Origin of the sequence: Variovorax sp. Varisp85, assembly GCF_047304045.1 — a bacterium.
Taxonomy (GTDB): domain Bacteria; phylum Pseudomonadota; class Gammaproteobacteria; order Burkholderiales; family Burkholderiaceae_C; genus Variovorax.
Window position 1 is genome coordinate 54,400 of record NZ_JBGLYN010000006.1, and the last position, 55,626, is coordinate 110,025.

At 68.0% G+C, this 55,626-nt stretch carries 53 protein-coding genes (2 of these 53 cut by a window edge); 24 read left to right on the forward strand and 29 right to left on the reverse strand.

The features are described from left to right. Together ACCC97_RS04290 and ACCC97_RS04295 are read right to left on the reverse strand one after the other, a co-directional pair. Nucleotides 1–177 carry the 5' end (the start) of a hypothetical protein gene (locus tag ACCC97_RS04290; protein WP_007829690.1) on the reverse strand. It extends 504 nt beyond the left edge of the window, so the window shows 177 of its 681 coding nt (coding positions 1–177); it begins with the start codon at nucleotides 175–177; its stop codon lies beyond the left edge, outside the window. Then, the gene (locus ACCC97_RS04295; RefSeq protein WP_413331682.1) at nucleotides 174–1,016 is read right to left on the reverse strand and encodes a hypothetical protein; all 843 of its coding nucleotides are present in this window, start codon (nucleotides 1,014–1,016) and stop codon (nucleotides 174–176) included. The genes ACCC97_RS04290 and ACCC97_RS04295 overlap by 4 nt, the downstream gene beginning before the upstream one ends. A gap of 185 nt (nucleotides 1,017–1,201) precedes the next feature. Between ACCC97_RS04295 and ACCC97_RS04300 the strand changes: the two genes are divergently transcribed. Both ACCC97_RS04300 and ACCC97_RS04305 read left to right on the forward strand, forming a co-directional pair. Then, nucleotides 1,202–2,149 (forward strand): ATP-binding cassette domain-containing protein, encoded by a 948-nt coding sequence (locus ACCC97_RS04300; protein ID WP_007829692.1) that lies wholly within the window; start codon nucleotides 1,202–1,204, stop codon nucleotides 2,147–2,149. 118 nt (nucleotides 2,150–2,267) lie between these two features. Further along, nucleotides 2,268–3,095 carry an ABC transporter permease gene (locus ACCC97_RS04305; RefSeq protein WP_056597824.1) on the forward strand — a complete coding sequence of 276 codons (828 nt, stop codon included), beginning with the start codon at nucleotides 2,268–2,270 and terminating at the stop codon, nucleotides 3,093–3,095. A gap of 33 nt (nucleotides 3,096–3,128) precedes the next feature. On the opposite strand, the gene ACCC97_RS04310 is transcribed toward ACCC97_RS04305, so the two are convergent. After that, complete coding sequence (locus ACCC97_RS04310; RefSeq protein ID WP_042674346.1) at nucleotides 3,129–4,736, reverse strand: glycosyltransferase family 39 protein; 1,608 nt, start codon at nucleotides 4,734–4,736, stop codon at nucleotides 3,129–3,131. 124 nt (nucleotides 4,737–4,860) lie between these two features. Between ACCC97_RS04310 and ACCC97_RS04315 the strand changes: the two genes are divergently transcribed. From ACCC97_RS04315 to ACCC97_RS04330, 4 genes are all read left to right on the forward strand, one after another. Beyond that, complete coding sequence (locus ACCC97_RS04315; protein ID WP_007838332.1) at nucleotides 4,861–5,316, forward strand: MarR family winged helix-turn-helix transcriptional regulator; 456 nt, start codon at nucleotides 4,861–4,863, stop codon at nucleotides 5,314–5,316. 92 nt (nucleotides 5,317–5,408) lie between these two features. Continuing rightward, complete coding sequence (locus ACCC97_RS04320) at nucleotides 5,409–5,834, forward strand: organic hydroperoxide resistance protein (RefSeq protein ID WP_007838334.1); 426 nt, start codon at nucleotides 5,409–5,411, stop codon at nucleotides 5,832–5,834. Between the two features lie 160 nt (nucleotides 5,835–5,994). After that, nucleotides 5,995–7,110, forward strand: coding sequence for a DUF2855 family protein (locus ACCC97_RS04325; RefSeq protein WP_413331683.1), 1,116 nt, complete (start codon nucleotides 5,995–5,997; stop codon nucleotides 7,108–7,110). A gap of 34 nt (nucleotides 7,111–7,144) precedes the next feature. Beyond that, nucleotides 7,145–8,179, forward strand: a complete 1,035-nt coding sequence (locus ACCC97_RS04330) for a serine/threonine protein kinase (protein WP_413331685.1) — start codon at nucleotides 7,145–7,147, stop codon at nucleotides 8,177–8,179. On the opposite strand, the gene ACCC97_RS04335 is transcribed toward ACCC97_RS04330, so the two are convergent. Beyond that, nucleotides 8,176–9,156 carry a LysR family transcriptional regulator gene (locus ACCC97_RS04335; protein ID WP_007838337.1) on the reverse strand — a complete coding sequence of 327 codons (981 nt, stop codon included), beginning with the start codon at nucleotides 9,154–9,156 and terminating at the stop codon, nucleotides 8,176–8,178. The two genes, ACCC97_RS04330 and ACCC97_RS04335, sit on opposite strands and share 4 nt — an antisense overlap. Before the next feature lie 92 nt (nucleotides 9,157–9,248). Here ACCC97_RS04335 and ACCC97_RS04340 point away from each other — a divergent pair, with 92 nt between their 5' ends. From ACCC97_RS04340 to ACCC97_RS04350, 3 genes are all read left to right on the forward strand, one after another. Continuing rightward, nucleotides 9,249–10,943 (forward strand): acyl-CoA dehydrogenase family protein, encoded by a 1,695-nt coding sequence (locus tag ACCC97_RS04340; RefSeq protein WP_413331686.1) that lies wholly within the window; start codon nucleotides 9,249–9,251, stop codon nucleotides 10,941–10,943. Nucleotides 10,944–10,979: 36 nt separating this feature from the next. Next, entirely contained in the window at nucleotides 10,980–11,957 is a 978-nt protein-coding gene (locus tag ACCC97_RS04345; protein ID WP_413315233.1) for a Bug family tripartite tricarboxylate transporter substrate binding protein, read from the forward strand. 300 nt (nucleotides 11,958–12,257) lie between these two features. Beyond that, a complete protein-coding gene (locus ACCC97_RS04350; protein WP_413331687.1) occupies nucleotides 12,258–13,397 on the forward strand; it encodes a CaiB/BaiF CoA transferase family protein in 1,140 nt (379 codons plus the stop codon). Here ACCC97_RS04350 and ACCC97_RS04355 read toward each other — a convergent pair. Beyond that, on the reverse strand, nucleotides 13,383–14,723 hold the full coding sequence (locus ACCC97_RS04355) for a UDP-glucose dehydrogenase family protein (protein WP_413331688.1): 1,341 nt from the start codon (nucleotides 14,721–14,723) through the stop codon (nucleotides 13,383–13,385). The two genes, ACCC97_RS04350 and ACCC97_RS04355, sit on opposite strands and share 15 nt — an antisense overlap. Nucleotides 14,724–14,820: 97 nt before the next feature. On the opposite strand from ACCC97_RS04355, the gene ACCC97_RS04360 reads away from it, so the two are divergent. The 4 genes from ACCC97_RS04360 to ACCC97_RS04375 are packed head-to-tail and all read left to right on the forward strand — an operon-like array spanning nucleotide 14,821 to nucleotide 18,782. Further along, nucleotides 14,821–15,846 (forward strand): glycosyltransferase, encoded by a 1,026-nt coding sequence (locus tag ACCC97_RS04360; RefSeq protein WP_413331690.1) that lies wholly within the window; start codon nucleotides 14,821–14,823, stop codon nucleotides 15,844–15,846. 34 nt (nucleotides 15,847–15,880) lie between these two features. Then, nucleotides 15,881–16,900, forward strand: coding sequence for a hypothetical protein (locus ACCC97_RS04365; RefSeq protein ID WP_413331691.1), 1,020 nt, complete (start codon nucleotides 15,881–15,883; stop codon nucleotides 16,898–16,900). Next, nucleotides 16,890–17,657 carry a hypothetical protein gene (locus tag ACCC97_RS04370; protein WP_007838046.1) on the forward strand — a complete coding sequence of 256 codons (768 nt, stop codon included), beginning with the start codon at nucleotides 16,890–16,892 and terminating at the stop codon, nucleotides 17,655–17,657. The genes ACCC97_RS04365 and ACCC97_RS04370 overlap by 11 nt, the downstream gene beginning before the upstream one ends. A 3-nt stretch (nucleotides 17,658–17,660) precedes the next feature. Beyond that, entirely contained in the window at nucleotides 17,661–18,782 is a 1,122-nt protein-coding gene (locus ACCC97_RS04375; protein ID WP_413331692.1) for a hypothetical protein, read from the forward strand. On the opposite strand, the gene ACCC97_RS04380 is transcribed toward ACCC97_RS04375, so the two are convergent. From ACCC97_RS04380 to ACCC97_RS04405, 6 genes are all read right to left on the reverse strand, one after another. After that, nucleotides 18,772–20,430, reverse strand: a complete 1,659-nt coding sequence (locus ACCC97_RS04380) for a hypothetical protein (protein ID WP_413331693.1) — start codon at nucleotides 20,428–20,430, stop codon at nucleotides 18,772–18,774. The genes ACCC97_RS04375 and ACCC97_RS04380 overlap by 11 nt on opposite strands. A 150-nt stretch (nucleotides 20,431–20,580) precedes the next feature. Then, nucleotides 20,581–21,564 (reverse strand): Bug family tripartite tricarboxylate transporter substrate binding protein, encoded by a 984-nt coding sequence (locus ACCC97_RS04385; protein ID WP_413331696.1) that lies wholly within the window; start codon nucleotides 21,562–21,564, stop codon nucleotides 20,581–20,583. Between the two features lie 77 nt (nucleotides 21,565–21,641). After that, on the reverse strand, nucleotides 21,642–22,208 hold the full coding sequence (locus ACCC97_RS04390; protein ID WP_413331697.1) for a hypothetical protein: 567 nt from the start codon (nucleotides 22,206–22,208) through the stop codon (nucleotides 21,642–21,644). Beyond that, nucleotides 22,205–24,241 (reverse strand): molecular chaperone HtpG, encoded by a 2,037-nt coding sequence (htpG, locus tag ACCC97_RS04395; protein ID WP_413315242.1) that lies wholly within the window; start codon nucleotides 24,239–24,241, stop codon nucleotides 22,205–22,207. The genes ACCC97_RS04390 and htpG overlap by 4 nt, the downstream gene beginning before the upstream one ends. Before the next feature lie 117 nt (nucleotides 24,242–24,358). Next, the gene (locus ACCC97_RS04400; RefSeq protein WP_413331699.1) at nucleotides 24,359–25,393 is read right to left on the reverse strand and encodes an ABC transporter substrate-binding protein; all 1,035 of its coding nucleotides are present in this window, start codon (nucleotides 25,391–25,393) and stop codon (nucleotides 24,359–24,361) included. Nucleotides 25,394–25,445: 52 nt separating this feature from the next. Next, nucleotides 25,446–26,360, reverse strand: coding sequence for a LysR family transcriptional regulator (locus ACCC97_RS04405; RefSeq protein ID WP_007838060.1), 915 nt, complete (start codon nucleotides 26,358–26,360; stop codon nucleotides 25,446–25,448). A 99-nt stretch (nucleotides 26,361–26,459) separates the two neighbouring features. On the opposite strand from ACCC97_RS04405, the gene ACCC97_RS04410 reads away from it, so the two are divergent. Continuing rightward, the gene (locus tag ACCC97_RS04410; protein ID WP_007838062.1) at nucleotides 26,460–27,473 is read left to right on the forward strand and encodes a zinc-dependent alcohol dehydrogenase family protein; all 1,014 of its coding nucleotides are present in this window, start codon (nucleotides 26,460–26,462) and stop codon (nucleotides 27,471–27,473) included. A gap of 184 nt (nucleotides 27,474–27,657) precedes the next feature. Then, complete coding sequence (aqpZ, locus tag ACCC97_RS04415; protein WP_042674266.1) at nucleotides 27,658–28,365, forward strand: aquaporin Z; 708 nt, start codon at nucleotides 27,658–27,660, stop codon at nucleotides 28,363–28,365. Nucleotides 28,366–28,397: 32 nt separating this feature from the next. On the opposite strand, the gene ACCC97_RS04420 is transcribed toward aqpZ, so the two are convergent. The 5 genes from ACCC97_RS04420 to ACCC97_RS04440 form a co-directional block, all read right to left on the reverse strand. Then, nucleotides 28,398–28,736 carry a hypothetical protein gene (locus ACCC97_RS04420; protein WP_007838066.1) on the reverse strand — a complete coding sequence of 113 codons (339 nt, stop codon included), beginning with the start codon at nucleotides 28,734–28,736 and terminating at the stop codon, nucleotides 28,398–28,400. 142 nt (nucleotides 28,737–28,878) lie between these two features. Then, entirely contained in the window at nucleotides 28,879–30,258 is a 1,380-nt protein-coding gene (locus ACCC97_RS04425; RefSeq protein WP_007838069.1) for a sensor histidine kinase, read from the reverse strand. Nucleotides 30,259–30,286: 28 nt separating this feature from the next. After that, on the reverse strand, nucleotides 30,287–30,943 hold the full coding sequence (locus ACCC97_RS04430) for a response regulator transcription factor (protein ID WP_007838070.1): 657 nt from the start codon (nucleotides 30,941–30,943) through the stop codon (nucleotides 30,287–30,289). 85 nt (nucleotides 30,944–31,028) lie between these two features. Then, nucleotides 31,029–32,156 (reverse strand): winged helix DNA-binding domain-containing protein, encoded by a 1,128-nt coding sequence (locus ACCC97_RS04435; protein ID WP_042674269.1) that lies wholly within the window; start codon nucleotides 32,154–32,156, stop codon nucleotides 31,029–31,031. Then, nucleotides 32,123–32,956 carry a pseudouridine synthase gene (locus ACCC97_RS04440; RefSeq protein WP_007838072.1) on the reverse strand — a complete coding sequence of 278 codons (834 nt, stop codon included), beginning with the start codon at nucleotides 32,954–32,956 and terminating at the stop codon, nucleotides 32,123–32,125. The genes ACCC97_RS04435 and ACCC97_RS04440 overlap by 34 nt, the downstream gene beginning before the upstream one ends. Nucleotides 32,957–33,039: 83 nt before the next feature. Between ACCC97_RS04440 and ACCC97_RS04445 the strand changes: the two genes are divergently transcribed. The 6 genes from ACCC97_RS04445 (at nucleotide 33,040) to ACCC97_RS04470 (ending at nucleotide 39,155) form a co-directional block, all read left to right on the forward strand. Continuing rightward, nucleotides 33,040–34,110 carry a bifunctional nicotinamide-nucleotide adenylyltransferase/Nudix hydroxylase gene (locus ACCC97_RS04445; protein ID WP_413331700.1) on the forward strand — a complete coding sequence of 357 codons (1,071 nt, stop codon included), beginning with the start codon at nucleotides 33,040–33,042 and terminating at the stop codon, nucleotides 34,108–34,110. A gap of 67 nt (nucleotides 34,111–34,177) precedes the next feature. Continuing rightward, nucleotides 34,178–35,623 (forward strand): nicotinate phosphoribosyltransferase, encoded by a 1,446-nt coding sequence (locus tag ACCC97_RS04450; protein ID WP_413315248.1) that lies wholly within the window; start codon nucleotides 34,178–34,180, stop codon nucleotides 35,621–35,623. A 90-nt stretch (nucleotides 35,624–35,713) separates the two neighbouring features. Next, nucleotides 35,714–36,868, forward strand: a complete 1,155-nt coding sequence (locus ACCC97_RS04455) for an MGDG synthase family glycosyltransferase (protein WP_413331701.1) — start codon at nucleotides 35,714–35,716, stop codon at nucleotides 36,866–36,868. Further along, on the forward strand, nucleotides 36,865–37,368 hold the full coding sequence (locus ACCC97_RS04460) for a hypothetical protein (RefSeq protein WP_413315249.1): 504 nt from the start codon (nucleotides 36,865–36,867) through the stop codon (nucleotides 37,366–37,368). Before ACCC97_RS04455 ends, ACCC97_RS04460 begins: the two co-directional genes overlap by 4 nt. Then, on the forward strand, nucleotides 37,365–37,937 hold the full coding sequence (locus ACCC97_RS04465) for a dual specificity protein phosphatase family protein (protein ID WP_007838084.1): 573 nt from the start codon (nucleotides 37,365–37,367) through the stop codon (nucleotides 37,935–37,937). The genes ACCC97_RS04460 and ACCC97_RS04465 overlap by 4 nt, the downstream gene beginning before the upstream one ends. Nucleotides 37,938–38,024: 87 nt before the next feature. Next, nucleotides 38,025–39,155, forward strand: coding sequence for a zinc-binding dehydrogenase (locus tag ACCC97_RS04470; protein WP_007838086.1), 1,131 nt, complete (start codon nucleotides 38,025–38,027; stop codon nucleotides 39,153–39,155). Nucleotides 39,156–39,186: 31 nt separating this feature from the next. Here ACCC97_RS04470 and kdpE read toward each other — a convergent pair whose 3' ends face one another. From kdpE to ACCC97_RS04515, 9 genes are read right to left on the reverse strand one after another with little or no spacing between them, the layout of a single operon-like run. After that, nucleotides 39,187–39,885, reverse strand: a complete 699-nt coding sequence (kdpE, locus tag ACCC97_RS04475; protein WP_007838088.1) for a two-component system response regulator KdpE — start codon at nucleotides 39,883–39,885, stop codon at nucleotides 39,187–39,189. Between the two features lie 4 nt (nucleotides 39,886–39,889). Next, a complete protein-coding gene (locus ACCC97_RS04480; protein ID WP_413331702.1) occupies nucleotides 39,890–42,646 on the reverse strand; it encodes a DUF4118 domain-containing protein in 2,757 nt (918 codons plus the stop codon). Nucleotides 42,647–42,658: 12 nt separating this feature from the next. After that, entirely contained in the window at nucleotides 42,659–42,790 is a 132-nt protein-coding gene (locus ACCC97_RS04485; protein WP_007838092.1) for a hypothetical protein, read from the reverse strand. Then, complete coding sequence (locus ACCC97_RS04490) at nucleotides 42,780–43,157, reverse strand: hypothetical protein (protein WP_007838094.1); 378 nt, start codon at nucleotides 43,155–43,157, stop codon at nucleotides 42,780–42,782. The genes ACCC97_RS04485 and ACCC97_RS04490 overlap by 11 nt, the downstream gene beginning before the upstream one ends. A 16-nt stretch (nucleotides 43,158–43,173) precedes the next feature. Further along, nucleotides 43,174–43,812, reverse strand: a complete 639-nt coding sequence (kdpC, locus tag ACCC97_RS04495; RefSeq protein ID WP_413331703.1) for a potassium-transporting ATPase subunit KdpC — start codon at nucleotides 43,810–43,812, stop codon at nucleotides 43,174–43,176. 13 nt (nucleotides 43,813–43,825) lie between these two features. Next, nucleotides 43,826–45,925: a potassium-transporting ATPase subunit KdpB gene (gene kdpB / locus ACCC97_RS04500; protein ID WP_413331704.1), complete on the reverse strand. Its 2,100-nt coding sequence runs from the start codon at nucleotides 45,923–45,925 to the stop codon at nucleotides 43,826–43,828. Between the two features lie 10 nt (nucleotides 45,926–45,935). After that, complete coding sequence (gene kdpA, locus ACCC97_RS04505; protein ID WP_413331706.1) at nucleotides 45,936–47,735, reverse strand: potassium-transporting ATPase subunit KdpA; 1,800 nt, start codon at nucleotides 47,733–47,735, stop codon at nucleotides 45,936–45,938. Nucleotide 47,736: 1 nt separating this feature from the next. After that, nucleotides 47,737–47,835: a K(+)-transporting ATPase subunit F gene (gene kdpF / locus ACCC97_RS04510; RefSeq protein WP_019657711.1), complete on the reverse strand. Its 99-nt coding sequence runs from the start codon at nucleotides 47,833–47,835 to the stop codon at nucleotides 47,737–47,739. Beyond that, nucleotides 47,832–47,966, reverse strand: coding sequence for a hypothetical protein (locus tag ACCC97_RS04515; RefSeq protein WP_007838099.1), 135 nt, complete (start codon nucleotides 47,964–47,966; stop codon nucleotides 47,832–47,834). Before ACCC97_RS04515 ends, kdpF begins: the two co-directional genes overlap by 4 nt. A gap of 242 nt (nucleotides 47,967–48,208) precedes the next feature. Between ACCC97_RS04515 and ACCC97_RS04520 the strand changes: the two genes are divergently transcribed. Both ACCC97_RS04520 and ACCC97_RS04525 read left to right on the forward strand, forming a co-directional pair. Beyond that, nucleotides 48,209–48,874 (forward strand): helix-turn-helix transcriptional regulator, encoded by a 666-nt coding sequence (locus tag ACCC97_RS04520; RefSeq protein ID WP_007838100.1) that lies wholly within the window; start codon nucleotides 48,209–48,211, stop codon nucleotides 48,872–48,874. Between the two features lie 31 nt (nucleotides 48,875–48,905). After that, complete coding sequence (locus tag ACCC97_RS04525; protein ID WP_413315262.1) at nucleotides 48,906–49,487, forward strand: superoxide dismutase; 582 nt, start codon at nucleotides 48,906–48,908, stop codon at nucleotides 49,485–49,487. A 24-nt stretch (nucleotides 49,488–49,511) separates the two neighbouring features. On the opposite strand, the gene ACCC97_RS04530 is transcribed toward ACCC97_RS04525, so the two are convergent. The 4 genes from ACCC97_RS04530 to ACCC97_RS04545 form a co-directional block, all read right to left on the reverse strand. After that, entirely contained in the window at nucleotides 49,512–49,889 is a 378-nt protein-coding gene (locus ACCC97_RS04530; RefSeq protein WP_007838749.1) for a VOC family protein, read from the reverse strand. A 146-nt stretch (nucleotides 49,890–50,035) separates the two neighbouring features. Continuing rightward, on the reverse strand, nucleotides 50,036–50,581 hold the full coding sequence (locus ACCC97_RS04535) for a hypothetical protein (protein WP_413331707.1): 546 nt from the start codon (nucleotides 50,579–50,581) through the stop codon (nucleotides 50,036–50,038). A gap of 12 nt (nucleotides 50,582–50,593) precedes the next feature. Next, nucleotides 50,594–52,453 (reverse strand): LysM peptidoglycan-binding domain-containing protein, encoded by a 1,860-nt coding sequence (locus ACCC97_RS04540; RefSeq protein ID WP_413331708.1) that lies wholly within the window; start codon nucleotides 52,451–52,453, stop codon nucleotides 50,594–50,596. 15 nt (nucleotides 52,454–52,468) lie between these two features. Next, a complete protein-coding gene (locus ACCC97_RS04545) occupies nucleotides 52,469–55,231 on the reverse strand; it encodes a type VI secretion system Vgr family protein (RefSeq protein WP_413331709.1) in 2,763 nt (920 codons plus the stop codon). Nucleotides 55,232–55,554: 323 nt separating this feature from the next. On the opposite strand from ACCC97_RS04545, the gene ACCC97_RS04550 reads away from it, so the two are divergent. Beyond that, nucleotides 55,555–55,626, forward strand: partial view of a Bug family tripartite tricarboxylate transporter substrate binding protein gene (locus ACCC97_RS04550; protein ID WP_413331710.1) — the beginning only. It continues 906 nt past the right edge of the window; only the first 72 of its 978 coding nucleotides appear in the window; its start codon is at nucleotides 55,555–55,557; the stop codon falls past the right edge of the window.

Sequence of the window (55,626 nt, forward strand, 5' to 3'; positions counted from 1 at the left end):
GTCGCGCGCGAGCCGCAGCGGTGCGGCCGGTACGCCGTTGGGCCGCTCGGCCGGTTCGGGCGCCGGCTCGAAGACCATGGAGAGCGGCTCGCTCTCGGTGAGAGCGTGCGAGAGGGTGGGCAGGGCGCAGAGCGCGGCGAATGCAGCAGCGGCGAGTTGTTCTTGGCACAGCCTCATGGCGCGGCGCTCCTGACCGAATACATGGCGCCGTCCTGGTCGCGGAACAGCACGCGGCCCGGCTGCTCGTCGAAGCCCTGGCCGGCCAGCGTCACCCACGAGCCGTTGACGTTGAAGCGCGCGGTCTTCACGCCGCCGGAGCGGGCGCCGGCAATGTCCAGCGCCACCGCATGCAGGGTCTGCGCCATCGACTCGCGCATCACGCCGCGCAGCACCTGCCCGTCGTTCGCCGTCAGCCGCCGCAGCACGGCGGCGCGCGCCGTGCCGCCGATGAGTGTCTGGAAGATGGCGGCGGCGCGGTAGCTCGGCTCGCTGCGGCCGTCCTGCCACAGCAGGGCCGAGGTTCGCGTGGTGAAGGCGCCCAGGCCGGGCTCCAGCGCGTACTGCAGCAGCAGCACCATGTAGGCGGGACCTGCCTTCGTGGCGGCGATGCGGGCCTCATGCTCGACCTTCGCCGGCATGGCCGCGAGCACCTGCGACGAGCGGATCTTCAGCGGGAACGAACTCGGCTCGGCCAGCAGCGTGCCGAGGGCCTTGCCCGCCTCCACGCGGTAGTCGTAGTCGAGCAGCGGTCCGACGATGGCCTGCACCTCGGCGCTCATGTCCTTCTGGCGCGATTGCTGCACCGACGAATCGATCAGCGCGCCGATCAGCCCGCCGCCCGTGGCCGCGCTCACGCCGGGGGGCTGCGCGGAGAACATGAAGCTCTCCTGCGCAACGACGACGCGCACGTCGACTTCCTGAACCTTGTCGCGGTCCGCAACCGCCAGCGGCCGATGAAAAGGTGCGCAGGCGCCGAACAGCATCAGCACCGGCAGCGCCAGCCAGAAACGCAGCATCTTTGGGCCTCCCACCGCACAAACGCCATTCTTGGCGTCGATTGTGCCGCCGCCGGCGTACGGTTCGACCCGGGTTATCGAGGGTCCGCCGGACGCGTCCGCCATGTAGTGGCCCCGAACACGCGCGGTTGTCCATCGATTGAAGCGATGGGGCGCCCGCGGCACGGCTGCGTCAGAATGGCCGCGTGCCACCCACACAATCCTCCATTCAGTCTCCGCTCTTCCATGCCAGCCATCTGCACAAGCGCTACGGTGGCACCACCGTCGTCGACGACCTCTCGTTCGAGATCGCGCCCGGCGAGTGCCTGGGCGTGATCGGCCCGAACGGCGCGGGCAAGACCACCACCATCCGCATGTGCCTGGGCCTCACCGCGCCGGACGGCGGCGACATCTCCGCGCTGGGGCTGCAGATGCCGCGCGACGCGCTGGCCATCAAGGCGCAGCTCGGCGTGGTGACGCAGTTCGACACGCTCGACCCGGATTTCAGCTGCGCCGAGAACCTCGTGGTGTACGGCCGCTATTTCGGCTTCGGCAAGGCGCAGGTGCGCGCACGCGTGCCGCAGCTGCTGGAGTTCGCGGCGCTGTCGCACAAGGCCGATGCGAAGCCGGGCGAACTGTCGGGCGGCATGCGGCGGCGGCTGTCGCTGGCGCGCGCGCTGGTCAACGATCCCAGGCTGCTGCTGCTCGACGAGCCGACCACCGGGCTCGATCCGCAGGCGCGGCACCTCATGTGGGAGCGGCTGCAGGTCTTGCTGCAGCAGGGCAAGTCGATCTTGCTGACCACGCATTTCATGGACGAGGCCGAGCGTTTGTGCTCGCGCCTGCTGGTGCTCGACCACGGCCGCAAGATCGCCGAAGGCCGACCGCGCGACCTGATCGCCGAGCACCTGGAACCCGACGTGGTCGAGGTGTACGGCAACGGCGCGCTGTCGCTGGCCGACTCACCCGAACTGAAGGCGATGGCAGCACGCGTGGAGGTCAGCGGGGAGACCGTTTTCTTCTACACGCAGGACGCGCGGCGGCTGCTCGATGCGCTGACGCGACACAGCGGCCTGCGCACTTTTCATCGGCCCGCGAACCTGGAGGACCTGTTCCTCAAGCTCACCGGCAGGCAGATCCGGGAGGACGGCTAAGAATGCGGCACACCCCCAGGCTTGCCCACTTCGTGTGGCCTCCTACCCCCTCGCCGGGGGCAATACCAGCGGCCCGGCAAAGCCGGTTCCGCGGTATTCCTGAAATGGAGAGGAAATCATGAACAACATTGCGACCGCTGCGTCGCCGCCTGCGCCTTCCGTGTGGCGCGCGCCCGAACTCTCGCTGCGCTGGTGGCCCGTGTTCCTGCGCAACCTGCTGGTGTGGCGCAAGCTCGCCATTCCGAGCCTGATCGGCAACATCGCCGAGCCGCTGATCTGGCTCGTGGCCTTCGGCTACGGCATGGGCGCGCTGGTGGGGCAGGTGTCGGTCGACGGCGTGAAGGTGCCGTACATCCTGTTCCTGGCGAGCGGCTCGATCTGCATGAGCGCGATGAACGCGGCGAGCTTCGAGGCCCTGTACTCGGCGTTCTCGCGCATGCATGTGCAGAAGACCTGGGACGGCATCATGAACGCGCCGGTCGGTCTCGACGACATCGTGCTGGCCGAGATGCTGTGGGCCGCGTTCAAGTCGATCTTCACGGTCACGGCGATCCTGTTCGTGATGCTCGGGCTGGGCATCAGCCACAGCCCGAAACTCGTCGTCGCGTGGATGGTGCTGGTCGGCGCCGGCATCACCTTCTCGTCGATCGCGCTGATCTTCAATGCGCTGGCGAAGGGCTACGACTTCTTCACGTACTACTTCACGCTGTTCATGACGCCGATGATGTTCCTGAGCGGCGTGTTCTTTCCGCTGGAGCAATTGCCCTCGGCGGTGAGGGCCGTGGCGGCGTGGCTGCCGCTGACCAACGCGGTGGCGCTGGTGCGGCCCCTCTTCATGGACCAGTGGCCGACCGGCTGGTGGGTGCACGCGGCGGTGCTGGCCGTCTATGCGGTCGTCGCCTTCTGGATCGCGCTGGCGTTGACGCGCAAGCGGTTCAGGGGCTGACGGGCCCCGGCGGCGTCGGCGTCGGCGTCGGCGTCATTGACGCGCGTGCGCCCCGCAGTTCTTCGCCCCATGCTCGCCGTGCGGCAGCACGATGCCCCAGCGCACGCGCAGGCTGTTGCGCTCGTCGGTGCCGGCCCAGGGAATGTCCAGCGTGCCGCGGCAATCAGCCTGCGCGAGCCGGGGTTCGAGCAAGGCGCCCTCGGAGCGGAACTCCTGCGTGTCGAGGATCAGCACCATGCCGCCTTCACGCTCCAGCGCGCCGGGGGCCAGCCAGGGGGAGTTGCGCTCGTCGCCGTCGATCAGCAGCTGCATCGACGGGTCCATCTTCAGCGCCACCGCGCCCGCGAACCAGGTGTCGCCGACGAGCAGCCTGAACGGCCGGTCGCCGGCGCGGTCGTGCCAGATGGCGCGCAAGGCATCGGCGACTGCCCCGGCCGGCAGGTTGGCGCGCGTGATGTAGCCGAGCCGCCTGCTCAGCACGCCGTCGACCCACCCCTGGCCGAGCGCGCCGGCCACATGCAGCACCACCACGGTGGCCACGACGCCGCGCCACCGGCGGCGGCTCCAGCGCTCCGCCTCGAGGCCGGGCAGCACGGCCACCGCCCACAGCGCCGCCGGCAGGAAGAAGGTGGTGAGCCAGGACGCAGCCAGCGGGATCTTCAGCAGGATGGCCGCGGGAAACACCAGGCACGCGGGCCCGAGCGTGGCCCAGGCCAGGAAGCGCCGGTCGAACGCACTCAGTCCCGGCGTGGCGGCCGAGGACAGCGGCGGCGGCGCCACGGAGGCGCGTGTGAACCAGGCCCAGCCGGCCAGCAGCAGCATCGGCGACAGCCGGGCCACCTGCACCACGAACACGTGCACCAGATGGCGCAGGCCGTACCCGTGCCCACCCGCCGGTTGGACGGAATGGCGCGCGTAGGCGATCGTCCGCGCGGAGTGCTCCAGCACCCACCACAGGTGCGGCGCCATCAGCAGCAACGCCACGCCGCCCGCCAGCAGCAGCCCGCGCCGCACCTGCGCGTCGCGCCACTGGCCCTGCCTCACGATGAAGGCCGCGCCGACCGCGAACTGCACCACCGCGCTGTACTTGGTGAGCATCGACAGCGCCGCAAAGACACCGAGCCAGGCCCAGTCCCGCAGCCTCGACGACGACGGCGCATGCAGCACGCGCCACAGCATCCACCAGTAGCCGGCCAGCGGCAGCAGCTGCACGGTGTTGTGGTTGTAGACGACCGCGCGCTGCACGTGGTAGGTCACCAGCGAGCCGAGCAGAACGGCCAGAGCCGCGCGGGCCGGATGGACCAGCGCGGTCGACCAGCGCCAGACGAGGTAGAGCGCGCCCACCCCGCAGCCGACGCCGGCGGCATAGGTCAGCCAGGGCTGGCGTCCGCCCAAGTGGATCAGCACGCCCATCAGCCAGCTCGGCAGCGGCGGATGCTTGTAGTAGCTCCATTCGAAGCTGCCGCCCCAGAACAGCTCCTCGACGTTGTCCCAGGGCGGGGTCGGGTAGAACCCGGCGATCGAGAGGGTCCACAGCAGCAGCATTGCACCCAGGGCCCACAGGATGTCGCGATGCGCGGCGGGAGACGGAACAGCGCGGGCCGGAATGGTTCCTGCCGAAGGAATCGGAGAGGGGCGCATACGGAATCGGGCGGGGTGCTGGGCGGAACGGAAAGCGGGAGCGAAACCAAAGCCTTAAGTGTGGCACGCTGTTTACCTTGTCTTTACATTGCACACAATTCAATTGCTCGCTACAATTCGACCCATGCGCTCCACCCCAGCCCCCGCCGACGAAATGCTCAAGCTGGACAACCAGCTGTGTTTCGCCGTGTATTCCGCTTCGCTGGCCATGACGCGGCTCTACAAGCCGGTGCTGGCAAAGCTGCAGCTCACCTACCCCCAGTACCTCGTGATGCTCGCCCTGTGGGAGCAGGACGGCCCCACGGTCTCCGCGCTCGGGGATCGCCTGTCTCTGGACTCCGGCACGCTCACGCCGCTGCTCAAGCGCCTCGAGGCCAACGGCTATGTGGCCCGCGTGCGCGACGTGGCCGACGAGCGCCGCGTGCACATCACGCTGACATCCGCCGGCCGCAAGCTCAAGGGCCGCGCGGCCGGCGTGCCCGAGTGCCTGATGGCGGCGGCCCAGTGCTCGGTGCCCGAGCTGATTTCGCTCACCCAGCAGATCCAGGCCCTGCGCGACCGCATCAGGAAAGCGGCCTGACGCAGCGCAACTTTTTCTCCCGCTTCGATCGCCCCCTCGGGAAAGAACGAAGCTTTTCACCACCCTCCTCCATCATCACCAAAGGAATCACCATGACCACCAAGCTCGACAAAGTGCTCTACACCGCAGAAGCCCACACGGTCGGCGGCCGTGACGGCGCAGGCAAGTCCAGCGACGGCGCCATCGACGTCAAGCTGAGCTCGCCCGGTTCCGGCAAGCCCGGCACCAACCCCGAGCAGCTGTTCGCGGTCGGCTACGCCGCCTGCTTCATCGGCGCGATGAAGGCCGTGGGCCCGAAGATCGGCGTGAAGGTGCCCGAGGACGTCGCCATCGACTCCAGCGTTTCGCTCGGCCCGACCAACGGCGGCGCCGCCTACGGCATCGCCGTGAAGCTGGCGATCACGCTGCCCGGCCTGGACACCGACGCCAAGCAGAAGCTGGTCGACGCCGCTCACCAGGTGTGCCCGTATTCGAACGCAACGCGCGGCAACATCGACGTCGAATTGACGATCGCCTGACCGCTTGTTGCACACGCGAAGAAGCGACCTGGCCACAAGCCGGGTCGCTTTTTTTATGCCCGCCGATGTCTCACGGGTGACGCGCAAACGCGCCGCGCGGTGGCGCCTTTCATCGAGGCTGGCTAACGTAGCCGCATACCAACCGCCCGGAGCCTCGCTCATGAGCACCACCAGCCTTCTCATCCGCAAAGACCAGCTCGCCACCACGCGCCTGCACACCGCCAGCGACGAGCCGCTCACCGACGGCCAGGTGCGCGTGCGCATCGACAGCTTTGCGCTCACTTCCAACAACATCACCTACGCCGCCTTCGGCGAGGCGATGAGCTACTGGCAGTTCTTTCCGTCCGAGGAAGAAGGCTGGGGCAGCATTCCGGTGTGGGGCTTTGCGAGCGTGGTGCAGTCGCTGCACCCCGGCGTGGCGGTGGGCGAGCGGCTCTACGGCTACTGGCCGATGGCCTCGAGCGCGGTGCTGAGCCCCGACCGGCTGTCGGTCGCGCGCTTCACCGACGCCGCCGCGCACCGCGCCGAGCTGCCCGCGGTCTACAACCAGTACTTCCGCTGCAACGCCGACCCGCTCTACACCACCGAGACCGAAGACCTGCAGGCGCTGCTGCGCCCGCTGTTCATCACCTCGTGGCTCATCTACGACTTCATGGCCGACAACGACTTCTTCGGCGCGAGCACCATGCTGCTGTCGAGCGCATCGAGCAAGACGGCCTACGGCACGGCCTTTCAGCTGCACCAGCGCAAGGGCATCGAGGTGATCGGCCTGACCTCGCCAGCCAACGTCGCTTTCTGCGAAAGCCTGGGCTGCTACCACCGCGTGGTGACCTACGACGCGCTCGACGGCATCGCGGCGGACACGCCTTGCGTGTACGTCGACTTCGCCGGCAACGGCGGGCTGCGCAACGCCATCCACGAGCGCTTCACGAATCTGAAGTACAGCTGTTCGATCGGCGGCACGCACGTGGAGCAACTCGCCTCCAAGGGCGCGGGCAAGGCCCTGTCGGGCCCGCGCGCCACACTGTTCTTCGCACCGGCGCAGATCAAGAAGCGCACCGCCGAATGGGGCACGGACGAATTCGGCCGGCGCATGGTGGCGGCCTGGCGCAACTTCCTCGCCACGGTGACCGACGTCAACAACCCCTGGCTGCACGCCGAGCACCACCATGGCGGCGAAGCCGTGCAGGCCGCCTACGCGCAGGTGCTGGCCGGCAAGGGCGACCCGCGCACCGGGCATATCCTTTCGCTTTACAAGCAACCGGGCGGGCTGTAACGCCCCCCGGGGCCCGTGTGGCGACAATCGCTGCATGACCCCTTCTCCCGCAGCGCCCGCCAACACCCATCCCTACGAGAGCCTCACGCCCGACGTGGTGCTCGACGCGCTCGCGACCCTCGGCCTGCACGGCGACGGCCGGCTCACCGGCCTGAACTCCTATGAGAACCGGGTCTACCAGGTCTACCTGGAGGATCGCTCGGCGGTGGTGGTCAAGTTCTACCGCCCCGGCCGCTGGAGCGAGGCCGAGATCCTCGAGGAGCACGGCTTCTCGCTCGAACTGGCCGCGGCGGAAGTGCCCGCGGTGGCGCCGCTGGCATTCGACGGCCGCACCCTGCACAACCACGCCGGCTTCGGGTTCAGCGTGAGCCCCTACCGCGGCGGCCGCGCGCCCGAGCTCGACGACTTCGAAGTACTCGAATGGGTGGGCCGCTTCCTCGCGCGCATCCACACCGTGGGCAGCGCCAAGTCTTTCGAGGCCCGCCCCGCGCTGGACCTGCAAACCTTCGGCCTCGATTCGCGCGACTGGCTGCTCGAGAACGACAAAATCCCGCTCGACGTGCAGCGCGACTGGGAAACGGCCTGCAACGCGGCGCTGGACATGGTCCGCGCAACCGCTCTCGCACTGCAGCCGCCGGCCTCCGATTTCAAGCCCCGCAAGCTGCGCCTGCACGGCGACGTGCACCCCGGCAACATCCTGTGGACGCCCACCGACCGCCCTGGCGGCGGCCCGCACTTCGTCGACCTCGACGACGCGCGCACCGGCTTCGCGGTGCAGGACCTGTGGATGCTGCTGTCGGGCGACCGCGCACAGCGCACCTCGCAGCTGTCGGGCCTGCTCGACGGCTACGAGCAGTTCCGCGAATTCGACCGGCGCGAGCTGGCGCTGATCGAGCCGCTGCGCACGCTGCGGCTCATTCACTACAGCGCGTGGCTGGCACGGCGCTGGGAAGACCCGATCTTTCCGATCAACTTTCCGTGGTTCGGCTCCAGCGACTACTGGAAGGGGCAGATCCTCGTGCTGGAAGACCAGTGCGAGCAGATGGCGGAAGAGCCGCTCTACGCCTAGGAATGCCGGCCCCCCGGCTTTTCAATTCGCTTCGCTGCGTGTAATTCGCCACCCCCCGTGGGGAAGGCCCGACCGCCTTGGGGCGGCCCGGCGGCGGCCGGTTGGACGTCGGCCACGCCCTGCAGCAGCCGCTCGACCAGCACGTTGGCCGGTCCGCTTCGCCAGATGCCATAGGCCTCCGACTGCGCCACCACCCGGTCGAGCGGCCTGAACACCGCGCCGCGCAATGCCGAATGCCGCATCGCCTGCGGCACCAGCGCCACGCCCATGCCCTGCGACACCAGCGAGACCACGGCCAGCCAGTGGCGCACCTCGTGCCGCACCTCGGGCAGGAAGCCCGCGTCAGCGCAGATCGACAGGATGCGCTCGTGGTAGTCGGGCGAGGCCTCGCGCGAGAACAGCACGAAGGGCTGTTCTCGCAGGTCGGCCGGCGCCAGCACGCGCTTGCGGGCGAGTGCATGCCCTGCCGGCAGGCAGGCCACGAAGGGCTCGGACAGCAGCAGCCGGTGCTGCAGTTCGAGGGGCACGCGGCGCGTATGGGCAAAGCCGAGGTCGAGCCGGGCGTTCAGCAGCTCGGCAATCTGCACGCCGGAGTTGAGTTCGCTCAGCGTGATGCGCACCGCCGGGTGCTTCGCCTGAAAGGCACGCAGCGCCTGCGGCAAGCCCCGGTACAGCATCGCGCCGACGAAGCCGATGCGCAGCCGACCCGCCGAGCCCAGCGCCACATCGCGCGCCTCGATGGCGGCCTCTTCCGCCTGCAACAGCACGCGCCGCGCCGAGATGCGCAGCGCCTCGCCGGCAGGCGTGAGCCGCACTTCCTTGCTGTTGCGTTCGAACAGCCGCGCGCCCACGTTGTCCTCCAGCTGCCGGATCGCCACCGACAGCGGCGGCTGCGAGATCGACAGGCGCCGCGCCGCGCGCCCGAAGTGCAGCTCTTCGGCGAGCACGGAGAAATAGCGCAGGTGCCGCAGTTCCATGGATAGTCAGATCGAATCGAACAAGACCAAATTGATATTAGACACGGATCGTCGCGGCTTCAACAATGCGGCGAACCAAGGAGACAAAGCGCATGTCCGCAGAGCACGCCCACCCGATTCCCGATCGCCACGGCCAGAACCTGTTCACCACCGATGCCGAGCTGCACGCCCTGCTCGCGCTCTACCTGCCCGACGACCTGCGGCAACATATGCAGCCGCACTTCGAGCGCCTGGGCGGCCTCGCGGGCGGCCTGCTCGACGAGCTGGCCGGCACCGCCGACCGCAACCCGCCCACGCTGAAGCAGCGCACGCGCACCGGTCTCGACGAGCAGAAGGTCGTCAAGCACCCCGCGTACGTGGAGATGGAGCGCCTCGCGCTCGCCGAGTTCGGCCTGGCCGCCATCTCGCACCGCGACGACACGCTGGGCTGGAAGGGCAAGATGCCGCCGCTCGTGAAATACGTGCTGACCTACCTGTTCGTGCAGGCCGAGTTCGGCCTGTGCTGCCCGGTGTCGATGACCGACTCGCTCACGCGCACGCTGAAGAAGTTCGGCAGCCCCGCGCTGGTCGCCAGGTACCTGCCGCGCCTGACCTCGCTCGACTTCGACGAACTCGCGCAGGGCGCGATGTTCATGACCGAGCAGGCCGCCGGCTCCGACATCGCTGCCACCGCCACCATGGCGCACGCCGAAGCCGATGGCAGCTGGCGCCTTACCGGCGACAAGTGGTTCTGCTCCAACCCCGACGCCGACTTCGCGATGGTGCTCGCACGCGCCGACGATGGCGCGGCGGGCATGAAGGGCGTGTCGCTGTTCCTGCTGCCGCGCCGGCTCGACGATGGCAGCCTCAACCACTACCGCATCATCCGTTTGAAGGACAAGCTCGGCACGCGCTCGATGGCCAGCGGCGAGATCCGCCTGGAAGGCGCGGTCGCGTACCTCGTGGGCGAAGCGGGCCGCGGCTTCGTGCAGATGGCCGACATGGTCAACAACTCGCGCCTGTCGAACGGCGTGCGGGCCGCCGGCCTGATGCGCCGCGCGGTGGCCGAGGCCGAGTTCATCGCCTCGGAACGCCGCGCCTTCGGCCGCACGCTCGAGCAGATGCCGCTGATGCAGCGCCAGCTCGACAAGCTGCGCCTGCCGGCCGAGCAGGCACGCACGATGGTGTGCCAGACCGCCCTGGCGCTGGCCCGCTCCGATGCCGGCGAGCCCGACGCCTATGCGCTGCTGCGCATTCTCACGCCGCTCATCAAGTTCCGCGCCTGCCGCGATGCGCGCAAGGTCACGGGCGACGCGATGGAAGTGCGCGGCGGCTGCGGCTACATCGAGGAGTGGAGCGACGCGCGCCTCGTGCGCGACGCCCACCTGGGCTCGATCTGGGAGGGCACGAGCAACATCGTGGCGCTCGACGTGATCCGCGCGGTGAAGCGCGAAGGCTCGCTGCTGGTGCTGCGCTCGCACTGCGAGAAGCTGCTCGACGACGCGGCGCTCGCCCCCGGCTTCGCCAAGGCGCTGCGCGATGCGCTGGAGCGCGCCGCCGCGCTGGCCGAAACCGCCGCGCGCGAAGGCGGCGACGTGCTCGCGCGCCAGGCCGCCTCGGCGCTCTACCACTGCACCAGCACCATCGCGATGGCCTGGGAGGCTGCGCACGGCGGCTCCGCTGCGCGCCTGCGCTGGGCCCAGCTGGTGCTGCTGCACCGCGTGCTGCCGCGCGACCCGCTCTCGCCCGATGCCATGCCCGCGGACTGGAACGCCGCCGCGGTGCGCCCTGCGAAAGCGCTCGCCTGAGCCTCTTTGTCAATTCACAAGAATCGGAGACATCCCTTGAAACGCCTCACCTTCCTGCTGGCCGCCTGCGCCACTTTCATCACGGCACTGCCGGTCGTTCACGCGGCCGATGCCTTTCCCACCAAGCCGCTGATGCTGGTCGTCCCCTTCCCGCCGGGCGGCCCCACCGACGCGATGGCGCGCACGCTCGCCGCCGGGATGAAGGACCGGCTCGGCCAGCCCATGATCGTGGAGAACCGTGCGGGCGCGGGCGGTAACATCGGCGCCGAGTACGTGGCGCGCGCCGAGGCCGACGGCCACACACTGATGTTCGGCACCTCGGGCCCGCTGGCCATCAACGCGAGCCTGTACCGCAAGATCAACTACGACCCGGTGAAAAGCTTCGCGCCGGTGATCCAGGTCGGCTACCTGCCCAACATCCTGGTGGTGAACCCCGCGCTGCCGGTGAAGAACGTGCCCGAGCTCGTGGCCTACGCCAAGGCCAACCCCGGCAAGCTGAGCTATGCCTCGTCGGGCAACGGCGCGTCGTCGCACCTCGCGGGCGTGCTGTTCAACTCGGTGGCGGGCACCGACCTGCAGCACATTCCGTACAAGGGCACGGGCCCCGCGCTCAACGACCTGCTGGGCAACCAGGTGAGCATGACCTTCACCGACATCCTCACCGCACTGCCCTACGTCAAGGCCGGCAAGCTGCGCGCGCTGGGCGTGGCCACCGTCGCGCGTTCGCAGGCGCTGCCCGACGTGCCGACGATTTCGGAGCAGGGCTACAAGGGCTACGACGTGAGCGTGTTCTTCGGCATCGTCGCACCGGCCGGCACGCCCGCCGACCGCGTGACCAAGCTCAACCATGCCTTCGCCGAGGTGCTCAACTCGCCCAAGGTGAAGCAGATGTTCGCGTCCCAGGGCCTCGAGGTGCCCGCCGATACGTCGCCGCAGAAGCTCGGGCAGTTCATTGGCGCCGAGTCGGCCAAGTGGAAGGACGTGGTGAAGAAGTCTGGGGCGCAGCTGGACTGAGTTCATGGCCTCGTTCGGGACGCGCTCACGCCGACGCGGTGACCTTTTTCGCGAATGTCCCCCGGCCTTCGGCCTCCTCCTTTATTTCGCGAAAAAGGCCCCCGCATCGACGTGATCGTTCAGAGCACCTGTTGATCGGCCGCACACCAGCAGCGTGCCCTGTGCACAGGGCGTCGGGTGCTCCCCGCAGCGAAATAAAGGAGGAGGCCGAAGGCCGGGGGACATTCGCGGAGGGGAGTACCCGGCGGCCTGTGCACGCGCCCCGAACGAACGAACAGAACAAATCCAAGGAACACCGAAATGACGCAACCTCAAGGCGCCCTCGCAGGCATCCGAGTTTTGGACATCTCCCGCATCCTCGGCGGCCCCTACTGCGGCCAGATCCTCGGCGACCACGGCGCCGACGTACTCAAGGTCGAGCCGCCGCAGGGCGACGACACGCGCACCTGGGGCCCGCCGTTCAAGGAAGGCGTGGCTTCGTATTACCACGGCCTGAACCGCAACAAGCGCGTGCAGCACCTCGACTTCTCGACCGAAGAAGGCCGCGACGCACTGCTCGCTCTGGTGGCCGAGGCCGACGTGCTGATCGAGAACTTCAAGACCGGCACCATGGAGCGCTGGGGTATCGGCTACGAAGCACTGTCGAAGCGCTTTCCCCGCCTGGTGTGGTGCCGCGTGTCGGGCTTCGGCGCCGATGGCCCGCTGGGCGCGCTGCCGGGCTACGACGCCGCCGTGCAGGCCATGACCGGCATCATGAGCATCAACGGCGAGGCCGACGGCGGTCCGCTGCGCGTGGGTCTGCCCGTGGTCGACATGGTGACGGGCCTCAACGCGGTGATCGGCGTGCTGCTCGCGCTGCAGGAGCGCAACCGCAGCGGACGCGGCCAGTTCGTGGAGGCGGCGCTGTACGACAGCGGCCTCTCGCTGCTGCATCCGCACGCCGCCAACTGGTTCATGGACGGCACCGAGCCGCGCCGCACCGGCAATGCGCATCCGAACATCTATCCCTACGACGCACTGGCCACCGGCACCGACCCCGTGTTCGTCGCGGTCGGCAACGACCGGCAGTTCGCGAGCCTGTGCCGCTGCATCGGCCTGCCCGACCTGGCGGACGATCCGCTCTACCGCACGGCCGGCGCGCGCTCGGTGCACCGCGACGGACTCAAGCAGCAGCTCGAAGCGGCAATGGCCGTTTTCGACGGCCGCGCGCTCGTCGAGCAGCTGATGGCCGCCGGCGTGCCCGCCGCGCCGGTGCTGCCGGTCGATGCCGCGCTCCAGCACCCGCACACGCTGCACCGCGAGATGGTGGTCGAGATGCCCGGCGGCTACCGCGGCATCGGTGCGCCGGTCAAGCTGAGCCGCACGCCGGCAAGCTACCGGCATGCACCGCTCACGCCGGGCGAGGCGTTCCTTCCCCTGGGCGATTCAACGCAACAGTGAAGATCGCCCGCGGCCGATGCCGTAGTACGCGATGCCCGCGGCTTCGGCCTCGGCCGCGTCGTAGAGATTCCGGCCGTCGAAGATGGCCGGCGTGCGCAGCTCCTTCGCAATGCGCGCGAAGTCGGGCCGGCGGAACTCCGGCCACTCCGTGACGAGCGCCAGCACGTCGGCGCCGCTCAGCGCCTCCTGCGCCGTGGCGCACCAGCGCACATCGTCGCGATCGCCGACGAGGCTGCGCGCATTCGGCATCGCCGCCGGGTCGTAGGCCCGCACGCGCGCGCCGGCCGCCCGCAGGCGCTCCAGCAGCACGAGGCTGGGCGCGTCGCGCATGTCGTCGGTGTCGGGCTTGAAGGCCAAGCCCCACACGGCGATGGTCTTGCCGGCGATGCGGCCTTCGAAGTGGTGCACCATCAGATCGAACAACCGGCCCTTCTGCGCGTGGTTCGTCGCCTCGACCGCCGAGAGAATGCGCAGCACGTGGCCGTCGCGTTCGGCCGCATGCGTCAGCGCCCGCACGTCCTTCGCGAGGCACGAGCCGCCATAGCCCACGCCGGCCTGCAGGAAGTCGGGCCCGATGCGGCGGTCCGCGCCGATGCCACGCCGCACCATCTCGATGTCGGCACCCGCATGCTCGGCCACGCGTGCCATCTCGTTCATGAAGCTGATGCGGGTGGCGAGCATCGCATTGGCCGCGTACTTGGTCAGTTCGGCCGAGCGGCGGTCCATCACGAGCACCTGCCTGGGGTCGTGCACGAACGGTGCGTAGAGCCGGGTCAGCAGGTCGACGGCCCAGGGGTCTTCGCTGCCGATCACCACGCGGTCGGGCCGCCGGCAGTCGCGCACGGCCGAACCTTCGCGCAGGAACTCCGGGTTCACGGCCACCGCGATGCGAGGCGCAACACCGCGCCGCGAAAGCTCGCCGTTCAGCACGGCCTCGACCTGCGCCGCCGTGCCCACGGGCGCGGTCGACTTGCACACGACCACCGCCTCTCGGTCGCGGTGACGCCCGATGCCGGCCGCCACCGCGATCACGTGCCGCAGGTCGACCCGCCCATCGGCATCGGCCGGCGTGTTCACCACGATGAAGAGCACGTCGCCGTGCAGGCAGGCGTCGCGCTCGCCGGCAGTGAATCGCAGTGTTCCGGCGGCCAGGCCGGCGACGACCAGCGCCTCCAGACCGGGCTCGTGCAGCGGCATCAGGCCGCGCTGCAGGCCCTCGATGCGCGCCGGGTCGGCGTCCGCGCAGAGCACCTCGTGGCCCGCTTCGGCCAGGCAGGCGGCGAAGCCCAGGCCCACGTAGCCGGCGCCGAAGATGCTGACCTTCATGGGCGGGCCCATGGCGCCCGACGCTGGTGGAGGGCGCGGTTGTGAGATAAAAGCAGGATGCAAGCCTTCAAAACAAATGTCCGGACAGGAAAATTCGATGATGCCCGATGAAGTTGCTGCGCGATGCGCTCTGGTGCTGGAGACCAACAACCTGCGCGGCGGACCCGATGCCGAAGCCAGGGCGGGCAGCAGCCTGCAACGCCTGGTCGCCCTGCTGGCGAAGCAGAAGCTGCCGCTCGGCGCGCTCGCTCAGGTGGTCATCACGCACGACGGGCTGAGCCCCGCCACCTGCGAGGCCGTGAGCGCGCTCGCGGGCCGCCCGGTCGACTTCGTGCGCATCGACGCGAGCACCGGCTACTACGACGCCAAGAACGCCGGCTTCGCGGCCACCGATGCGCAGCGCTGCTCGCACGTGGTGTTCGCCGACGCCGACTGCCTGCCCGACGACGACTGGCTGCTGCAGATGCTGCTGCCCTTCACCCGGGCCGACGCCCCCGCCGTGGTGGCCGGCCGCACCAGCTACGCCGCGAACGTGGTGGGCACCGCGCTCACGACCATCGACTTCATGTACTTTCCCAACGCCGGCCACGCCGGCGCAACGAGCAACTTCTACGCGAACAACGTGGCCTTCCGCCGCGACGTGTTCGAAGAGCACAGCTACCAGGCGCTCGACGGCGTGTACCGCGCGCACTGCCAGGTGCTGGGCATGCGGCTGAAGACGGCGGGCGTGCCCATCCGCTACGCCGCGGCGGCCCACACCGAACATCGCCTGCCCGACACGCGCGCCGAGGCGCTCAAGCTGCGCTGGATGCGCGGACAGGACACGTACTCGCTCACGCCGCACCTGCTGCGCAGCTATGTGTCGCCGCGCTGGCAGTGGCTCGCCAGGAGCGGGCCGATCGGGCCGCTGTGCGTGCTGTTCACGCGGCTGGGTTTCAGCATGAAGGCGCTGAACCACCAGGACCTGCCGCCGCTGCGCGGACTGCGCTGGCTGGCGGGCGTGGCACTCATCCTCGGCTTCTCGGCCGTCGACATGCTGGGCACGTTCGCGCGCGGCATCGGCTGGCACACCACGGGCCGCACCAACGCCGACGCGCAGGCGCTTTCGTATCACCGGCCCTGATCGCCGCTGTCAAGAAGAACAACAACCAAAGACCATGCACATCCTCTCTTCGCTTTCCGTTCGCCGCGCGACGCTGGGCCTCGCGCTCGCGGGCGCCTTCACCCTTGCCAGCGCCGCCGACTTCACCGGCCGCGGCGTCTTCAATTTCAGGTCCGAAGCCGGCTGCCCCTTCGCCGCGCTCGCGGGCGCCGGCAACGACTGCAACCGCCTCGCCCTCGACGACCCCGACACGCGCGCCGCGCTCGACAGCGCCGCGCACACCATCCGCTTCACCAACACCCGCAGCTACGCCGGCAAGACCATCGTCGGCGACGTGCTGCTGCAGGGCTCGGGCCAGGCGCGCAACGGTCAGCGCGTGCCGCTGACCTTCCATGCGCTGCTGAGCCGCTCGGGCAGCGACTGGTCGGTGAGCAGCCATGCGCACTCGCCCGTCGGCGACGAGTTCAGCGACATCAGGATCGACCCCTATCAGGTGGTCGTGAGCGAGGCGAACAACGCCGAGCGCGTGGTGCTCACGGCCGACCAGGTCGTCGCGGCGCTGGCCAGGCCTTCGCTGACCGCGCGACTGGCCAACGTGCTGGTGCAGGTCGACGACAACCGCACCGATGGCGCAAAGGATGCCGACATCACCATCGGCCTCGGCCTGGGCAAGGCCTCGAAGTCGGTGGCGCGCGCACGCTTTCGCGCACCGGGCGCCAAGGGACGCGAGCTGGCCGAGGCCATGCAGCAGGGCAACTGGACACTGGAGCTGCAGGCCCTGAGCGGCCAGATTCCGCGCCAGGTGGTGCAGCGCGACCTGTTCCTGTACGGGCTCGAATCGCAGTCGCTGCTTCAGCCGCTGCTGCAGCGCGGCTTCCACAAGAACGAGAAGCTGGTGCTCGGCGCTGTCAACGGCAAGGGCTACGTGCGCTACGACGGCCAGCAGCGCGAGTTCGCAGGCGCCGACGCCGCCGCGCGCGCCTTCCTGCAGGACAGCTTCATCGGGCTGGTGCTGGGCTGGCAGCAACAGCACCAGCGGCAACAACCCGCGAAGGCCGGGGCCAATGGCCGCTGACCCGGTCGGCGCCGCGCCCGGCTTCGATTGCCTCGCCCCGCCTTCGTTGCGCGGCTGGCCCGCCCTGCAGGCGCGCCTCGTGCACCACGTCAAGCGCGCCGCGCTGCGCCAGCTGCACGCGAGCAACGCGGGCGAGATGCTGCTGCTGCGCTTCTACCTCGTGGGCGAGGAATCGTCCGAGCAGGCGCTGCAGCGCGAGCTGCGCATCGCCCCGCCCGAGTGGCTGGTGCGCCAGCTCGATCAGCACCTGGCCGACGAGCAGTTGCATGCGCGCCTGTTCGCCGAAGCCATCGTCGAGCGCGGCGGCAGTGCGCTGGCCGCCGCATCGCCCGAAGAGGCGCCGCAGCCCGACTGGTTCAGCCGCCGCAAGCTCGCGCGCTGGCAGGCGCTCATTCGCCGCCATGCACCGCACTTCGCGCACGGCGGGCTGGTGCCGGCCTATGCCATCGGCCTCGCGGCCGAGCAGATGGCTTCGCGCATCCTGCAGCGCCATTGCGCGCTGATCGGCTCGCAGCATGCGCTGCACCCGCTGCTGTCGCGCGTGCTGGCCGACGAGGATCGCCACATCCGCCTGTGCAGCCGCACGCTGCAGCGCTGCGTGGCGCCGCACGAGCAGGCGCGGCTCGTGCAGCTGATGCGCGAGGTGCGCGACACCGAGCGCGGCTTCGGCATCACCGGCGCGGCCGGCATGTGGCTCGCCGGCATGGCGCTGCGGCTGCGCCCCGGCGCAGCGCGGCCCGTCCGGCACCACGCCTGAGCGATGCCGCCGCGCATCCTCTACCTCGCGACCGCGGACGCGCGCGGCCACCTGATGCGCGCGCAGCTGCTTGCGCATGCGCTGCGCGCGGCCGGCGCGCAGGTGCAGGTGCTCACCACGTCCGACGAAGGCGCGCGCTTCCTCGCCGGCTTCGGCATCGATGCGCCGGTGCTTTCGCCCCACTATGCGGTGCAGTTCGACGCGCAGCAGAACATGCTGCGCCGCGAGACCGACCGCAACGTGGCGCACTACATGTTCCGGCCCGAGCGCATGCTGCGCGACGTGTGGCGGCTGCGTGTGCATTTCCGCGATGCCGACCTGGTGGTGAACGACTCTTTCCACCCCGCGCTGCTGCTGATGGGCTGGCTGCCGTTCTGGCGGCGCAAGGTGGTGCACGTGTACGGCGCCAGCCTGCGGCGCGCGCTCGAAACCAACTTCAAGGGCCGCATGCCGGACGCCGTCGCGAAGCTGTTCGGCGGCATCGTGGCGTGGCAGATCGACCGCAGCCTCGCGCGCATCGAGCACGACTTCGCGTACGGCGAGCCGCAGCACGACGGGCATGGCCGCCACCGGCTGGCCACACCCATCGCGGTGGTGGACGCCGTGGACCGGAGCGATGCCGCGGAGCATGCCGCCGCCGTGTACCTCAACCCGCATTTCAGGGACCCGGCATTGGCCGACGGCCTCGAACAGGGCCTCGCCGACGCGGGCCTGCCCGCGCACTTCGTCGGCGAAGGCTACGCCCACCGGCCGCACTGGCATGCGCGCGACGAGCGCTGGATCGAGGCGGCCGCGCACAGCGCCTTCATCGTCTCTGCGCCAGGCATGGCGGCGCTGTCCATCGCGGCGGTCTACCGCAAGCCGATCCTGCTGCTGCTGACCGACCAGCCCGAGCAGGCGATCAACGCGGGCCGCGCGGCACAACTCGGCCTGGCGCACCGCGCGGTGGTGTGGCGCGGCGATGCCCCGAAGTTCGCGCGGGCCGTGGCTGCTGCGGCCAGCGAGCTGCGCGCCACTCCGACGGATGCATCGCATGCCGTCGAGGGTCGCCAGGCGGCCATCGACCGGCTGCAGCATTGGGTCGCGCTGCTGTTGCGCCTGGCGGGCGCGCCGGCTACCCGGTGACCCCGCGCGCCGAATCGACCAGCGCGCGGAATGCACGCGTCATCGCGCGCACCGGGGACATCTCGGACCACCGTGCGGGCCTGGCCTGCGGCGGTGCCGAGATCACGCCCCGGCCCATGCGCAGCGACACCTGCAGCTTCCTGAGCGTGAAGGCCGGCCGCACTGCGCCCCGGCGCGCGCTGCCGCCGGGCCCGGTGCCGGCGACGACGAATTGCAGCACCAGGCACTTGCGCCCCGCTACCGGGTGGATCTCGAACACCAGGCTGCGCCGCCGCGCGCCCGTGACGCGCTGGCCGGGCAGCACCACGCCGTCGAACATGGCGTGAACACCGGTGGCCTTGGCATTGCTGCGGTAATCGATGCGCACCTCGACGCGGTGCGGCTGCGGGTGCGTCAGCGCGGGCAGCGGCACGACGAGGCAGGCCAGTTCTCCCTCGCTGCGCGCGCCCTCGCCATCGAAACCCGACCAGCCGTAGCTCAGCCAGCTCGTCGCGGGGCTGCCGGGGTGGAACAGATAGGGGCGGCCCGGCTGCAGCCCGGCCACTTCCGGCAGGCCGTGGGCCTGGTCGTCGAGGCCCCAGCGCAGCAGGAAGGCGCGATCGATCGCCGCCGCCGGCCAGGCCGGGAAGAGCTTCGGCGCGGCATCGCCGTTGACGCCGCTCATGCCGCAAGCCGCCGCCATGAAGTCCATCGACCCCAGCGCGGCGCCCACCGGCATCCAGTCCGAGCAGGCTGCGGGCAGCAATGCGGCCGCGTTGCGGTCGGCGCAGATCAGCGCGTGGGCGGGCTTGCGGAAGTAGCGCGCCTCGGTCAGCACGCTCGACGACAGGCTGGCGGCGAAGTGCACGTTGGCCGCCGACAGCAGCGCGTAGGTGTTCCCCTGCGTCCACGCCACGTTGGGAATGGCGCGCGCGATGGGCGCCAGATCGTGCAGTGCGGGTTCGTAAGGGTGCGGCTTGATGACCAGCAGGTCCACGCCGTTCGCCAGTTCGCGCAGCGGCGCGATCACGCCGGCCGGATGCATGGTGCGCCCGCCGCTGACCAGTGACAGGTCGACCAGGCTCTGGCCGAAGAACAGCCCCACGCGCAGGCGCGCATCGAACAGCGAAGCCATGCCGTGGCGCGCGAAGCGGCCCTGGAGCGCGCTCGCGTGGTTCCAGAACAGCTCTTCGTCCACGCGGAGCGCCCGCAGCGCTGCCTCGATGGCCGGGTCGTTGGTGCGCGCGCAGAAGTGCAGGTGCTCCGTGAAGCGGCGCGGATCGATCTCGATGTCGAGGTAGCTCGCACCGCTGCCGTCGATGAAGTGCTGCAGCGCGGGCGTGAGGCCCCAGCCGATCACGAGGCAACCGGGTTCGAGCATCGGCAGGCCTTCGCGCCCGGCCAGCGGCAGCAGGTCGGCGATGCAGGCGCGCGCCCAGCCGGCCGGGGTGCAGGGAAGTTCCAGCCTCTTCATGAGGCGCGCGACGTCGATATCGCCGCCGTCGGACAGCGGCGCGATCTCGCGCACCGGCAGGCCCAGCCGGCCCAGCGCGGTGTCGAAAAAGCCCCGCAGGAAGCGCCGGTTGGCCGCGTGGTGCTGAAGCCCGTTGGCAGGAGAGCGGAAGAAGTCGTCCGCAAGAATGACTTGATGGAACCGGCGAGTGGTCATGGGCCTCGGGAGGACCGGCCTGCCCTTTTGCAAGCCGTCTCGCCGACCTTTTTCTGTGCGATGCGCCAATCTAGGCAGCGACTCTTAGCCCGCCGTGAGAAAGGCGCCGCGCCTGCGCAAAGCTGGCGTAAAGGGCAAGCCTTGCAGGCTTCAGTCCAGCGACAGGTTGAGGTCGCGGATCAACGGATGCCAGCGCGCCGACTCTCCCTGCAGCAGCGCCGCGAACTGCGCGGGTGCGTCGCCCACGGGCTCGACGCCGAACTCGGCGAGCTTGCGCTGCACGGAGGGATTGTGGATGGCGCTGGCCACCGATCGCTGCAGCCGCGCCACGATCTCGCCCGGCGTATTGGCCGGCACCACCAGCCCCATGAGCGCGGCGGCCTCCACCCGCGGCATGCCAAGCTCGGCAAAGGTCGGCACGCCGGGCAGTTGCGCGAGGCGCGTGGGATGCGCCACCGCGAGCGCGCGCAGCTTGCCGCTCTGGATGAAGCGGCGTGACGCGGCCAGGTCGCACATCATCACCGGCAGCTGGCCGCCGGCCACGTCGGCCAGCGCAGGCGCGGTACCGCGGTAGGGCACGTGCACCATCTGCAGCCCGGCCTGCCGCTCGAGCAGCTCCATCGCAAGGTGCTGCGGGCTGCCGGTGCCGGCCGAGGCGAAGCTGACCTTGCCGGGAAAGGCCCGCGCATCGTCGATGAAGGCCCGCGCGTCCTTCACGCCGCTGGACGGGCCGACCAGCAGCACCATCGGCAGCCGCCCCAGCAGCGTGACGGGCGCAAAGTCGCGCGAAGGGTTGTAGCTGAGGTTGCGGTACAGCGCCGGGTTGAACACCAGCGTGCCGTTGTCGGCCGACAGCAGCGTGTAGCCGTCGGCCGGCGCGCGCGCGGCCTCGACAGCGCCAAGCGCGGTGTTGCCGCCCGCGCGGTTCTCGATGGTCACCGGCTGGCCCGCGTCGATGGCGAGCTGGGTGCCGATGGTGCGCGCGACGATGTCGGCCCCGGCCCCGGCGGGGTACGGAACGATCCAGCGGATGGGCTTGGCGGGATAGGCCGGCTGCGCCTTCGCCGCGCGGGGCAGCGCCGCCGCCGCAAGGGCGGCCACGGCCAGGAAATGCAGCAGCGGGCGGCGAGTCATGGGCGGGGCGTCTCCGGCTCGATGTTAGGCCGGGTTCGGGCGGCCCTGCTGGTCTCGAGGCCTTGCCGCGCCGCGCCTCAGGGGGCGACGGGATTGCCGGGCGTGCCTGCTTCGCGCAGCGAGCCTGGCGCAGCGACCGGCGTGCGGTAGGTGACGTTCACGGCCGGCGCCTGGGGCTCCGGCGGCGGCCGTGCGATCTTGACGAGAGGCGCCCTGGCCGCTGCGGCGGGCGCAGCGGACGCGATCGGCGGCACGGGCTGGACGGGCTGGACGGGCTGGGCGGGTGCAGGAGCCGGTGCGGCGGCCACCGCGCCCGGCGCCACGGTGCCCGCCGGCGCCGCCTTGGGGTCGTAGAGCACCGTGCCCTTGCTGACCCCCGCGCCCACCGGCCCCACCCCGACGCCCACGCCGGCCGAGCCCGACACCTGCCCGCCGTTGTTGACGGCCACGCCGGCGCCGAGCGGACCGAAGCCGGTGTTGAGCCCCACCGAGAAATTGCCGTCCTTGGTGGCGCCCAGCCCGAGCGAGAGCCCGGGCACCAGCGGAATGCCGATGTGATAGTGCGAACAGCCGCCCGTCAGAAGCAACAGCAGCGCGGCCGGAACGACCGCCGCTGCGCGAAGGACGCGCGGCCGGGTGTTCACACCAGCAGCGCGTTGACGCGCCTCACGTACGCGGCAGGATCGGCCGGCAGCCCGCCTTCGGCGAGCAGCGCCTGGTCGAACAGGATGTTCGCGAGGTCGTCGAAGTGCGAGGAGCCTTCGAGCTTCTTCACCAGCGGATGCTCGGCGTTCACTTCGAGCACCGGCTTCAACTCGGGCGCGGGCTGGCCGGCCTGCTTGAGCATGCGCGCGAGCTGCGTGCTCATGCCGCCGTCCTGCACCACGAGGCAGGCGGGCGAGTCGACCAGGCGCGTGGTCACGCGAACGTCCTCGGCCTTGTCCTTGAGGGCTTCCTTGAGCTTCTCGAGCATGGGCTTGAACGACTCGGCGGCTTCCTCGGCGGCCTTCTTCTCGGACTCGTCCTGCAGCTTGCCGAGGTCGACCGCGCCCTTGGCCACGCTCTGCAGCGGCGTGCCGTCGAATTCGTTGAGGTAGTTCAGCGCCCACTCATCGACGCGATCGGTCATGAGCAGCACCTCGATGCCCTTCTTCTTGAAGACCTCGAGCTGCGGGCTGTTCTTCGCGGCGGCGAGCGTGTCGGCCGTGATGTAGTAGATCGCGTCCTGGCCTTCCTTCATGCGCGCCTTGTAGTCGGCGAAGCTCACGCTCACCGCATCGGTGGTGGTGGAGGCATAGCGCAGCAGCTTGGCGATGCGGTCGCGGTTGCCGAAGTCTTCGCCCAGGCCTTCCTTGAGCACGGCGCCGAACTCGGCGTAGAACTTGGCGTACTTGCCCGATTCGTCGGCGGCCGCAACGGCGGCTTCAGCGGCGGTCGGCGCGTTCTTGTCGACCACGTCGGTCACTGCCTCGGTCGGCTCGGGTGCGGGCACCGATTCGCCCGAGCCCACGTCGATCTTGCCCTCGCTGCTCTCGGGCGCGGTCTTCTGCTTCTTCGCCAGGTCTTCCAGCATGCCGAGCACGCGCTTGGTGCTGCCTTCGCGGATCGCCTTCACGTCGCGGCTTTCCTGCAGCAGTTCGCGGCTCACGTTGAGCGGCAGGTCGGCCGAGTCGATCACGCCCTTCACGAAGCGCAGGTAGCTGGGCATCAGCGCCTCGGCGTCGTCCATGATGAAGACGCGCTTCACGTAGAGCTTCACGCCCGCGCTCTTCTCGCGGTTCCAGAGGTCGAACGGGGCCTTGGCCGGAATGTAGAGCAGCTGCGTGTACTCGGTGCTGCCTTCCACGCGGTTGTGGCTCCAGGCGAGCGGTGCCTCGTAGTCGTGGCTGATGCTCTTGTAGAACTCCTCGTACTGCTCGGTGGTGATGTCCTTCTTGGGGCGGCTCCACAGGGCGTTGGCCTTGTTGACGGTTTCCCACTCGCCGGTCTTCACCATGTCGCCGGGCTGGTCGTTCTCGCCCTCTTTCCACTCTTCCTTTTCCATCAGGATGGGCAGGGAGATGTGGTCGGAGTACTTGCCGACGATCTGCTTGATCTTCCAGGCGTTGAGGTATTCGTCGGCGTCGTCGCGCAGATGCAGCGTGATGCTGGTGCCGCGCGCGGCGCGCGTGATGTCGGCCACCTCGAAGTCGCCGGCGCCGCCGCTGGCCCAGCGCACGCCCTGGTCGGCCGGCAGGCCCGCGCGGCGCGATTCGACCGTGATCTTGTCGGCCACGATGAAGCCCGAGTAGAAGCCCACGCCGAACTGGCCGATCAACTGCGCGTCGGCCTTCTGGTCGCCGCTCAGGCGGCTCATGAAGTCCTTGGTGCCGCTCTTGGCGATGGTGCCGAGGTTGTCGATGGCCTCCTGGCGCGACAGGCCGATGCCCTTGTCGGTGATCGTGAGCGTGCGCGCGGCCTTGTCGAACGACAGGCGCACGTCGAGCTCGGGCTGGTCTTCGTACAGCTCGGGATGGTCGAGCGCCTCGAAGCGCAGCTTGTCGCATGCGTCCGACGCGTTCGAGATCAGCTCGCGCAGGAAGATTTCCTTGTTCGAGTAGAGCGCATGCGTGACGAGGTGCAGCAGTTGCGCGACTTCGGCCTGGAACGGGAGTTTGGTGTTGGAGGAGTCAGCCATGGGGGAAAAAGATATCGAACAAAAAATTCTAAGTCCAGCCGCCAGGATCGGGCCGGGCTCGCCAAATTCGTGATCTGGGGCCTGTGTCCGGGAAAACAACAGGCTCCTGCGAACGGCCTACCGCGGCTGCGACTCGACTTCGCGCGTCCAGCGGTCGATCAGCCGCTTGCGCTCGGCCGCCTTTCCGTATTTCTCGAAGTCGTACTTGATGAGCTTCACGTCGGCCATCGAGGGGATGCGGGGGTCCGGCTTGAAGGTCTTGTTGGCCGGCGACTGCAGGCTGCCGACGGTTCCACCGATGGCCTGGCCCGCCGGGCTCATGAGCCAGTCGTAGTAGCGCTTTGCGTTCTCCTTGTTGCGCGCGCCCTTCACGAGCGCGATGCCGCCGACCTCGTAGCCCGTGCCTTCGCAGGGCGCGGCGGTCTTCACGGGAAATTTGTCGTAGCGCCAGCGCTCGAAGCCGAAGATGAAGCTCACGCCGATGGCCACTTCCCCCTTGGCCACGTTGGGCGCCTGCGCCTGCCCGCTGCGGGTATAGCTGGTGATGTTGCGATGCAGCTTCTTCAGGTACTCGAAGGCCGCGTCCTCGCCCATCTGCTGCACCAGGCCCGCAATGATGGTGTAGGCCGTGCCGCTGGAGGCCGGGTGCGAGATCTCGATCTCACCCTTGTACTCGGGCCTGACCAGATCGGCCCAGCACTTCGGCTCGCGCAGCTTCTTTTTCTTCAGCAGGTCGGTGTTGAAGCCGAAGCCGATGGCGCTCGTGTAGAAGCCGCCCACCATGTTCTGCGACAGCGCGTACTGCCGCACCGCCCAGTCGTGCAGGTCGTTGATGTAGGCCGGGCGATAGGGTTCGAGCAGGCCCTGCTCGGCCGCCTGCAGGAACGGGTCGCCGGTGCCGCCCCACCAGATGTCGGTCTTGGGGTTGGCGGCTTCCGCGCGCAGTTGCGCGCCGATCTCGCCGGTGCCCTTGTGCGCCTGCTGCACCTTGATCCCGGTCTCGCGCGTGAAGGCGGTGGCGGCCGCCTCGCACCAGCCGGCGTCGGTGCTGCACAGCGCGTTGACGGTGCCCTGCGCCGCGGCGTTCGGTGCGCCCAGGAGGCCCGTTGCCGCAACGCATGCGGCAGCGGCAATGTGTCGGATGGGGTGCATGCGCGGGTCTCCTCGTGGTTCTTCGAAGGCGCAGGATAGCGCCCGCGGGCGTTCAGCGCGCGGCCAGCAGCGGCGGCAGGTGCTCGGCCAGCCAGTCGGTCACCACGCGCGTCTTCAGCGGCAGGTAGCGGCTGCGCGAGCGGATCACGTGCAGCGCGAAGCCGAAGGGCTGCGGCTCGTCGAACACGCGCACCAGCGTGCCGGCCGCGAGCGCATCGGCCGCGAGCCAGGCCGGCAGTCGTGCGAGGCCCATGCCGCCGACGGCGGCCTCGAGCAGCACTTCGGCGCTGTCGCAGCGCAGCCGCGACGGCGGCGTCAGGTCGACGAGCCGACCCCCGGCATCGTGGAAGCGCCAGGACGAGACCAGCCCGTCGCGCGCATAGAGCACGGCCTCGTGCGGTTCCTTCATCAGGTCGCCGATGTTCGCGGGGCGCCCGCGCTCGGCCAGGTAGGCCGGCGCGGCGCACAGTGCCATCCACTGCGTGCCCACCGGCCGCGCGACCAGCTCCGCGCTGTCGGCCAGTTCGCCGCTGCGGATCGCGAGGTCGAGCCCCTCTTCCACGAGGTCCACGCGCCGGTCGTTGAACGCGAGTTCGAGCGACAGCTGCGGATGTTGCCGCGCCAGTGCCAGCAGCAACGGGCCGACCTTGAGCCGGCCGAGCATCGCCGGCATGCTGATCCGCACGACGCCGGTCGCGGTGCTGCGCGCCACATCGGTCAGCGCTTGCGCCGCATCGAGTTCGTCCAGCACGCGCCGGCAGCGCTCGTAGTAGCCGTGGCCTTCCTCGGTGAGGCTCTGGCTGCGCGTGGTGCGCAGAAACAGCCGCGTGTTCAGCCGCGCCTCGAGGCGCGCGATGCTCTTGGCGACCGCCGAGCGGGTGACATGCAGGCGCTGCGCCGCCAGCGCGAAGCTGCCGGCCTCGACCGCTGCGACGAACTCTTCGATGCCTTGGAGACGCTGTCCCATTGGATACTTTCAAGCACCAGTGAAGAGAAAATTATCCACCACCGGATACCTCGCATCCTCAATAGCATGACGGCTCCCTGTCATTCGTGGAGCCTTTCAATGCAAGAACCCGACACCCTGCGCCGCTGGCAACTGCCCCGGCTGGGCCGCACCCACCTCGCACAAGCCGAAGCGCCGATGCCCACGCCGGGCGCGGGCCAGATCCTGGTGAAGGTCGGTGCGGTTGCACTCAACTACCGCGACCTGCTGATGATTCGCGACGGCATGGGCATGTCGCTCGACCTTCCCTTCACGCCCGGCTCGGACATGGCCGGCACCGTGGTGGCCGCCGGCCGCGGCGTGACCCGCTTCGCCGTGGGCGACCGCGTGGTCAACACCTTCTGGGGCGGCTGGATCGACAGCCACTGGCACGCCGACACCACGCTGTTGGGCGGCCCGGGCCCGGGCATGCTGGCGTCGCATGTGCTGATCGACGCGGCCTGGGCCGTGGCCGCACCCACCACGCTGAGCCTGACCGAAGCGAGCACGCTGCCGTGCGCGGGCCTCACAGCGTGGTTCGCACTGGCCGAGACCGGTGGGCTGCGCGCCGGCGAGACCGTGTTGATCCACGGCACCGGCGGTGTCGCGCTGTTCGGACTGCAGCTCGCGCGGCTGCATGGCGCGCAAGCCATCGTGGTCACGGGCAGCGAGGACAAGCGCGCACAGGCGCTCGCACTCGGCGCCACGCACGTGCTGGCGCGCGACGATGGCGACTGGCCCGCCGAAGTGCGCCGGCTCACCCGCGGGCGCGGCGCAGATCACGTGCTCGAACTCGCGAGCGGCCCCAACCTCGACCGCTCGCTGCAGGCCGTGAAGCAGGGCGGGCGCGTGTCGATCATCGGCATGCTCGGCGGCGAGACGCTGGGCGCTTCCTTCTACGCAATGGTGCTGGGCCGCGTGACGGTGCAGGGCATCGGCGTGGGCCACCGGCGCGCGCTGGAGGACCTGGTGCGCGCCGTCGACGCGAATGCACTCAAGCCGGTGATCGCTGCGCGGTACGGATTCGACGCTCTGCCCGCTGCGCTCGATCACCTCGAACGCGGAGCGTTCGGAAAGGTCGTCGTAACGCTCTGAACGCCTTGAAGACAAGGCCTTTCGAAAACGCAACGCGATCGCGCAATTGCACAAAAACCGAGCCATCCGTGAATAGGTCGCACTAGTGCAAAAGACGTGCTCGACGCCCCCTCCGGCCGTTCCTAGAATCCGCCCGCGCCTGGGCTCGTGCCCTGCGCGTTTTCGCAACTTAAGAATGGAATTTATGGAACACAGTACCTACAAAAAATGGTCCGCGGAGTTCATTGGTACTTTCTGGCTCACGCTTGGAGGCTGCGGAAGCGCAGTTCTGGCCGCGGCCTTCCCGGGTGTCGGCATCGGCCTGCTCGGAGTCTCTCTTGCCTTCGGCCTCACGGTGGTGACAGGGGCCTATGCACTGGGCCCGATCTCGGGGGGGCACTTCAACCCGGCGGTGTCGATCGGCCTCGCGGCTGCGGGCCGCTTCAAGGCCTCGCAGCTCGCGGGCTACATCGTGGCGCAGGTGCTCGGCGCCATCGCGGCGGCCGGCGTGCTCTATCTCATCGCCACGGGCAAGCCGGGCGCGGACATCGGCGGCTTCGCCACCAACGGTTTTGGCGAACACTCGCCAGGCAAGTACGGCATGACGGCCGCGCTGCTGTGCGAAGTGGTGATGACGGCCGTGTTCCTGATCGTGATCCTCGGGTCCACCGCCCGGCGCGCGGCCGGCGGCTTCGCGGGCCTGGCCATCGGCCTGTGCCTCACACTGATCCACCTGATCTCGATCCCGGTGACCAACACCTCGGTCAATCCGGCACGCAGCACCGGGCCGGCCCTGTTCGGTCCGTCCTATGCCGTGTCGGAACTGTGGCTGTTCTGGGCGGCACCCATCGCGGGCGCCATCATCGGCGCAGTGATCTACCGCGCACTGCTCAGCAGCGGCAACGACGACTGATCGTCGTCAGTGGCGGCGGTGCAGCTTCTACTTCAGCTGCCGCTGCCCGACTTCACCATCGGCAGCGAGGTCGACTGCCCGATCGGCTCGGTGCCGGTCGCATGCGACGCCGCATAGGCGCCGGCCTGGACGTCGGCCACCGGCAGCGTCGAGTTCATGGCGGGTGCGCTGGTCGACTGGCCGACGGCTTCGGTGCCGCTCGGACGGGCCGCGGCCATCGCGCCGGACTGGACTTCGGGATTCTCTGGCGAATTCATTTGCAGCGGATGGAAGTCCGAGCCATCGGTGGTCTCGGCCGATGCGGTGACGGCGCCCATCGCGGCCAGCGCAGCGAAGGAACCGACGGCGAGTAGCTTGAAAGAAATGCGCATGACTTGCTCTCCTGAGGACAGGTTGTCTCCGGTCACCCGGCACGCGCGAACTGCGCGTGGCAGGACCTGAACGCACTCTAGGCAGCCAGACTGAGGCGAAGGTGAGCGATGTGTTAGCGGCGCGTGAGCGATGCGCTGCCCGCTACGCCGCCGCCGAGGGCAGATGCACGCGCGCCATCAGCCCTGGCCCATCGGCGCGATTGCACAGCTCGATGCGCAGGCCGTGCCGCTCGGCCGCCGTGCGCGCGATCGCGAGCCCCAGCCCGCTGCCGCCTGCCACGGCGCCCGGCACGCGGAAGAAACGGTCGAACACGCGGCCGATCGCGGCCGGCGGAATGCCCGGGCCGTTGTCCAGCACGTCGACCACCGCGTGGCCTTCGGCCTCGTGCAGCTTCACGTCGACCACGCCGCCTTCGGGCGCATAGCGCAGCGCGTTGTCGATGAGGTTGTCGAACACGCTGCGCAGCTCGGCCGCGGGCGCGAACACCACCGCGGCGATGCTGCCCTCGAAGCCGATGTCCACGCGCCGCGCATCGGCCAGCACCATCAGCTGGCTCACGCTTTCGCGCAGCAGCACCTCGACGTCGACACGCTCGCGCGCATCGCCGCCCTGCGGCGCGTCCTGCCGCGAGAGGTGCAGCAGCTGCTCGATCAGGTGCTGCGCGCGCGTGACGCCGGCTTCGAGCTGGTTGAAGCGCTCGGTGGCCTCGCCGGCCGGCACGTGCGCGCGCAGGTTCTCGATCTGCAGGCCGATGGCGGCCATCGGCGTGCGCAGCTCGTGGGCCGCGTCCTGCACGAAGCGCCTCTGCGTGGCGAAGGCGCTGCGCACGCGCGACAGCAGGTTGTTGAAGGCGCCCACCAGCGGCGCGATCTCGTCGGGCACGCGCGCCAGCGAGAGCTCGGTGGGACTGCGTTCGTCCTGCGAGGCCACGTCGCGCGCCACCGCGCGCAGCGAGCGCGAGGCGGCCGACACGATGATCCACAGGATCAGCAGCGCCAGCGGCAGCAGCAGCGTGATCGGCAGGCCTTCGAGCAGCGCGCGGCGCAGGGCGCGGCGGCGGCGGTAGTCCTCGTTCTGCAGCACCTGCACGCGCGGCTGGTCGGCACGCGTGCCGGGCGGCGCGGTGAACACGCGCCAGGCGGAACCCGCGTGCGTACCGGTGTTCACGTCGCCGAAGCCGGGCTGGGCCTGCAAGGGCACCGCGAGCACGGGCCATGAGGTGGCGCGCAGCGTGTGGCCGTCGGCGCTCCAGATCTGCACGATGAAAGCGCCGCGCGAGAAGGCCGCCTCGCCGTTCATCGGGCGCGGCAGCTTCGCCGGATCGCTGCCCGCGTACGACTCGGCCACGAGGCGCATCTGTTCGTCCAGCGCGTTGTGCACGAGGTTGCCGTAGGCCACGAACGAGAACCACGCCGTGAGCATCGCCGCACCCAGGTGCAGCGTGACGAGCCACAGCAGCAGCTGCGTGCGCAGCGAACGCGGCCGCCACCAGCGGCCGGTGCCGCGCGAAGCTCCGTTCATTGGCAGGGCAGCCTGGGGGCGAGCATCATCATGCCGCGACGCGCCAGCCGAGCCCGCGTACGTTGCGGATCGATTCGGCGCCGAGCTTGCGGCGCATGCCGTGGATGAGCACGTCGATCGCGTTGCTCGTGACTTCCTCGCCCCAGCCGTAGATGCGGTTCTCGAGCTGCTCGCGCGAAAGGATGGCGCCGGGCCGCTCCAGCAGCGCGTGCAGCAGGGCGAACTCGCGCGCGGTGAGTGCCTCGCGCGCACCGTTGGCCACCACTTCGCGCGTGGTGAGGTCGAGCTGCAATGCACCGCTGCCGACCAGCGAATGCGCCGCGCCGTCGCGGCGCCGCACCACGGCGCGCATGCGCGCGAGCAGCTCGCGGAACTCGAAGGGCTTGAGCAGGTAGTCGTCGGCGCCGAGGTCGAGGCTGTGGATGCGGTCATCGAGGCCGTCGCGCGCCGTGAGCACCAGCACCGGGGTGGCGTCGCCGCGTTCGCGCGCGCGGCGCAGCACTTCGGTGCCGTCGTGCTTCGGCAGCCCGAGGTCGAGCAGCACGCAGGTGTAGCCGCCGTCGCCGAGCGCGCTCTGCGCCAGTTCGCCGTCGCGCACCCAGTCCGCGGACCAGCCCGCGCCCTCGAGCGCCTGCTTCAGGCTGCGCCCGATCATTTCATCGTCTTCCACCAACAGCACGCGCATCGCGGCAACTCCTTCGGCCGCAAGGTAGCACGCGACCGGGATGATCGGAAGAGCCTGCGCCGCGGCGCAGCGTAGTGGCGCAGAGTTACGTGGGACTTAAGGGCCCGCGCACGGCATGGCGTTCGCCCTCGCCGTCGGAGGTGAAGGCCAGCAGCTCCAGGGCCTCTTCCTCCACACCGAGACGGTCGGCCTTGGACCAGCGCGTGAACGGCTCCAGCACCACGGTCGCGGTGTTCTTCGCGCGCTCGATCTTCCAGACACCCGCCACGAACCCATCGAGCAGCACCGTGCCGCGCACGATGCCGTTGACGGTGAACACGCGGGCCCGGTGCACTTCGCTCAGCACGCGGCTGCGGTCGGCGTGCGCAAGCAGCAGGCTGTCCCACTCGGCCACGAGGCGCGGCGGCGCGGGCGTGTCGGGGTCGGGGCGCGGCGCGCGGGGCAGGTCGAACAGCTCCTGCCCGCCTTCGCCGACGAACACGCGCAGCTGCGGCCGCAGGCGCTCGGCCACCGCCTTCCAGCCCGTGAGGCCCGACCATGCGCCAGCATCGGCCAGCGTGGCGGGACCAAAGGCGCCGAGGTAGCGCAGCAGCAGATCGTCCTGCGTGGCCCGGGGTGCCTCGACGCTGCCCAGCCAGTCGCCCAGGGGCTGCAGCAATGCACTCTGGTGCGAGTTCCAGCTGCCGGCCGGCGGCAGGTGCACCAGCGGCAGGTTGTTGCGGATCAGCGCGGCGAGCGAGGCGGTCTCGCGGCCCTTCCATCGCATGCCGAGGGCCTGGCCGAGTTCGGCGCTGGTGTGCGGTTTCTCGCCGAGCAGCGCGCGCCCCGCCGCCACCACCGCCTCGCGGTCGAGGCCTTCGAGCGCGCGCTTGTGGTTGCCAAGCAGGCCGCGCTGATGCACCGGCTCCAGCAGCGGACGCCATGCCAGCGCATCGTGCGCGGTCATCAGGTGCAGGGTGGAGCGCATCGTCGACATGCGCACGATGCGGCGCCTGCGCATTGCCTCGGTCAGCTGCTCGCGCTCGAAGCCTTCGAGCCGGCTCCAGAGGCCGATGTAGGGCGGGTTGGGTGCCTGTGCCTGCAGCCCGGCAAGCCGTTCGACGGCCTGCACCGCCGTGAGCTTGCGCCGCGCCAGCAGCATCTGCCGTGCCAGCGTGGCGCGGTTCAGCGCCCGCAGGCTCAGAACTTCTCGTGCGGTCCGAGGTAGCGCCATTGCCCCAGCGGCAGGTTGCCAAGCATCACCTTGCCGATGCGCACGCGCTTCAGCCCCACCACCTTCAGGCCGACCAGCTCGCACATGCGGCGGATCTGCCGCTTCTTGCCTTCGGTGAGCACGAAGCGCAGCTGCTCGGGGTTCTGCCATTCGACCCGCGCCGGCTTCAGCGCCTGGCCGTCGAGGCTCAGACCGTGGCGCAGCTTCGCCAGCATGGCCGGTGGAAAGACCGCCTGCACGTTGGTGGTGACGGGATCGTCGTCGTCCATGCGCACCAGCTGGCCCGTGGGCGCGGGCTGACCCAGGCCGTGGTAGGCCACGCGCACGAGGTATTCCTTCTCCATCACCGAGTCTTCGCCGATCAGCTGGCGCGCGATGCGGCCGTCCTGCGTCATGACCAGCAGGCCGATGGAGTCGATGTCGAGCCGCCCGCAAGGCGCGAGGCCGCGCAGCTGCTGCGGGCTGAAGAAGAAACGCGCGTTGTCGTCGGCCCAGCGGTTCTGCGGCGTGAACAGCGTGACCGCCGGCTCGTGGCCGTCTTCGGCCTGCCCGCTCACGTAGCCGATGGGCTTGTTGATGAGGATGGTGACCTGGTTGGCCTGCTGGCCCCTGGCCGCCTTGTCGATCTCGATGCGGTCGGACGGCACGACCTTCACGCCCATCTCGGCCGGCTTGCCGTTGACCTTCACCCAGCCGTTGGCGATCCATTCGTCGGCCTCGCGGCGCGAGCACATTTTCAGTTCGGCCATGCGCTTGTTGAGGCGCACGGCACCAGTGGGGGAAGTGGAGGGCTCGGTCATCGGAAGGCTTGATCAATGTGCGGCACCGATGCTATCCTGAACGCAAGCGCGAGTTGATCGCGCCCTTTTTGGGGGATTCCCAAGTGAGCACACGCAAGTTTCAATACGCCATCGTTATCGGGCGTTTCCAGCCCGTCCATTTCGGACATCAACGACTCATCGAAGAAGGCCTTCGCGCCGCCGATCGGGTCATCGTGGTGGTCGGCTCCGACCGCAAGCCACGCAGCGTCAAGAACCCCTTCACCTTCGACGAGCGCGAACGCATGGTGCGCGCCTGCCTGCGCGGCACCGAGCAGATGCGCGTGAGCGTGGTGGGCGTGGGCGATTCGCCCTACAACGACCAGATCTGGATCGCGTCGATCCAGTCGGCGGTCGAGCGGCTCATCACGCAGGACGGCCACGCGCCGGCCAAGGCCAGGGTTGCACTGGTGGGCCACCTGAAGGACGCATCGAGCTACTACCTGAAGCTCTTCCCGCACTGGGAATTCGCCGGCCAGAACAGCGTGGAGAGCCTCAACGCCACCGACGTGCGCAGCCTCTACTTCGATCCCGAGAACCGCGGCCAGCTGGCACGCGCCGACCTGCCCGACGGCACCGCGGCCTTCCTCGAGCAGTTCTCGAACACCGCCGACTACGCCGAGCTTTGCGAAGAGCGCGCGTTCCTCGCCGACTATCGCGACAAGTACCGCTATGCGGGCAGCAGCTTTCCGCCGATCTACACCACGGTCGACGCGATCGTGGTCGAGGCCGGCCACATTCTGCTCGTGCAGCGCAAGTTCCATCCCGGCAAGGGCACCTGGGCGCTGCCCGGCGGCTTCGTCGGCCAGCACGAGCGCCTGCAGGACGCGGCCATCCGCGAGCTGAAGGAAGAAACCCGGCTCAAGGTGCCCGTGCCCGTGCTCAACGGCAGCATGAAGGCCAGCCACGTGTTCGACGCGCCCGACCGCTCGCAGCGCGGGCGCACCATCACGCATGGCTTCTTCTTCGAGCTGGCGCACAACCAGTGGACGGGCCTGTCGGAGGTGCGCGCCGACGACGATGCGGCCGAGGTGCGCTGGGTGCCCATCGCCGAGTTCCTCGACATGCAGGAGCGCATCTACGAAGACCACTTCTTCATCGCGAATCATTTTTTGGGTGGCCTGGGCAAGAACTGAACGACCAGGCTTTGTCAGCAAGAACGGCCCCGGTTGACGGGCGCCACAGTGAAAGGAGCTTTCACACATGAACCGCAATCTCACCTCCACGCCCCTGGGCAACAACCTGCTGCTTCGCACCGACTCCTACAAGGTGTCGCACTGGATGCAGTACCCGCCCGGCACGCAGACGGTGTACAGCTACATCGAATCGCGCGGCGGCATCTTCAGCCACTCCCTCTTCTTCGGCCTGCAGGCCTACCTGCGCGAATACCTGCAGACGCCCGTGACGCTGGCCGACGTGGAGGAAGCCGCAGCACTCATGGCCGTGCACGGCGAGCCCTTCAACCGCGAAGGCTGGCTGCGCCTGATCGAGAAGCATGGCGGGCTGATGCCGGTGCGCATCCGCGCGGTGCCCGAGGGCAGCGTGCTGCCGGTGCACAACGTGCTCGCGACCATCGAGAACACCGACCCCGAGTTCTTCTGGGTCACGAGCTTTCTCGAGACCGAGTTGCTGCGCGCCATCTGGTATCCGACCACGGTGGCAACCCTCTCGGCCGCCGCGCGCACCACGCTGCTGCGGTACCTCGAAGCGACCTGCGACGACCCGCAAGGGCAGATCGCCTTCAGGCTGCACGATTTCGGCGCGCGCGGCGTGTCGAGCCTCGAATCGGCCGCGCTCGGCGGCATGGCCCACCTGGTGAACTTCATGGGCACCGACACGCTGGCCGCGCTGGTGGCCGCGCGCCGATACTACGACTGCGACGTGGCGGGCTTCTCGATTCCAGCCGCGGAACACAGCACCATCACGGGCTGGGGCCGGGAGCACGAAGCCGACGCGTACAGCAACATGGTCGACCAGTTCGGCAAGCCCGGCGCGACCTTCGCGGTGGTGAGCGACAGCTACGACATCTTCAACGCCTGCGCGCGCATCTGGGGCGGCGAGCTGAAGGCAAAGGTGGTGGCTTCGGGCGCGACGCTGGTGGTGCGGCCCGACTCGGGCGACCCGGCCGAGACCACGCTCAAGGTGGCGCAGATCCTGGCCGAGCGCTTCGGCACGACGACCAATGCCAAGGGCTTTCGCGTGCTGAACAACGTGCGCATCATCCAGGGCGATGGCGTGAACCTCGACTCGCTGCGGCTGTGCCTGTCGAACTTCTTCCACAACGGCTTCTCGACGGAGAACATCTCCTTCGGCATGGGCGGCGGGCTGTTGCAGCAGGTCAACCGCGACACGATGCAGTGGGCAATGAAGTCCTCCGCCATGCAGGTGAACGGCGAGTGGCGCGACGTGTACAAGTCGCCGGTGGGCGATGTGGGCAAGGCCTCGAAGAAGGGACGGCTCGCGCTGGTGAAGAACGCGCGCGGCGAGGTGCAGACATTGCGCGAAGAGGCACTCTCGGCGGGGCAGAGCGATCTGCTGCAGACGGTGTTCGAGAACGGTCGCATCGTCGAGAGCACTACGTTTGAGGCTGTTCGGGAGCGGGCGGCCATTGGGGTGAATCAGTTCATTACCTCTCGGGCGCCGCTCTGAGGCGCGGTCTTTCGGGGCGTGTGCACAGGCCCCAAAGACCGCAGCAAGTGCCACAAGGCATCGCCATAATCCGCGCAACTTCCGGATTTCATGACCAAACTCCTGATCCTCAGCGTGAGCGCCGGCAACGGCCACGTGCGTGCAGCACAGGCGCTTGCCGCCACCGCCCAGACCCTCGCCCCGCCCTGCACTGCGGTCCACATCGATGCGATGGCCCACGTGGCCGGCGGCTTTCGCAAGGTCTACACCGACTGGTACATCCAGCTCGTGAACCGGGCACCCGAGCTGTGGTCGTACCTGCACCAGCGCACCGACACCACGCCGCACCACGCGCCCTCGCAACGCCTGCGCCGCGGCATCGAACGGCTGAGCACCGGCGCGCTCGTGAAGGAGATTCGCCGCGAGAAGCCCGATGCTGTGGTCTGCACGCACTTCCTGCCGGCCGAGCTGCTGATGCGCGAGCGCAACCGCGGCCGCATCGACTACCCGGTGTGGCTGCAGATCACCGACTACGACCTGCACAACATGTGGCTGGTGCCGGGCATGGCCGGCTACCTGGCCGCGACGGAAGAGGTGGCGTTCCGCCTGCGCGCGCGCGGCATTCCTGCAGACCGCATCCACGTCACCGGCATTCCGGTGATGCCGGCGTTTTCCGAACCCGATGTGCCGGCGCTCGCACGCCACACCTGCGTGGCGGAACTCGGCCTCGATCCTTCGCGGCCCGTGCTGCTGATGGCGTCTGGCGGCGCGGGGGTCGGCGACCTCGCGAGCATGGTCGAGCGCGTGCTCGGCCTCGGCGGTGAAGGCAACTTCCAGGTCATCGCCGTGGCGGGCCGCAACGTGGAAGCGCACGGCAAGCTCGAAGCCCTGGCCAGGCGCCACCCGGGCCGCGTGGTGGCCATCGGCTTCACCAACGAGATGCACAAGATGATGGCCGCGGCCGACCTCGTCGTGACCAAGCCCGGCGGCCTCACGGTGTCCGAGTGCCTGGCGCTCGGCAAGCCGATGCTGCTGATCTCGCCCATTCCGGGGCAGGAAGAACACAACGCCGGCTTCCTGATGGAGGAAGGCGCGGCCTGGCTCGCCTACGACGCCATCGGGCTCGACTACAAGGTGGCGCGCCTGATGGCCGCCCCCGCCAAGCTCGCGCACATGGCCTCGCGCAGCCGGGCGCTGGGCAAACCGCAGGCCGCGCGCACGGTGCTGCAGCACGTGCTGGCTGCGCCGGCGGGAACGACGGCGTGAGCGGCGCCGCCGAAAAGACGGGCGTGGCCCGCACGCTCGGCTATCTCGCCTGGGTGGCTGTCATGGCCTTCTTCTTCGCCAACGCCGAGATCCAGATCGAAGGCGGCGCGGGCTGGGCCACCTCGCTGCCGACCTGGCGCATCGAGAACAGCATCTGGCTCGATCTCTTCTGGGGCGGCCGCGCGATGACGGGCTACCACGCCTGGGTGTTCACCTTCATGGCGCTGGTGTTCTTCTCGCCGCTGGCCTTCAACGGGCGCTGGACGTGGCGCGACGTCGGGTTGGCGGTGGCGGGGCTCATCGTGTTCTGGGTGTGCGAAGACTTCCTGTGGTTCATCATCAACCCGGCCTTCGGCTGGGCGCGCTTCAATGCGGTGGATGCGTTCTGGCACAAGCACTGGGTGTGGGGCGCGCCGGTCGACTACTGGGGCGGGCTCGCGGTGGCGGCGCTGATCCTGGGGACGCGGCACTGGCGGCGCGAGAAGAAGAAAAAGCAATGACGAAGAAGCACAGGACAGCAGCAGCAACAGCGGAAGAAGGCATCGCCGACCCGCGCCCCGGCCACTGGGCCGACCCGCTGGACGAACTGCAGGTCGAGAACCTGCACCGCATCACGCCCACGCTCTACCGCAGCGCGCAGCCGCGGCGCGCCAACATGGCGGCGCTGCAGTCGCTGGGCATCCGCACCGTGGTGAGCCTGCGCTCCTTCAACGACGACAGGAAGGTGTTCGCGGGCACCGGCATCCGGCTGGTGCGCGTGCCGATCAACACCTGGTCCATCGACGACGCCAAGGTGCTGCGCGCGCTGGTGGCGATCCGCGAGGCCGGGAAGCATGGCCCGGTGCTCATCCACTGCATGCACGGCGCCGACCGCACCGGCGTGATCGCGGCGGTCTACCGCATGGCGGTGCAGGACTGGGACAAGGACAGCGCACGCAACGAAATGCTGCGCGGCGGCTACGGCTACCACACGCTGTGGCGCAACATTCCGCGCTATATCGAGCGGCTCGACCCGGTGAAGATGCGCCACGCGCTGGCCCATGCGCCGGTGGTTCCCGTGGTGTCCTGAAGGCGCCTGCAGCTTTCGCACCGCGCTCCTATACTGGCCGCCCCGTGGCCACAGGCCATCTGCGAACCGTCTGAAAAGGGGCCTCCCATGGCACTGCAAATCCGCTCCCTCATCCGCGCCAACGGCGAACTCGAACTCTCGCTGCACGACGACCCGATCCCCGAACCGCAGGCCCACGAAGTCGTGATCCGCGTCGAGGCGTCGCCGTTGAACCCGTCGGACCTCGGCCTGCTGTTCGGTGCGGCCGACATGAGCACCGCCAAGGCCTCGGGCACCGCCGAGCGCCCGGTCGTCACCGCCACGGTGCCCGAGCGCGCGCTTCCCGCCATGGCGGCGCGGCTCGACCAGTCGATGCCGGTCGGCAACGAAGGCGCGGGCGTGGTGGTCAAGGCCGGTTCGTCGCCGGCTGCGCAGGCGCTGCTCGGCAAGACCGTGGCGGCCATCGGCGGCGCGATGTATTCGCAGTACCGCTGCCTCGCCGCTGCCCAGTGCATGGAACTGCCCGAAGGCACCACACCGGCCGAAGGCGCGTCGTGCTTCGTCAACCCGCTCACCTCGCTGAGCATGGTCGAGACCATGCGCATGGAAGGCCACAAGGCGCTGGTGCACACGGCCGCCGCGTCGAACCTGGGCCAGATGCTCAACAAGATCTGCCAGAAGGACGGCATCGCGCTCGTCAACATCGTGCGCAAGCAGGAGCAGGAAGACCTGCTGCGCGGCCTGGGCGCGAAGTACGTGTGCAACGCGACCTCGCCCACCTTCCTCGAAGACCTGACGCAGGCATTGGTCGAGACCGGCGCCACGCTGGCCTTCGACGCCACCGGCGGCGGCAAGCTCGCCGGGCAGATCCTCGGCTGCATGGAAGCCGCGATCAACCGCACGGCCAAGGAATACAGCCGCTACGGTTCGACCACGCACAAGCAGGTGTACATCTACGGCGGCCTCGACCGCAGCCCGACCGAGTTCGTGCGCAACTTCGGCATGGCGTGGGGCATGGGCGGGTGGCTGCTGTTCCCGTTCCTCGGAAAACTCGGCGACGAAGGCACCAAGCGTTTGAAGGCGCGCGTCGTCGCGGAGCTGAAGACCACGTTCGCGAGCAAGTACACGCGTGAGGTTTCGCTGGTCGAGGCGCTGCAGCTCGATGCGATCGGGGTTTATGGGAAGCAGGCTACGGGGGAGAAGTTCTTGCTGAATCCGAACAAGGGTGTTGCTGTTTGAACGTTGCGCCCTGAACGCACGCACCCGAGAGCTAAACAACCAGCCGATACCCCACAGCCGTCTCGGTCAGCAGATGCCGAGGCTGCGCCGGATCGTCTTCGAGCTTCTGCCGCAGATGCCCCATGTAGATCCGCAGGTAGTGGCTCTGGCCGGTGTGCGACGGGCCCCACACCTCGCGCAATAGCTGGCGTTGCGTCAACACGCGGCCTGCATTGGCGACCAGCACCGACAGCAGGCGGTATTCGGTCGGCGTCAGGTGCACCTCGGTGCCCGCACGACGGACGAGGCGCGCGGCGCGGTCGAGCTCGATCTCGCCGAAGCGGAACAGCGCCTCGGGCACCTCGTCCGCGCTGCCGCCCACCGCACGCGGACGACGCAGGTTGGCGCGAACGCGCGCCAGCAGTTCACCTGTGCCGAAGGGCTTGGTGAGGTAGTCGTCGGCCCCCGCGTCGAGCGCGGCGATCTTGTCGGCCTCGTCGCTGCGCGCGGACAGCACGATGATCGGCACGGCCGACCAGCCGCGCACGTCGCGGATCAGCGAGACGCCGTCGCCGTCGGGCAGCCCCAGGTCGAGCACCAGCAGGTCGGGCTGGCGCGTGCCCGCTGCGGCGAGCCCGTCGCGCAAACTGCCGGCTTCATGCACCACCCAGCCCTCGGCCTCGAGCGCACCGCGCACGAAGCGGCGGATCTGCGGCTCGTCTTCGATCACGATGGCGGTGGGGGCTGGCATGGGGTCAGAGTTGGGCTTCGGCCGGCTCGGGTGGCTCGCGGCGCGGCAGGGTGACCGTGAATTCTGCACCGCCGTCGCGCGCGTTGCCGGCCGCGATTTCACCGCCGTGCGCACTCACCACCGCCTTGCAGATCGCCAGGCCCAGGCCCACGCCCGGCGTGGCGGATTCGGCCTCGCCGCGCGTGAACTTGTCGAAGAGCTTCTGTTCGTGGCCCAGCAGCGCGGCCGGCAGGCCGGGGCCGTGGTCGCGCACCGTCAGCACCAGCGCGCCGGGCTCGGCACGCGCGCCGACCACGATGGGCGGCGCGCCGTACTTGATGGCGTTCTCCAGCAGGTTGACCAGCACGCGCTCGATCAGCACGGCGTCGAACTCGACCAGCGGCAACTCCGGGTCGAGCGCGGTCTGCACCACGGTGCTGCCCAGCGAAGTGCGCGCCGCGCGAATGGCAGAGCCCACCACTTCCTCCACCGACTGCCAGTCGCGCCGCAGGTTCACAGCGCCGCCGGCGATGCCGCTTTCGAGCCGCGCCATGTCGAGCAGGTTGCTCACCAGCGCATGCAGCTCGTGCGCCTGCGCGACGATGGCGCGCGCGGCCTCGGCGTGCTCTCCGGGTGGCAATGTCTGCAGCGACTCGGCCAGCGCGATCAGCGCGGTGAGCGGCGTGCGCACGTCGTGCGAGATGGCACCGAGCAGCGCATTGCGCAAGCGCTCCGACTCCATCTCGACCACGGCCTGCTGCGCCACTTCGACGTAGTGCACGCGCTCCAGCGCGATCGCGATCTGCCGCGCCAGCGTGTCGAGCTGCTGCGCCTGCTCGGGAATGAGCAGCCAGCGCGGCTGCGCGGGCGACAGCGCGAGCACGCCGCGCACACGCATCGGCGCCTGCAGCGGCACGTAGTGCCAGGGCTGCGCGGCCAGCGTGGCCGTGGCGAGTCCTGCCGGCTGGCCGTGGCGGAAGGCCCAATCGGCGACCTGCGGGTCGAAGCCCTGAGGCGGGTCGGAAGGCTGCACCAGCTGATCGGATGTATCGGTCACCAATACGAGCGCATCGCCACCGAAGTGGCCCCGCACGGCAGCGGCGCCGAGCGCGATCACCTGCGAGCTTTCGAGCGCGGCGGACAGTTCGCGCGTCAGCTCGAACAGCGAGCGCGCGCGCCGCTCGCGGCTGGTCGACACGCCGGCCGCGAAGCGCAGGCCCGCCATGAGCTGGCCCACCAGCAGGCCGACGCCGAGCATGACCGCGAAGGTCAGCACGTACTGCACGTCGCTCACCGCGAACGACAGGCGCGGCGGCACGAAGAAATAGTCGAAAGCCGCGACGTTGAGCAGGGCGGCCAGTGCCGAGGGCCCGCGCCCGAAACGCATCGCCACGCCCACCACGCCGAGCAGGAACAGCATGACGATGTTCGACAGCTCCAGCACGCCGACCAGCGGCGTGCACGCCAGCGTGAGCGCGATGCTGGTGGCCGCCGCCCATGCATAGCCGGGCCAGTAGATGGGCGCCTTCTCGTGGTCGTCGCTGTCGATGCTCGCGCCCTGCAGCGGCGCGCGCGACAGGCGGCGCGAGCTTTCGGCGGGCGCCACTTCCATGATGTCGAGCGCCGGCGCGCGCTGCGCCAATGCGCGCGCGAGTGGCACCGCCCTCGCGGACCACCAGCGCCGCCAGCCGGCCTCGGGCTGTGAGCGCCCGAGCACCAGCGTGGCGCAGTTGAGCCGCCGTGCCTGTTCGGCGAGCTGCTCGGCCACGTCGGAGCCGGTGAGCACGGCCGTGGCCGCGCCCAGTTCTTCCGCCAGCTTGAGCACCGCGAGGATGCGGTCGCGCTCCGCCGCGGCCAGCCGCTGCAGCCGGGGCGTCTCGACGTACACCGCGTGCCAGCGCACGTTGAGCTGTCCCGCGAGCCTCGCGGCCGTGCGCACGGTCTGCGCCGCGCCCTCGTGCGGGCCGACGCACGCGAGGATCGCCCCCGATGTGTTCCAGGCCTGCAGGCCGGGGCCCTTGCCGTTTGCGCCCGCGCCGCCCGGGCCCGACTGCTCCACGCGCCAGCCGCGCACGTCGTCTTCCACGTGCTCGGCGGTGCGCCGCAGCGCGATCTCGCGCAGGGCGATCAGGTTGCCCTTGCGGAAGAAATTCTGCGCGGCGCGCTCCGCCTGCTGCGGCAGGTAGACCTTGCCGGCCGCGAGCCGCGCCGTGAGCTCGTCGGGCGTGACGTCGACCAGCACCACCTCGTCGGCCTCGTCGAGCACGGTGTCGGGCACGGTCTCGTGCACGCGCACGCCGGTGATGGCGCCGACCGTGCCGTTGAGGCTCTCGAGATGCTGCACATTGAGCGCCGACCACACCTCGATGCCGGCGGCCAGCAGCTCCTGCACGTCCTGCCAGCGCTTGGCGTGGCGCGAGCCGGGAGCGTTGGTGTGGGCCAGTTCGTCGACCAGCAGCACGGCGGGCTTGCGCGCGAGCGCGGCGTCGAGGTCGAACTCGGCGAGCGTGCGCCCGCGGTAGTCCAGTTCGCGCAGCGGCAGCGCCTCCAGCCCCGAGAGCAGCGCGGCGGTCTCGCTGCGGCCATGGGTCTCGACCACGCCGATCAGCACGTCGCGCCCGGTGGCACGCTCGCGCTGCGCGGCGCTGAGCATGGCCCATGTCTTGCCGACGCCCGCGCTGGCGCCGAAATAGATGCGCAGCTTGCCGCGCTGGGCGCGCGCCTCGTCGCTGCGCAGCTGCGCGAGCAGCGCGTCGGGATCGGGGCGGAGCACTTCGTTCATCGGCGGCACAGGTTAGCGCATCGGGCGATCCTTGCGGCGGCCTGCATGGCGCCGAGCGGTGCGCGACAGCACCCACCAGGCAAAGCCCAGCGGCACGAACAGCGCCGCCATGGCCAGCAGCGCCATCAACAGGTCAGTGACCATGGCGCAGGCCGCAGCGCGCGAGGTGTTCGCGCCAGCTCACGAGCCGGCCGATCTCGCCCGAAGGCACGCATTCGATCAGCCGGTGCAGCACGTCGGCATAACGCGCGAGCGGCAGGCGGATCATCAGGCGCACGCAGGGCGCGTCGCTTTCCTGCGAGCTGCAGGCATGCAGCAGCGGCTCGCAGCGCACCACGCCGGCCTCGGGGCAGCCGGCGATGCTGCGGCGCACGCGCAGCGCGTCGGCGCAGCAGACCGTGACGTCGAGCACGTAGAACGCGCTGCTTCCATTTCTGCCGTTGCCTTGCTTGTTCAGGGGAGCGTGCGTTCTCTGCACGCCGGGGTGTTCTCGATAGGCGGCATAGGCCATGGTTGGTTTTTTCTCCTCAACGCGGAACCGAAGGGCTGAAGGAACCCGAAGCGGCATCGAGCGCGATGTTCAACGCCAGCACATTGACGCGCGCCTCGCCCAGAAAGCCCAGCAGCGGCTTCTGCGTGTTCCTGTCGATCAGCGACTGGACCTCGGACAGCGGCATGCCGCGCACGCGCGCCACCCGCGCCGCCTGGTACTGAGCGGCGGCGAGGCTGATGTCGGGGTCGAGCCCGCTGGCCGAGGCCGTGACCAGGTCGACGGGCACCGGCGCGGTGTTGTCCGGATCGGCCGCGCGCAACGCTTCCACGCGCGCCTTCACCGCATCGGCCAGCGCGGGGTTGAGCGGCCCCTGGTTGGAGCCGCCTGAAGCGCTCGCGTTGTAGGGCTGCGGCGCGGTGGCCGAGGGGCGGCTCCAGAAGTGCCTCGGATCGCTGAAGTTCTGGCCGATGAGCTTGGAGCCCACCACGGTGCCGTCGAGCACGATGAGGCTGCCGTCCGCCTGCGCGGGGAACGCCGTCTTCGCAACGCCGGTGACGGCCATCGGATAGATCAGGCCGGTGAGCGCGCTCAGCAGCACGAAGAGCACGAGCGCGGGGCGGACGATGCCGCCCTCGCTGCCATTGCCGTTGCCATTGACGATGTTGTTGTTCATGACGGAATACTCCTCAGACAAGATGGACGGCCACGAGCAGCCAGTCGATCAGCTTGATGCCGATGAAAGGCACGAGCAGGCCGCCCAGGCCGTAGATGGCCAGGTTGCGGCGCAGCAGCGCGGCGGCGCCCACCGGCCGGTAGCGCACGCCCTTGAGCGCCAGCGGAATCAGGAACACGATCACCAGCGCGTTGAAGATCACCGCGCTCAGGATCGCCGACGACGGGCTCGCCAGCCGCATCACGTTGAGCGCGCCCAGCTGCGGATAGGTCGAGATGAAGATCGCCGGAATGATGGCGAAGTACTTCGCCACGTCGTTCGCGATCGAGAAGGTGGTGAGCGAGCCGCGCGTCATCAGCAGCGCCTTGCCGGTCTCCACCACTTCCAGCAGCTTGGTCGGGTTGGAATCGAGGTCGACCATGTTGCCGGCCTCCTTCGCGGCCTGCGTGCCGCTGCCCATGGCCACGGCCACGTCGGCCTGCGCGAGCGCGGGGGCGTCGTTGGTGCCGTCGCCGGTCATGGCCACGAGGCGGCCTTCGGACTGGTACTGGCGGATCAGCGCGAGCTTGTCCTCGGGCGTGGCCTCGGCCAGGAAGTCGTCCACGCCGGCTTCGGCGGCGATGGCTGCTGCGGTGAGCTTGTTGTCGCCGGTGATCATCACCGTCTTGATGCCCATGCGGCGCAGCTCGGCGAAGCGCTCCTTGATGTCGGTCTTGACGATGTCCTTGAGCTCGACGATGCCGAGCACGCGGTTGCCCTCCGCCACCGCCAGCGGCGTGCTGCCGCGGCGCGCCGTTTCCTCGGCTGCGCGAAGCACCTCTGGCGCCGCCGTGCCGCCGATGGCCTCGACGTGGCGGCGCACCGCGTCGACCGCACCCTTGCGCAGCAGCACGAGGTCGGTGTCCAGGCTGTTCGGCGCGGCCGGCAAATCGGCGCCGCTCATGCGCGTCTGCGCGGTGAAGGCGACGAAGCGGGCACCTTCCACCGGCGTCGGCTCCAGGCCTTCGCGGCGCGCGAGCTCGACGATGCTGCGGCCCTCGGGCGTCTCGTCGGCCAGCGAGGCGATCATCGCGGCGCGCGCCAGGCGCGACTTGGTCACGCCAGGCGCGGGCAGGAATGCGCTGGCCTGGCGGTTGCCGTGCGTGATGGTGCCGGTCTTGTCGAGCAGCAGCACGTCGACGTCGCCAGCCGCTTCCACCGCGCGGCCCGAGGTGGCGATCACGTTGGCCTGCATCATGCGGCTCATGCCGGCCACGCCCACGGCCGACAGCAGCCCGCCGATGGTGGTCGGAATCAGGCACACCAGCAGCGCGACCAGCGCGGTGAGCGACACCACGGTGCCGGCGCCCGCGGCCTCCACGCTGAAGATGGAGAACGGCAACAGCGTGACCGTGACCATCAGGAACACGAGGGTGAGCGCGATCAGCAGGATAGTCAGCGCGATCTCGTTCGGCGTCTTTTGCCGCTTGGCGGCCTCGACCATGCCGATCATGCGGTCGAGGAACGACTCGCCCGGGTTGACCGAGATGCGCACCACCAGCCAGTCGGACAGCACGCGGGTGCCGCCGGTCACGGCCGAGAAGTCGCCGCCCGATTCGCGCACCACGGGTGCCGATTCGCCGGTGATGGCGCTTTCATCGACCGAGGCCACGCCTTCGATGACTTCGCCGTCGAGCGGAATCACGTCGCCGGTCTCGACCAGCACGACGTCGCCCTTGCGCAGGTTGGGCGCCTGTTCGGGAAGCCACTGCGCGCCGTGATGCGGCTCATGGAGCTTCTTGGCCCAGGTGTCCTTGCGCAGGCCGCGCAGCGAAGCCGCTTGCGCCTTGCTGCGGCCCTCGGCCAAGGCTTCCGCGAAGTTCGCGAACAGCACGGTGAACCACAGCCAGATGGTCACGGCCAGCACGAAGGCGGGCTTCATGCCGGTGTCACCGGGAAAGCTCAGCGCGTGCACCCAGAGCAGGCTGGTGAGGATGCTCCCGATGTAGACGATGAACATCACCGGGTTGCGCCACTGGGTGCGCGGATTCAGCTTGGCGAAGGCGCCCCACAGGGCGGGCTTGACCAGCGCTGCGTCGAACAGCGAAAGAGATGTTTTGGTGTGGACAGTCATGGTGCGCTCCTTATTTCCAGAGCACGAGGTGTTCGACGATCGGCCCGAGGGCCAATGCCGGCACGTAGTTGAGCAAGCCGACCAGCAGCACGGTGCCGATCAGCAAGGAGACGAACAGCGGGCCGTGCGTGGGCAGCGTGCCGCTGGTGACGGGCAGGCGCTTCTTGGCCGCGAGCGCGCCGGCCACGGCGAGCACCGGCACGATCATCGCGAAGCGGCCGAGCCACATGGCCAGCGCGAGCAGCCCGTTGTAGAACGGTGTGTTGGCCGACAGGCCCGCGAAGGCGCTGCCGTTGTTGTTGGCGGCCGAGGTCAGCGCGTACAGGATTTCGGAGAAACCATGCGCGCCGGGGTTCGCGATGCCGGCCTTGCCCGCGTCCGCGATCACCGCCACCGCCGTGCCGGCCAGCACCAGGATCGGCGTGACCAGGATGGCGATGGAGATCAGCTTCATCTCGCGCACCTCGATCTTCTTGCCGAGGTACTCGGGCGTGCGGCCGATCATCAGGCCGGCGATGAACACCGCGAGCATCGCGAAGACCAGCATGCCGTACAGGCCCGAGCCCACGCCGCCGAACACCACCTCGCCGAGCTGCATCAGTACCAGCGGCACCATGCCGCCCATCGGGGTGAGCGAGTCGTGCATGCCGTTGACCGCACCGCAGGAAGCGGCCGTGGTGATGGCGGCGAAGAGCGAGGAGGCATCGATGCCGAAGCGCACCTCCTTGCCTTCCATGTTGCCGCCGGCCTGCAGCGCGCCGTGCATCTGGTCGACGCCCAGCGAAGTCAGCAGCGGGTTGCCGGCCTGCTCGGCGGGCGTGATGACCATCACGGCAACGACGAACATCACCGTCATCGCCGCGAGCACGGCCCAGCCCTGGCGCATGTCGCCCACCACGTGGCCGAAGGTGAAGCACAGCGCCGCCGGAATCAGGAAGATGGCGAGCATCTGCAGCAGGTTCACCAGCGCCGTCGGGTTCTCGTACGGGTGCGCCGAGTTGGCGTTGAAGAAGCCGCCACCGTTGGTGCCGAGCATCTTGATCGCCTCCTGCGAAGCGACAGGGCCCATGGCGAGCGTCTGCGTCTTGGTGGTGGCGTCTTCCATCACCGGCTGGCCCTTTTCATCCTTCAGCGGCTGGCCGTCGGCGCCGTTCTTCGGCTGCTGGAAGGCGGTGGTTTCGAGCGTGCTCACCTCCTTGTAGCCGTCGAAGTTCTGGATCACGCCCTGGCCGACGAAGACCACGGCGAGCACGAAGGAGATCGGCACCAGCACCCACAGCGTGACGCGCGTGATGTCGGCCCAGAAGTTGCCCACCAGCCCCTTGCCGTCGCCGCGGCGCGCGAAGCCGCGCACCAGCGCGAAGGCCACGGCGATGCCGGTGGCGGCGGAGAAGAAGTTCTGCACCGAGAGCCCGAGCATCTGCGTGAGATAGCTCATGGTCGACTCGCCGCCGTAGCCCTGCCAGTTGGTGTTGGAGACGAAGCTCACCGCGGTGTTGAAGGCCGAGTCGGGCGACACGGCCGCCATTCCCGCAGGGTTGAGCGGCAGCCAGGCCTGCAGGCGCTGCAGCGCATAGACGAAGATCGCGCCAATGGCATTGAAGGCCAGCAGCGCGAAGGCATAGCGCAGCCAGTGCATCGGCTGCTCGGGCTTGGTGCCCGCGAGCTTGTAGAGCGGCGCCTCGATGCGCTGCATCCAGCGCGGCACGCGCTCGTTGCACAGTGCGGCAAGGAACTTGCCGACCGGCCACGCGAGCAGTCCCAGCAGGACCAGGAAAAGGGCCAGCAGGCCCCAGGCGGAAGAAGTCATTTCAGAATTCCTCCGCGCAGATCAGCGCGAACACCAGGTACGCGAAAAGAACCACGGCGATCAACGCGCCGAAGCCATAAAGAACTTCGAGGCTGATCACGATGCGGCTCCATCGGCGGCGCCCGGCGCCTTGTTCGATGGTTTCGGCGCATCGAGCCTGTTCAGCCCGATCACCATGGCCGCCACCACGGCCCACAGCGCCAGCAAGGCGCCCATCCAGACGATGTCCATTCATCAACTCCTGCAGCGAAATTCAAGACCTTCAGTCTCGGCAGCGGTGCGTAAAAACGGGGAACAGAGTCCGTGGGGCCGCATAAAGAAAACGTAAAAACGCGCCCCGTCCCCGATAGCCCCGCGGCCTGCCGAGGTCATTGCGCCGCCGTCCTCGACAGCGTTCGCGGCCTTGTTCAATAATCAAAGCGTTTGCTTGATAAATGGCAGATCGATCCTGCGCATCCCCCACGAAGCCGTCCATGCCCGCCCCCATCGACGCCAAGCCCGCCTGGTTGCCGCACCAGCCGGCCGACCGCATCCTGTCCACGCTCAAGACGCGCGGGGCGCTCGGCATTCCCGACATCGCCAAGGTGCTGAAGGTCACGGTGGAAGCGGTGCGCCAGCAGATGGTCAAGCTGGAGGCCGACGGCCTGGTCGATGCGCAAAGCCGCCCCGGCGGGCGCGGGCGGCCGACGCAGATCTGGCGGCTCACCGGCGAAGGCCACAAGCGCTTTCCCGACACGCATGCCGAGATGACGGTGCAGATGATCAGTGCCGTGATCCGCGTGTTCGGAAACACCGGCATGGACCAGCTCATCGCCGCGCGCGAAGACACCATGCGCGCCAACTACGCCGAGGCCCTGCGCGGCGCGCGCAGCCTCCAGACGCGGCTGGAGCGGCTGGCCGACATTCGCAGCCGCGAAGGCTACATGGCCGAGTTCCGGCCCGAGGGCGACGGCTTCCTCTTCATCGAGAACCACTGCCCCATCTGCACCGCGGCACAGGCCTGCACAGGCTTTTGCCGCAGCGAACTGCAGCTTTTCGACGCGGTGCTGGGGCCCGACGTGAGCGTCAGCCGCGTCGAGCACGTGCTCGCGGGCGCGCGGCGCTGCGCCTACCAGGTCAGCCCCAGGCAGGGCACCTGATTTTTTTCATCACTACCAAAGGAAACCCACCATGGAACACATGCTCCCTCCCTTGCCGTACGCCCTCGACGCACTGGCGCCCGAGTATTCGAAGGAAACCCTCGAATACCACTACGGCAAGCACCACAACGCCTACGTGGTGAACCTCAACAACCTGCAGAAGGGCACCGAGTTCGAATCGATGACGCTCGAGGAGATCGTCAAGAAGTCCAGCGGCGGTATCTACAACAACGCCGCACAGATCTGGAACCACACCTTCTTCTGGAACTGCATGAAGCCCCAGGGCGGCGGCGCTCCGACCGGTGCCCTGGCCAAGGCCATCGACGCCAAGTGGGGCAGCTACGACGCGTTCAAGGAAGCCTTCGTGAAGTCGGCCGTGGGCAATTTCGGCTCGGGCTGGACGTGGCTGGTGAAGAAGGCCGACGGCTCGCTGGACATCGTGAACATGGGCGCCGCGGGCACGCCGCTGACCACCGGCGACACCCCGGTGCTGACGGTGGACGTGTGGGAGCACGCCTACTACATCGACTACCGCAACCTGCGCCCGAAGTTCGTCGAGACCTTCCTGGCCAAGCTGGCGAACTGGGACTTCGCGGCGAAGAACTTCGGCTGACCGGGTTCGGCCGCGGCATCCTCATCAGCCGTTGATCAGGTTGAGGATGTTGCCGTCCGGGTCCTTGAACCAGGCGACCTTCATGTGGTCCATGACATGGATGTCGCCTTCGAGCTTCATGCCGGGCATGTCGTAGTGCTCGAAGCGCACGCCCTTGGCCTTGAGCGCCGCCACGAGCCGCTCGATATCGCCATCGACCGACCAGGTCACGGCCGTGGCCTGGTTGGTGCCGGCGAATGAGGAGCGGTAGACGTTGATCCGCGTAGTGCCGCTGCGATAGACGATCACCTCCTCGCCTTGCGCATCGACCTGTGTCAGGCCCAGCGTGTCTTCGTAGAAGCGGCGCGCCACGGCCAGGTCTTTCACCGCGAGGTTGGCCACGGCGTTGATGTTTCCGAGCATGGGAGTCTCCTGTGAAGCCCATTGCGCGGTGGACGCGCGGCGGGCGAGCCAAAAATACTCAACCATTCGGTGAAGTATTTGCCTCGCGGCAGCCGGTGTCAATACCGCGCTAGTTGCTCGCACGACCCGTGGAGCGATCGAAAGCTCTACGGCGCGCGGGTTGTGGGAGGCAAAAGCACGCAAAACGCTTCTTCGACATCTTGAGCCTTAACCAAGGAATTGTTCGAAGTCAACGAGTAGCTTTTGATCTTCTTCCTACCTCTTATGAAATTCATCATGCGAGCCCCACCTTTGCTGGAGTAAACCACGACGCCATCCAATCCTTCATCCGCCCCAATTTCGGGATCTTTGAACGATTTTAGCAAGTGATTCAAACGCTGAAGCGATGGCCTGTCTTTTTCAATAAAAACCTTTCGAATCAGATCATCAGTAATTCCATCAGGGCGCTTCCTCATATACAAGGTTGACCCCCACTGCTCCCAGCGCACGCCGCAACTCGAATCAACTCGACCTGAATGTATGAAATCATGAATTACCTCATCAACATTCAACCCCTTGCCCCCTCTCTCCAGGTTCACCCAAACCACAAGTCGATCATTCCTATATCCCGCAAATGAGTTCAAAGAAAAACCAAACAAAAAGGCCACCCAAGATGCAAAAACCAAATTTTTGAAGAACAAAAAATTCGTCATACTCAGCTCCCGTTACAAAATATCTCTGTTTGATTGACTTGCGCTTTTTTCTCGTTTTTCGAGAGGTATTCCCAGCATCAGATTCAATGGCACAGAATCCGCCTCCTCCAACCCGGGATCGTTTAGATCTTCTTTAGCTTGCTCATAATAAGAAATGGGAACAAAGTATTTCAAATAATCCGAGCTTCCCGATTTTTTGATTTCCATTTTTCCATTTTTCCCCTTTACTTTCGCAGCAGCCCTCACCTCCTTCGAAAAAGGGGAAAATCTTATTTGATTGCGTTGATTTCCTCCAAGAAGAATTAGATCTTCACTGCCATACTTTGCATAGACGAAGCCGACATGATGTCCGTGACCGGATTTTGACGTGACCATCGCGATAGCGCCGTATATTGGCTTATCCAATTCCACAAACAAAGGGTTTCGGATCATTTGTCCTACTTTTTCAGATTTTTCCTTAGGCCCGTCTACTTCGTAAAAGCCGTGTGCACGCGCTTTCGCGGTCCTGTGATTGGGAAAATTGACGTTGTCGATCGGATATTTTGCCTGCGACAGACACCAATTGACAAAAGCAGCACACCACGCGTTGCTGTTCCCGTTCAGAGATTTCAAGCCATCGTTGATTTCGACGTGATAATTTATTTTGTCTTGCAGAGTAGATTCGGTTTCACCAGCTCTAAGCTTCGCCTCCACAATCGCAATAGGCATCCACGGCGCTCGCCCAGGCCACGGATTGATCAGTGCCAAGACCTTTCCCGTTCCCTCCTTGGATCGTTCCGAATCCGAGGGTTGCGTGCTTGACGGAATAGGCGCTGCTGGCGGAGCAGCACGAGGTCGGGCTTTCGGAATTAGTGGCGTGCTTGCTGATGCAGTTTTTGGTGCGGTGGAAATTGAAGCCGACTGTGCTGCGCCAGGCTCCTTGCCCCTCCCACCAATCAGCAGCACTTCGCCAGGATAGATCCGGTCGCTGCTCAGCTCGTTGGCATCCTTGATTGCGGCAACGCTGGTGCGATACAGCTTCGCGATCTTTCCCAGGCTGTCTCCGGGCTGCACCACGTAGCTCATCGGTTTCTTCTGGCCGGGCGTCGAACTGTTGATCTTCTCCGAGCCCGCAACACCTTTCCATTTTCTGAACTTCGCCAGAAGATTGAAGTCCTGACCGGTGTCGCCTTGAATCGTCCCGACCTTCACGGGCTCCTTGGTCTTCGGGTCTGTGACCTTGACGTGCACAGCGGCCTTGTCCGAAGGATGGATCACCAACGGGAAGCGGCCTGTGGCATCGGATTTGACCTTTTCCTCCCTGCTTCCTCTTTGCAGGATGATTTCCGTGTCGGGCAAGGGCTGGCTGCCATTGGTGGCGTTGATCGTGCTCACGACCACCCATGTTTCCTTGCGGGTTTCAGGCTTGGCGTGGTAGCCCTCGATTTCCGAGATGCTGTCCACTATCTTTTCGAGCTCGGCGTCGGTGCATTCGCTGAGCTTCCGGTCGGCCGGAATGCCGCTCGTGCGGAGCAGGTCGTTTGCGTATTTTTCCGTGTTGTTTTCCCCCTTGGGGGCATAGACAGGAATGGCTTCGGGGATGGTTCGATCGCCGTGCAAGCGTTTCAGGTTTGCCTTCAGCTCTGTCCGCCCGGAATCCTCATCGGGAAAGATCAGGAAGGTTCTGCCGGATTTGGTCGTGGCAAACCCGACATAGCCTTTGGCCTTCCTGGGGGCGGGCGCGCCACCTACCATTCGAGCCGTCAAGTCGCCGGGGTTGTTGATTCGCCATGGCAGTGTTCCACCGGAGCGCAGCAAATGGCGGCCATCCTCACAGATGAACTCTGCGACTTCGATGTTGGGGTGATAGGTAGCGGATATCAGCTTTGACATGTCATATCCAAGAACTCAGGCCAGTCCATTCAGATGGGCTTCCACCGCCGATTCAGAAAGAAAATGGTTGAGGCCAGAACCGACGCCTGATTGGGCGTACTTTGAGTTTTCGATGGTGTCCAAGCCGTCGTCCACGCCATCGCTCTCGACGGCCTCCTGGCTTTCTATTTCGGCGGTATTGGGATCGCTCTGCCGCGTGCGAATCGTGGGAACTGGGTTCCAGTCCCACGTCTCTTCACCCACGATCAGCGTCGCCTCGTCGGGCGTCTCGAAGGTGATTCTTGGAAGTCGTCCGTCGTCCGGAATGATCCCTTCGGCCGTGATGGCTTGCCGCTCGTCAAGGATTTTGTAAGGCAGCCCTGCCATTTCCACATGCTTGAAGACTTCGTCGCTGCCAAGAGGGGCGAAGCGAACGCTGTATTTGTCGTCGTGACCGACGCCTTGCATCCGCAGAAGTTTTTCCATACTCATAGGCCCCGCAAAGCTGTGGCCCCCCGCATGCTCGCGCCAAAGCCCGCGGGTGCCATGCACGATCCCCGAGGCGTTCCACCTGGTAAAGCTGCTGCCCCCGTTGATCAGGATCTCTTCCTTGGCGGTGATGCTGATCTTTTCGGCCTCCAGCTTGATGTCGAGCTTCGCCAGGAGGTTGATGCTGTTTTGCAGGGCGACGATGTCGATGCCGGCGGTCGCCGCAGTCAGGCGGATGGACTTGTAGGCGAACAGGCGCACGGCTTCCTTCACGCTGGCCAGGAAGCTCTTGCCCGCGCTGATGCTGGTGTGGCCGCCGCTGCTCAATGCGTTGTGGGTGATGCTGGCGATGTGCGTGGCGCCTGCCGCCGTGCTCTGGATGCCCGCCGCACTGGCGATCACCAGATGGGGTTCGTCGAGCTCCGGAAACCGGCCATCCTGCCTGTCGCCACCCCTGCCCTTGATGGCGTCGTTCTGTTCCTTCAGCGCTTGGGTGACGGCGTCCTGATCGCCCGCCCCGTGCGCCTTGGCCTGTTGGGCGGTCTGGCTCTGGCGTTCATGCAGATCGCGCGCGGCCGTCAGGCGCGCGACCGTTTCGCCCAGATCGGTGATGTGGCCCTGCGCATGGGGCCGTGTCTCGGTGGTGAGCAGCAGGCCCCTGGCTGCGCGCACCGCGGCGTGGCCATCGGTGCGCAGTTCGGCGCCCTGGCCTCGGTCGTCTTTGCGGCCTGCCGTGTCGTCGATGCGGCCGATGTGGCCCAGGCTCAGGCTGCTGCTGAGGTGATCGCTCTTGAGCTGGGCCTGGATTTTTCCGGGATGGTCGTCCAGCGCCAGATGATTGCCGCGCGTCCCGCCAGAACTGCCTTCTGGGCTCAGTTCGCGGCTGCGAATGCCCGAGAGGTTCTTCTGATCGGGCAGGTGCCACGCGGGCATGTTCTCGGCATTGAACACACGCCCTGTGATGATGGGGTAGTCCGGATCGCCGCTCAGGAAATCGACGATGACTTCCTGGCCGATGCGCGGCAAGGCCGCGGTGCCGAAGGTCGCGCCGGCCCAAGACATGGCCACGCGCACCCAGCAACTGGAGTTCTCGTTACGCTGACCCAGACGATCCCAGTAGAACTGGATTTTGACGCGGCCGTACCGATCGGCCCATATTTCTTCGTTCTCCGGGCCGACCACGATGGCCGTCTGCGGGCCACGTGTGCGCGGCCTGGGCGTGGTGCGCGGCGGTCGCCATGCGTAAGTCACGGGCTGCGCCTTGAAGGCGAAACGCTGAACGGAGCCTTCGGAGGCGTCGGCACCTTCGCTGGCTTGAAGATTTTCCTGCAGCTCGTACTCGACGCCGGTCAGAAGGTATTTCTGATTCTGGTCTTCCCTCGGGTGGCTGGCGAGCTGGAAGGTGTGGCCCGGCGCCAGATCGCGCCTGTTGGAATGCCCGCTCGCAGCACTGCGCTCGCTCAACTGTTCTTCAGTACGGATGCGCGCGTAGGCTTCGCCGTCGTTGTGCTGCTTGTAGCCACCAGGCCATTCGTACAGTTCGAAGGAGTCATGGGCATGGCCTGGGGGCATTTGACGTTGGTTGGAAAGGTCCGCCCTGGGCTTGAGGGGGTCGTAGTCGTTGGTGAAATGAAACCCCGGGCGGATTTCTTCGCCGGACTGCCATTCATAGATGCGCTCGCTCGGACTTGAGCCACCTCCGGTCATGCCCGCTTTCTCCAGCGGGTGGAAGCGCACGGTATCGCCTCCGGGCAACGGATCGTGGGAGATGGCGATGTCGTCCGCGAACATCAGCACGTGCCGCTCTGCTTCGTGCCTGAAGTAGTAGTAGATGCCTTCCAATTCGCACAGGCGCGAGATGTACGAAAAATCGCTTTCGTGATACTGCACGCAGTAGTCCCACGACCGGTATTCGCGGCTGAGCCTCTTCTCGATGGGGTAGCCGTAGCTGTCGAGCACTTCGGTGAGGATGTCGGGGACGGTTTTGCCCTGGAAGACCCGGAAGTCGCTCCGACGTGTTGCCAGCCACAGCCATGGGCGCAGCTTCATCTCGTAGAAGGACTGGCGCGCGTCTTCTTCAATCAGGCCGAAGCAGGTGACGATGCCGCCGAGATAACGCAGGTCGCCGCGCTCGGTTTCCATCGCCACGGTGGCCGTCTTGCCGAGCAGGGCTTTCGGGTCGATGGCGTTGCTGTGGCCCAGCAAGTCGACGTCGAATTCGAAGAGCTGGTGCAGCGCTTCGCGCCCGGCCAGGCGATGGAACTGCAACGCGTCGCCCAAGGGCGAGCGGAGGGTGACGCGCCTTTTCACGGGCGCGGGCGAGCACGCGCACTCGCACGATCGAAGATGAACATGAGACTCCCTGATTGGCCGCCCTCAGGGTCTGGGGGGCCGTTTTGTTGGATTATGTAACCCGCTCTGGCCACCCCGAAAGCAACCCAAAGTAGCCATCGCGTGCGCACGTGCGCAATTCGTGAAGCAATGCACGTTGCGGAGCCGCCGCAGCCCGAGAAGAGGCCCTTCGCGAACCACGAAAACCCTGCGGCTCCGCTTCCGGCACACTGCACCCCGGTGCAGTGCCCGACGAGGCCTCAAGTCTGCAACCCGATTCGCCCCCATACAGAGACAACCCCATGATCCGCAAACTCATCCGCTCGCTGGCCCTCGCGCTGGCACTTCCCCTGGCCTTTGCCACGGCTGCACAG

Coding starts and splice junctions, on each gene's coding strand:
- ACCC97_RS04295 (WP_413331682.1), bottom strand. CDS start 1,016: ATGCTGCGTTTCTGGCTGGCGCTGCCGGTGCTGATGCTGTTCGGCGCC.
- ACCC97_RS04305 (WP_056597824.1), top strand. CDS start 2,268: ATGAACAACATTGCGACCGCTGCGTCGCCGCCTGCGCCTTCCGTGTGG.
- ACCC97_RS04310 (WP_042674346.1), bottom strand. CDS start 4,736: ATGCGCCCCTCTCCGATTCCTTCGGCAGGAACCATTCCGGCCCGCGCT.
- ACCC97_RS04315 (WP_007838332.1), top strand. CDS start 4,861: ATGCGCTCCACCCCAGCCCCCGCCGACGAAATGCTCAAGCTGGACAAC.
- ACCC97_RS04320 (WP_007838334.1), top strand. CDS start 5,409: ATGACCACCAAGCTCGACAAAGTGCTCTACACCGCAGAAGCCCACACG.
- ACCC97_RS04325 (WP_413331683.1), top strand. CDS start 5,995: ATGAGCACCACCAGCCTTCTCATCCGCAAAGACCAGCTCGCCACCACG.
- ACCC97_RS04330 (WP_413331685.1), top strand. CDS start 7,145: ATGACCCCTTCTCCCGCAGCGCCCGCCAACACCCATCCCTACGAGAGC.
- ACCC97_RS04335 (WP_007838337.1), bottom strand. CDS start 9,156: ATGGAACTGCGGCACCTGCGCTATTTCTCCGTGCTCGCCGAAGAGCTG.
- ACCC97_RS04340 (WP_413331686.1), top strand. CDS start 9,249: ATGTCCGCAGAGCACGCCCACCCGATTCCCGATCGCCACGGCCAGAAC.
- ACCC97_RS04350 (WP_413331687.1), top strand. CDS start 12,258: ATGACGCAACCTCAAGGCGCCCTCGCAGGCATCCGAGTTTTGGACATC.
- ACCC97_RS04355 (WP_413331688.1), bottom strand. CDS start 14,723: ATGAAGGTCAGCATCTTCGGCGCCGGCTACGTGGGCCTGGGCTTCGCC.
- ACCC97_RS04360 (WP_413331690.1), top strand. CDS start 14,821: ATGATGCCCGATGAAGTTGCTGCGCGATGCGCTCTGGTGCTGGAGACC.
- ACCC97_RS04365 (WP_413331691.1), top strand. CDS start 15,881: ATGCACATCCTCTCTTCGCTTTCCGTTCGCCGCGCGACGCTGGGCCTC.
- ACCC97_RS04370 (WP_007838046.1), top strand. CDS start 16,890: ATGGCCGCTGACCCGGTCGGCGCCGCGCCCGGCTTCGATTGCCTCGCC.
- ACCC97_RS04375 (WP_413331692.1), top strand. CDS start 17,661: ATGCCGCCGCGCATCCTCTACCTCGCGACCGCGGACGCGCGCGGCCAC.
- ACCC97_RS04380 (WP_413331693.1), bottom strand. CDS start 20,430: ATGACCACTCGCCGGTTCCATCAAGTCATTCTTGCGGACGACTTCTTC.
- ACCC97_RS04385 (WP_413331696.1), bottom strand. CDS start 21,564: ATGACTCGCCGCCCGCTGCTGCATTTCCTGGCCGTGGCCGCCCTTGCG.
- htpG (WP_413315242.1), bottom strand. CDS start 24,241: ATGGCTGACTCCTCCAACACCAAACTCCCGTTCCAGGCCGAAGTCGCG.
- ACCC97_RS04400 (WP_413331699.1), bottom strand. CDS start 25,393: ATGCACCCCATCCGACACATTGCCGCTGCCGCATGCGTTGCGGCAACG.
- ACCC97_RS04405 (WP_007838060.1), bottom strand. CDS start 26,360: ATGGGACAGCGTCTCCAAGGCATCGAAGAGTTCGTCGCAGCGGTCGAG.
- ACCC97_RS04410 (WP_007838062.1), top strand. CDS start 26,460: ATGCAAGAACCCGACACCCTGCGCCGCTGGCAACTGCCCCGGCTGGGC.
- aqpZ (WP_042674266.1), top strand. CDS start 27,658: ATGGAACACAGTACCTACAAAAAATGGTCCGCGGAGTTCATTGGTACT.
- ACCC97_RS04420 (WP_007838066.1), bottom strand. CDS start 28,736: ATGCGCATTTCTTTCAAGCTACTCGCCGTCGGTTCCTTCGCTGCGCTG.
- ACCC97_RS04425 (WP_007838069.1), bottom strand. CDS start 30,258: ATGAACGGAGCTTCGCGCGGCACCGGCCGCTGGTGGCGGCCGCGTTCG.
- ACCC97_RS04430 (WP_007838070.1), bottom strand. CDS start 30,943: ATGCGCGTGCTGTTGGTGGAAGACGATGAAATGATCGGGCGCAGCCTG.
- ACCC97_RS04435 (WP_042674269.1), bottom strand. CDS start 32,156: ATGGCGCTACCTCGGACCGCACGAGAAGTTCTGAGCCTGCGGGCGCTG.
- ACCC97_RS04440 (WP_007838072.1), bottom strand. CDS start 32,956: ATGACCGAGCCCTCCACTTCCCCCACTGGTGCCGTGCGCCTCAACAAG.
- ACCC97_RS04450 (WP_413315248.1), top strand. CDS start 34,178: ATGAACCGCAATCTCACCTCCACGCCCCTGGGCAACAACCTGCTGCTT.
- ACCC97_RS04455 (WP_413331701.1), top strand. CDS start 35,714: ATGACCAAACTCCTGATCCTCAGCGTGAGCGCCGGCAACGGCCACGTG.
- ACCC97_RS04465 (WP_007838084.1), top strand. CDS start 37,365: ATGACGAAGAAGCACAGGACAGCAGCAGCAACAGCGGAAGAAGGCATC.
- ACCC97_RS04470 (WP_007838086.1), top strand. CDS start 38,025: ATGGCACTGCAAATCCGCTCCCTCATCCGCGCCAACGGCGAACTCGAA.
- kdpE (WP_007838088.1), bottom strand. CDS start 39,885: ATGCCAGCCCCCACCGCCATCGTGATCGAAGACGAGCCGCAGATCCGC.
- ACCC97_RS04480 (WP_413331702.1), bottom strand. CDS start 42,646: ATGAACGAAGTGCTCCGCCCCGATCCCGACGCGCTGCTCGCGCAGCTG.
- ACCC97_RS04485 (WP_007838092.1), bottom strand. CDS start 42,790: ATGGTCACTGACCTGTTGATGGCGCTGCTGGCCATGGCGGCGCTGTTC.
- ACCC97_RS04490 (WP_007838094.1), bottom strand. CDS start 43,157: ATGGCCTATGCCGCCTATCGAGAACACCCCGGCGTGCAGAGAACGCAC.
- kdpC (WP_413331703.1), bottom strand. CDS start 43,812: ATGAACAACAACATCGTCAATGGCAACGGCAATGGCAGCGAGGGCGGC.
- kdpB (WP_413331704.1), bottom strand. CDS start 45,925: ATGACTGTCCACACCAAAACATCTCTTTCGCTGTTCGACGCAGCGCTG.
- kdpA (WP_413331706.1), bottom strand. CDS start 47,735: ATGACTTCTTCCGCCTGGGGCCTGCTGGCCCTTTTCCTGGTCCTGCTG.
- ACCC97_RS04515 (WP_007838099.1), bottom strand. CDS start 47,966: ATGGACATCGTCTGGATGGGCGCCTTGCTGGCGCTGTGGGCCGTGGTG.
- ACCC97_RS04520 (WP_007838100.1), top strand. CDS start 48,209: ATGCCCGCCCCCATCGACGCCAAGCCCGCCTGGTTGCCGCACCAGCCG.
- ACCC97_RS04525 (WP_413315262.1), top strand. CDS start 48,906: ATGGAACACATGCTCCCTCCCTTGCCGTACGCCCTCGACGCACTGGCG.
- ACCC97_RS04530 (WP_007838749.1), bottom strand. CDS start 49,889: ATGCTCGGAAACATCAACGCCGTGGCCAACCTCGCGGTGAAAGACCTG.
- ACCC97_RS04535 (WP_413331707.1), bottom strand. CDS start 50,581: ATGACGAATTTTTTGTTCTTCAAAAATTTGGTTTTTGCATCTTGGGTG.
- ACCC97_RS04540 (WP_413331708.1), bottom strand. CDS start 52,453: ATGTCAAAGCTGATATCCGCTACCTATCACCCCAACATCGAAGTCGCA.